At 61.5% G+C, this 56,866-nt stretch carries 54 protein-coding genes (2 of these 54 running past the window's edge); 20 read left to right on the plus strand and 34 right to left on the minus strand.

The window, feature by feature from the left end; genetic code table 11:
• The 4 genes from R5N89_RS07675 to R5N89_RS07690 form a co-directional block, all read left to right on the plus strand.
• Positions 1-288, plus strand: partial view of an acyl-CoA dehydrogenase family protein gene (locus tag R5N89_RS07675; RefSeq protein WP_110569325.1) — the end only. It extends 873 nt beyond the left edge of the window; only the last 288 of its 1,161 coding nucleotides appear in the window; its start codon lies off the left edge, out of view; its stop codon occupies positions 286-288.
• 174 nt (positions 289-462) lie between these two features.
• On the plus strand, positions 463-945 hold the full coding sequence (locus R5N89_RS07680; protein WP_110569324.1) for an RcnB family protein: 483 nt from the start codon (positions 463-465) through the stop codon (positions 943-945).
• A 176-nt stretch (positions 946-1,121) separates the two neighbouring features.
• Entirely contained in the window at positions 1,122-1,253 is a 132-nt protein-coding gene (locus R5N89_RS07685; RefSeq protein WP_265001352.1) for a hypothetical protein, read from the plus strand.
• 242 nt (positions 1,254-1,495) lie between these two features.
• Complete coding sequence (locus tag R5N89_RS07690) at positions 1,496-1,801, plus strand: hypothetical protein (protein WP_110569323.1); 306 nt, start codon at positions 1,496-1,498, stop codon at positions 1,799-1,801.
• Positions 1,802-1,852: 51 nt separating this feature from the next.
• On the opposite strand, the gene R5N89_RS07695 is transcribed toward R5N89_RS07690, so the two are convergent.
• From R5N89_RS07695 to R5N89_RS07710, 4 genes are all read right to left on the minus strand, one after another.
• The gene (locus tag R5N89_RS07695; protein WP_244192197.1) at positions 1,853-4,348 is read right to left on the minus strand and encodes a mechanosensitive ion channel family protein; all 2,496 of its coding nucleotides are present in this window, start codon (positions 4,346-4,348) and stop codon (positions 1,853-1,855) included.
• 300 nt (positions 4,349-4,648) lie between these two features.
• Positions 4,649-5,107 carry a hypothetical protein gene (locus R5N89_RS07700; RefSeq protein ID WP_110569395.1) on the minus strand — a complete coding sequence of 153 codons (459 nt, stop codon included), beginning with the start codon at positions 5,105-5,107 and terminating at the stop codon, positions 4,649-4,651.
• 94 nt (positions 5,108-5,201) lie between these two features.
• A complete protein-coding gene (locus R5N89_RS07705) occupies positions 5,202-5,507 on the minus strand; it encodes a hypothetical protein (protein ID WP_110569322.1) in 306 nt (101 codons plus the stop codon).
• Between the two features lie 189 nt (positions 5,508-5,696).
• Complete coding sequence (locus R5N89_RS07710) at positions 5,697-6,587, minus strand: glycosyltransferase (protein ID WP_244192195.1); 891 nt, start codon at positions 6,585-6,587, stop codon at positions 5,697-5,699.
• 239 nt (positions 6,588-6,826) lie between these two features.
• On the opposite strand from R5N89_RS07710, the gene R5N89_RS07715 reads away from it, so the two are divergent.
• The gene (locus tag R5N89_RS07715) at positions 6,827-7,138 is read left to right on the plus strand and encodes a hypothetical protein (RefSeq protein ID WP_110569321.1); all 312 of its coding nucleotides are present in this window, start codon (positions 6,827-6,829) and stop codon (positions 7,136-7,138) included.
• A gap of 152 nt (positions 7,139-7,290) precedes the next feature.
• On the opposite strand, the gene R5N89_RS07720 is transcribed toward R5N89_RS07715, so the two are convergent.
• The 3 genes from R5N89_RS07720 to R5N89_RS07730 all read right to left on the minus strand — a co-directional run bounded on the left by R5N89_RS07720 (position 7,291) and on the right by R5N89_RS07730 (position 9,706).
• Complete coding sequence (locus tag R5N89_RS07720) at positions 7,291-7,521, minus strand: hypothetical protein (RefSeq protein ID WP_244192194.1); 231 nt, start codon at positions 7,519-7,521, stop codon at positions 7,291-7,293.
• 497 nt (positions 7,522-8,018) lie between these two features.
• Entirely contained in the window at positions 8,019-8,465 is a 447-nt protein-coding gene (locus tag R5N89_RS07725; protein WP_110569319.1) for a c-type cytochrome, read from the minus strand.
• The gene (locus R5N89_RS07730) at positions 8,465-9,706 is read right to left on the minus strand and encodes an FAD-dependent oxidoreductase (protein ID WP_208624695.1); all 1,242 of its coding nucleotides are present in this window, start codon (positions 9,704-9,706) and stop codon (positions 8,465-8,467) included. Before R5N89_RS07730 ends, R5N89_RS07725 begins: the two co-directional genes overlap by 1 nt.
• Positions 9,707-10,049: 343 nt before the next feature.
• On the opposite strand from R5N89_RS07730, the gene R5N89_RS07735 reads away from it, so the two are divergent.
• Positions 10,050-10,601, plus strand: coding sequence for a hypothetical protein (locus R5N89_RS07735; RefSeq protein ID WP_110569318.1), 552 nt, complete (start codon positions 10,050-10,052; stop codon positions 10,599-10,601).
• Between the two features lies 1 nt (position 10,602).
• On the opposite strand, the gene treY is transcribed toward R5N89_RS07735, so the two are convergent.
• The 9 genes from treY to R5N89_RS07780 all read right to left on the minus strand — a co-directional run bounded on the left by treY (position 10,603) and on the right by R5N89_RS07780 (position 24,754).
• Entirely contained in the window at positions 10,603-13,347 is a 2,745-nt protein-coding gene (gene treY, locus R5N89_RS07740; protein ID WP_110569392.1) for a malto-oligosyltrehalose synthase, read from the minus strand.
• Positions 13,340-15,415, minus strand: a complete 2,076-nt coding sequence (gene malQ, locus R5N89_RS07745) for a 4-alpha-glucanotransferase (RefSeq protein WP_110569317.1) — start codon at positions 15,413-15,415, stop codon at positions 13,340-13,342. The genes treY and malQ overlap by 8 nt, the downstream gene beginning before the upstream one ends.
• Entirely contained in the window at positions 15,408-17,189 is a 1,782-nt protein-coding gene (gene treZ, locus R5N89_RS07750; protein WP_110569316.1) for a malto-oligosyltrehalose trehalohydrolase, read from the minus strand. The genes malQ and treZ overlap by 8 nt, the downstream gene beginning before the upstream one ends.
• Positions 17,186-19,315 (minus strand): glycogen debranching protein GlgX, encoded by a 2,130-nt coding sequence (glgX, locus tag R5N89_RS07755; protein ID WP_110569315.1) that lies wholly within the window; start codon positions 19,313-19,315, stop codon positions 17,186-17,188. Before glgX ends, treZ begins: the two co-directional genes overlap by 4 nt.
• Entirely contained in the window at positions 19,312-21,531 is a 2,220-nt protein-coding gene (gene glgB, locus R5N89_RS07760) for a 1,4-alpha-glucan branching protein GlgB (protein WP_110569314.1), read from the minus strand. Before glgB ends, glgX begins: the two co-directional genes overlap by 4 nt.
• A 65-nt stretch (positions 21,532-21,596) precedes the next feature.
• Positions 21,597-23,231, minus strand: coding sequence for a glycogen synthase GlgA (gene glgA, locus R5N89_RS07765; protein WP_110569313.1), 1,635 nt, complete (start codon positions 23,229-23,231; stop codon positions 21,597-21,599).
• Positions 23,232-23,415: 184 nt separating this feature from the next.
• Positions 23,416-23,736: a hypothetical protein gene (locus R5N89_RS07770; protein WP_146220211.1), complete on the minus strand. Its 321-nt coding sequence runs from the start codon at positions 23,734-23,736 to the stop codon at positions 23,416-23,418.
• A 219-nt stretch (positions 23,737-23,955) separates the two neighbouring features.
• Entirely contained in the window at positions 23,956-24,141 is a 186-nt protein-coding gene (locus R5N89_RS07775) for a hypothetical protein (RefSeq protein ID WP_146220210.1), read from the minus strand.
• Positions 24,142-24,220: 79 nt separating this feature from the next.
• Positions 24,221-24,754 carry a DUF4142 domain-containing protein gene (locus tag R5N89_RS07780; RefSeq protein ID WP_110569312.1) on the minus strand — a complete coding sequence of 178 codons (534 nt, stop codon included), beginning with the start codon at positions 24,752-24,754 and terminating at the stop codon, positions 24,221-24,223.
• 114 nt (positions 24,755-24,868) lie between these two features.
• On the opposite strand from R5N89_RS07780, the gene R5N89_RS07785 reads away from it, so the two are divergent.
• Together R5N89_RS07785 and R5N89_RS07790 are read left to right on the plus strand one after the other, a co-directional pair.
• A complete protein-coding gene (locus tag R5N89_RS07785; RefSeq protein ID WP_167400875.1) occupies positions 24,869-25,174 on the plus strand; it encodes a hypothetical protein in 306 nt (101 codons plus the stop codon).
• Between the two features lie 139 nt (positions 25,175-25,313).
• Complete coding sequence (locus tag R5N89_RS07790) at positions 25,314-25,784, plus strand: hypothetical protein (RefSeq protein WP_110569311.1); 471 nt, start codon at positions 25,314-25,316, stop codon at positions 25,782-25,784.
• Between the two features lie 143 nt (positions 25,785-25,927).
• Here the strand turns inward: R5N89_RS07790 and R5N89_RS07795 are convergent, their stop codons facing one another.
• Positions 25,928-26,620 (minus strand): YfdX family protein, encoded by a 693-nt coding sequence (locus tag R5N89_RS07795; RefSeq protein WP_110569310.1) that lies wholly within the window; start codon positions 26,618-26,620, stop codon positions 25,928-25,930.
• Positions 26,621-26,821: 201 nt separating this feature from the next.
• Here R5N89_RS07795 and R5N89_RS07800 point away from each other — a divergent pair, with 201 nt between their 5' ends.
• Together R5N89_RS07800 and R5N89_RS07805 are read left to right on the plus strand one after the other, a co-directional pair.
• Complete coding sequence (locus R5N89_RS07800; RefSeq protein ID WP_110569309.1) at positions 26,822-27,205, plus strand: VOC family protein; 384 nt, start codon at positions 26,822-26,824, stop codon at positions 27,203-27,205.
• A 99-nt stretch (positions 27,206-27,304) separates the two neighbouring features.
• On the plus strand, positions 27,305-27,784 hold the full coding sequence (locus R5N89_RS07805) for a DUF3574 domain-containing protein (protein WP_110569308.1): 480 nt from the start codon (positions 27,305-27,307) through the stop codon (positions 27,782-27,784).
• Positions 27,785-27,878: 94 nt separating this feature from the next.
• Here the strand turns inward: R5N89_RS07805 and R5N89_RS07810 are convergent, their stop codons facing one another.
• Positions 27,879-28,112: a hypothetical protein gene (locus R5N89_RS07810; protein ID WP_110569307.1), complete on the minus strand. Its 234-nt coding sequence runs from the start codon at positions 28,110-28,112 to the stop codon at positions 27,879-27,881.
• Positions 28,113-28,753: 641 nt separating this feature from the next.
• Between R5N89_RS07810 and R5N89_RS07815 the strand changes: the two genes are divergently transcribed.
• The 3 genes from R5N89_RS07815 to R5N89_RS07825 all read left to right on the plus strand — a co-directional run bounded on the left by R5N89_RS07815 (position 28,754) and on the right by R5N89_RS07825 (position 31,001).
• Positions 28,754-29,695: a nucleoside hydrolase gene (locus R5N89_RS07815; protein WP_110569306.1), complete on the plus strand. Its 942-nt coding sequence runs from the start codon at positions 28,754-28,756 to the stop codon at positions 29,693-29,695.
• Positions 29,696-29,789: 94 nt separating this feature from the next.
• Positions 29,790-30,023 carry a hypothetical protein gene (locus R5N89_RS07820; RefSeq protein WP_146220209.1) on the plus strand — a complete coding sequence of 78 codons (234 nt, stop codon included), beginning with the start codon at positions 29,790-29,792 and terminating at the stop codon, positions 30,021-30,023.
• A gap of 192 nt (positions 30,024-30,215) precedes the next feature.
• Entirely contained in the window at positions 30,216-31,001 is a 786-nt protein-coding gene (locus tag R5N89_RS07825) for a sulfite exporter TauE/SafE family protein (RefSeq protein WP_110569305.1), read from the plus strand.
• Positions 31,002-31,203: 202 nt separating this feature from the next.
• On the opposite strand, the gene R5N89_RS07830 is transcribed toward R5N89_RS07825, so the two are convergent.
• The 5 genes from R5N89_RS07830 to R5N89_RS07850 form a co-directional block, all read right to left on the minus strand.
• A complete protein-coding gene (locus R5N89_RS07830; RefSeq protein ID WP_110569304.1) occupies positions 31,204-31,713 on the minus strand; it encodes a MucR family transcriptional regulator in 510 nt (169 codons plus the stop codon).
• Between the two features lie 808 nt (positions 31,714-32,521).
• Positions 32,522-33,301, minus strand: a complete 780-nt coding sequence (locus R5N89_RS07835; protein WP_110569303.1) for an ABC transporter ATP-binding protein — start codon at positions 33,299-33,301, stop codon at positions 32,522-32,524.
• Positions 33,301-34,404 (minus strand): iron ABC transporter permease, encoded by a 1,104-nt coding sequence (locus R5N89_RS07840; protein ID WP_110569302.1) that lies wholly within the window; start codon positions 34,402-34,404, stop codon positions 33,301-33,303. Before R5N89_RS07840 ends, R5N89_RS07835 begins: the two co-directional genes overlap by 1 nt.
• Positions 34,391-35,527, minus strand: coding sequence for an ABC transporter substrate-binding protein (locus tag R5N89_RS07845; protein ID WP_110569301.1), 1,137 nt, complete (start codon positions 35,525-35,527; stop codon positions 34,391-34,393). Before R5N89_RS07845 ends, R5N89_RS07840 begins: the two co-directional genes overlap by 14 nt.
• A gap of 13 nt (positions 35,528-35,540) precedes the next feature.
• On the minus strand, positions 35,541-36,083 hold the full coding sequence (locus R5N89_RS07850; protein WP_110569300.1) for an iron transporter: 543 nt from the start codon (positions 36,081-36,083) through the stop codon (positions 35,541-35,543).
• A 170-nt stretch (positions 36,084-36,253) separates the two neighbouring features.
• Between R5N89_RS07850 and R5N89_RS07855 the strand changes: the two genes are divergently transcribed.
• The 7 genes from R5N89_RS07855 (at position 36,254) to R5N89_RS07885 (ending at position 43,835) form a co-directional block, all read left to right on the plus strand.
• Complete coding sequence (locus R5N89_RS07855; protein ID WP_110569299.1) at positions 36,254-36,772, plus strand: hypothetical protein; 519 nt, start codon at positions 36,254-36,256, stop codon at positions 36,770-36,772.
• 106 nt (positions 36,773-36,878) lie between these two features.
• Positions 36,879-38,561, plus strand: a complete 1,683-nt coding sequence (locus R5N89_RS07860; protein ID WP_244192192.1) for a carbohydrate porin — start codon at positions 36,879-36,881, stop codon at positions 38,559-38,561.
• Between the two features lie 218 nt (positions 38,562-38,779).
• Positions 38,780-40,783, plus strand: coding sequence for an FUSC family protein (locus tag R5N89_RS07865; RefSeq protein ID WP_110569298.1), 2,004 nt, complete (start codon positions 38,780-38,782; stop codon positions 40,781-40,783).
• A 70-nt stretch (positions 40,784-40,853) separates the two neighbouring features.
• Entirely contained in the window at positions 40,854-41,219 is a 366-nt protein-coding gene (locus R5N89_RS07870; protein WP_110569390.1) for a hypothetical protein, read from the plus strand.
• A gap of 83 nt (positions 41,220-41,302) precedes the next feature.
• Positions 41,303-41,578 carry a hypothetical protein gene (locus R5N89_RS07875; RefSeq protein ID WP_110569297.1) on the plus strand — a complete coding sequence of 92 codons (276 nt, stop codon included), beginning with the start codon at positions 41,303-41,305 and terminating at the stop codon, positions 41,576-41,578.
• A gap of 702 nt (positions 41,579-42,280) precedes the next feature.
• A complete protein-coding gene (locus R5N89_RS07880; protein ID WP_110569389.1) occupies positions 42,281-43,135 on the plus strand; it encodes a phosphatase PAP2 family protein in 855 nt (284 codons plus the stop codon).
• Between the two features lie 241 nt (positions 43,136-43,376).
• Positions 43,377-43,835 carry a cytochrome c gene (locus R5N89_RS07885; RefSeq protein WP_110569296.1) on the plus strand — a complete coding sequence of 153 codons (459 nt, stop codon included), beginning with the start codon at positions 43,377-43,379 and terminating at the stop codon, positions 43,833-43,835.
• Positions 43,836-43,932: 97 nt separating this feature from the next.
• Here the strand turns inward: R5N89_RS07885 and R5N89_RS07890 are convergent, their stop codons facing one another.
• From R5N89_RS07890 to R5N89_RS07940, 11 genes are all read right to left on the minus strand, one after another.
• Positions 43,933-44,445, minus strand: a complete 513-nt coding sequence (locus R5N89_RS07890; protein WP_110569295.1) for a RidA family protein — start codon at positions 44,443-44,445, stop codon at positions 43,933-43,935.
• Positions 44,446-44,449: 4 nt separating this feature from the next.
• Positions 44,450-44,875, minus strand: a complete 426-nt coding sequence (locus R5N89_RS07895; RefSeq protein WP_110569294.1) for a cytochrome c — start codon at positions 44,873-44,875, stop codon at positions 44,450-44,452.
• Entirely contained in the window at positions 44,875-46,479 is a 1,605-nt protein-coding gene (locus R5N89_RS07900) for a flavin monoamine oxidase family protein (RefSeq protein WP_110569293.1), read from the minus strand. Before R5N89_RS07900 ends, R5N89_RS07895 begins: the two co-directional genes overlap by 1 nt.
• Positions 46,480-46,719: 240 nt before the next feature.
• Complete coding sequence (locus tag R5N89_RS07905) at positions 46,720-47,298, minus strand: DNA-3-methyladenine glycosylase I (RefSeq protein WP_167400874.1); 579 nt, start codon at positions 47,296-47,298, stop codon at positions 46,720-46,722.
• A 43-nt stretch (positions 47,299-47,341) separates the two neighbouring features.
• A complete protein-coding gene (locus R5N89_RS07910; RefSeq protein WP_110569291.1) occupies positions 47,342-47,935 on the minus strand; it encodes an NAD(P)H-dependent oxidoreductase in 594 nt (197 codons plus the stop codon).
• Positions 47,936-48,086: 151 nt separating this feature from the next.
• Complete coding sequence (locus tag R5N89_RS07915) at positions 48,087-50,273, minus strand: pyrroloquinoline quinone-dependent dehydrogenase (RefSeq protein WP_110569388.1); 2,187 nt, start codon at positions 50,271-50,273, stop codon at positions 48,087-48,089.
• A gap of 17 nt (positions 50,274-50,290) precedes the next feature.
• Positions 50,291-50,677, minus strand: a complete 387-nt coding sequence (locus R5N89_RS07920) for a glycerol dehydrogenase (RefSeq protein ID WP_110569290.1) — start codon at positions 50,675-50,677, stop codon at positions 50,291-50,293.
• A gap of 1,066 nt (positions 50,678-51,743) precedes the next feature.
• Positions 51,744-52,157: an Rrf2 family transcriptional regulator gene (locus R5N89_RS07925; RefSeq protein WP_110569387.1), complete on the minus strand. Its 414-nt coding sequence runs from the start codon at positions 52,155-52,157 to the stop codon at positions 51,744-51,746.
• 331 nt (positions 52,158-52,488) lie between these two features.
• Positions 52,489-52,905, minus strand: a complete 417-nt coding sequence (locus R5N89_RS07930) for an Rrf2 family transcriptional regulator (RefSeq protein ID WP_110569289.1) — start codon at positions 52,903-52,905, stop codon at positions 52,489-52,491.
• Positions 52,906-52,911: 6 nt separating this feature from the next.
• Positions 52,912-54,654 carry a bifunctional diguanylate cyclase/phosphodiesterase gene (locus R5N89_RS07935; protein WP_110569386.1) on the minus strand — a complete coding sequence of 581 codons (1,743 nt, stop codon included), beginning with the start codon at positions 54,652-54,654 and terminating at the stop codon, positions 52,912-52,914.
• 30 nt (positions 54,655-54,684) lie between these two features.
• Positions 54,685-56,866, minus strand: the 3' portion of a protein-coding gene (locus R5N89_RS07940; protein WP_354680670.1) for an EAL domain-containing protein. 116 nt of this gene lie beyond the right edge of the window; the window shows 2,182 of its 2,298 coding nt (coding positions 117-2,298); the start codon falls outside the window, past its right edge; it ends in the stop codon at positions 54,685-54,687.

Below are 56,866 nucleotides of genomic sequence, written 5' to 3' on the forward strand. Positions count from 1 at the left end.
ATCGATGCGCTGCTGATGGTCAATGAAAGCCTGATTGAAACCGCGCTGACCAAGGCCGAAAGCGGCCACTACCCGCCGCATGAAGCCAACCTGGCCAAGTATGTGGTAACGGAAAACGCCATCAAGTCGGTTGAACTGGGCCTTGCCGCGATTGGCAACCCGGCCCTGAGCCAGGACAGCCCGCTCGAGCGGCATTACCGCAATGTGTTATGCGCGCGCATCCATACCCCTCAGGCCGATGTGGCGCTGGCCGCCGCAGGCAAAGTTGCACTTGATACGGGGCGGTAAGACGGTTTTGTGCCGGTTTCTTTTCATTCATGTACGATAATAACAGGCACATCCGATTATGAAAGTTATTGAAAATTACCTTTTCTAAAGGTGAAAGAATAATTATTTTCAACCCTGCATGCATTTCGTAGAATCAGGTCTGACCCAACCTTCGAGATCAGGCGTGTAAACATAATGAAAAAACAATCTTTTCTTGCGCTTGGCGCGGCATGCCTGCTGGGCTTTGCAACATCAGCCCAGGCCCAGCCCTTTGGGGGGCCGCAAGGCCCTGGTCCGGGTGGCATGGGTGGCCCCGGCGGGGGCCCAGACCATGAAGGACCCCATGCAGGCATCGATCACCGCGGCCCCGGCCCGGAGCGCCGCCCTGCCCCGCATGGCCGCCTCGACCACCGCATGGCAGGTCCCGGCCGCAACCGCGATGGCGGCTGGCATGACAACAATCCGGACATGAACCGCGTGTGGCATCAGGGCGAGCGTTATGATGGCCCACGCAACAGCCGCTGGATTGTCAATGACTGGCAGGGCCACCGTGGCCTTTCCGCCCCGCCGTCAGGCTACCAGTGGATGCGCTACGGCAACCAGTACCTGCTGACCGCCATCACCACCGGCGTGATCGCCGGCGTGGTCAGCGCCACGCTAGGCGGCGGGATGCGCTGATACCTGTAGGGCAGATGAAGTCATGGGACCAGTCCACCCCATGACCCATCTTCAGTAAAGCGGGGCCCGGTTTGACTATACGCTGCGGGCCGTTATCGGCCCGTCAAACTTCATGACCGTGCTGCTGCAATCGTTTTCGGTCCGGCGGGGTACTGCCGCCGGATGCCCTCTGCCGCATGCACCTTCTCCCTGCTGTCAACATCGTGCTGTGGCTGGCATGTGACCTGCGGAAGTCATCAGCACGGCTGCTGCTCATGCGCGGGCTGGCCATCGCCCCGGTCATCCTACTTGACCATGTTTGTGCCTGACCGGCGCAACACATCGCGACCTGTGGCCATCCTGTCATGGGTCATGAGGGCAGTAATCCTCGTGCTCAATTTCAGGTTGCTGTTCACTACGCTTTCCTGACCGCCATATGGGGTCGTGCAGGGCAGTGTTGCAACAATGAACCATTCCCGCCCCTTCTGTGCCGGGCCAGACAGGCTATAACGCTCACAGCCCGTTATAACATGCGGGAGCGTGTCAATATCTACCAGAATGGAAAACAGCCATGTCCGTTGAAAACATGCTTCGTGACGCCATCAGCAAGAAAACCGTCGTCGGTTTTACTTTCGATGCCAAGAACTACATCGGCTCCCCCCACGCACTTGGCGAGCGTGATGGCAAGCCGCAGGTGCTCATCTATCGTGGCGAGGATGCCCACGAAAAACGCGTGCCCCCCATGGGTGAATGGAGCGTTCTGCCGCTTGACACCATCACGGACCTGAAGCTCCTGCCTGCGGAAGCCTTCCATGCCGGCCACCCCGATGCGAAGGTGGAAAAGGAACTGCACAAGGTTACGCTGCGCGTCGCGTAATACAGCCGGTCAAGGCCCCTGCCCGGTTCGTGGCAGGGGCCTTCTGTTTTTTCAGGCCTGCCCCTGCCGTGGGGGCGTCTTGGCCATGGCATCGACCTTGAGTTCGTTACCCGCCCAGTTATCAATCAGGTTGAGATAGCTTGGCACGGGGAACTTGATGCCCTCGACATTCATGCGCACGGCAACACGGCTGTAATACTGGCGGTACACGGTCCATTTGGAACCCGGCGCCGTGCGGATGGAGCCAAGAAAGCGTGCGCCATTGCCATCAGCCTGTTCAATGCCCAGAAACGTGAAATCCGACAGGATCAGATGCGTAAAGCGCGGGATCTTGCGCAGGGCGGCAAGTTCTTCCTGCAGTATTCTGGTCAGTTGCTGCGTATCCTGGCTGAGGTCGATCATGACATCAACCACCACAAGATTGTAATCGCGCGAAGTATTGGCAATAGACGACACCCCGGAGAACGGGATGATATGCAGGTCGCCATTAACCGAGCGCAGCCGCAGGGTGCGGATGGACAGATGCTCCACCGTGCCCGACACGCCGCCCGCCGTAACCCAGTCTCCCACCTGTATGGCGTTTTCCACCAGCATGAAGAAGCCGGTGATGAAATCCTTGACCAGACTCTGTGCGCCAAAGGCGATGGCCGCACCCATGATGCCCGCGCCGGTAAGCAGCGGTGCCACGTTGATGCCGATCTGCGAGAGCGTGGTCACCGCCACGATGATGATGATCAGCGCCAGCAGCACGGTCTTGATAATGGGCAGCACGGTGCGCAGGCGGCTCGCGCGTCCCTGCTGTGATGAATTCTCAAAGCGCGCGATCTGGCTCTGCAGCACGGCATTGGCCGCCTCCCAGATAAACACCGCGACCGTATAGGCCACGATGACCGATGTGATCGTGGCCATCACCTTCTGCCCCAGCCTGCCGTGGAACAGGAAATTGATGGCTGGCAGCCCCAGCGCCTGCAGGAACAGGATGATGGTGGCAAATGACAGCAGGAAAGACAGGATCTTGCGCGCAACAGGGTAATAATAATTCACCCGCGCCTGAAGGCCGGGATAACGTGCTTCCATGCCGGGCGAGATATGGAACAGCCGGTTCTGCACATTATAGGCCAGCACCGAGAACAGGCGCGACAGGATCACGACCGCCGTGGTCAGGATGACCGTGCGGATGATCCACGCATAACCACCCTGGATGTGGGTGGCCCAGATCAGCCACAGCGCGAAGTTGAAGAACATGGCGGGCACCCACCACAGGTACACAAGGCGGCTCACAAACATCCAGAACGGCTGCTGGAGCAGGCGCGCCGAGGGTTGCAGCGCCGAGGCAACATGCCTGCGCACCCGCCATGTAAAGATGGCCACAAGCACATGCTCGATCAGCACGACCGAGCGGATGATGGCCTCCGTGCCACGGGCAGGCATGTCGAACACGCCGCCAAGCGTGGAAAGACACACCACAACCGAGGGTGCCGCCACCAGAAAGTTGAGCCAGCGCGTTACCATGAAGGCGGTCTGGTCGCTCGCGCTGCATAGCCGGATGGCAGGCGAATACGGCACGAACAGCGTTTCCATAAGCAGGTACACCACCCGCGCCACCACATAGGCGTTGGTCAGCGTCAATGTCACCAGCATCGCCTGGTGGGTGGTGGTCAGCATATAGGCAAAACCGGTGCCCAGCCCGAAGAACAGCCCAACCGGCACCAGCTTGATGAGCATGTGCATGAGCGAATACGGCACGCGCGCCAGCAGGCGCAGGGTGGCGTGCTGGGCCTGCATGTCCAGCTGCCGGGCCGCGGCTTCGGTCGCGGCCTGTTCGCCCGTGTCATCCGCAGCGGGCGCTGCCTGCGTGGAAGGGTCTGGCGCGGCAGGTGAGGCATCGGGCAGGTTGAGGCGTTTTTCCGTGGCGATCGCGCGGGCGGTTACTCCGCGCAGGGGCTTGCGTAATAGCAGCGAGAGTCCATGCTCGCCCGCCAGCGCCAGAAGCAGGATCAGCGTCGCCCTTCCCACCGCATCCAGCAGGATGCCGCGTGATTGCGGATCGGCGAAAATGGTATGGGTCCAGTGAACGACGAATGCCAGATCCCCGAACAGGGCGACAAAATGCTGCGCCTGCACGATCAGGCTGGCCCGCAGGGCTTCCGTGTCCTGCACCAGGTCGCTGCCCAGGCTGTCGGGCTGCACGGTCAGTTGCTGGGCCGGGGCCGCCGCGTGCGCAGGTGGCGCGGCAGTCGGGGCGGGTGCTGGCGGAAGCCCGGCGCTCATGGCCGCGAGGGTATTTTCAAACTCGGCGCGGCGGGCGGGGTCATTGATGACTGCCAGCACCTGCCGTGCCTGCTCGGGGGTCATGCCATGTGCGCTCGTGGATGCGGGCGCCGCACTTTCATCCGCCGCACGGGCCGCGTGTGGCCCGTAAGCCGCCAACAGGACCAGCACCCCCAGAACAGCCGCGCGCAACAGGCCCGCGAAGCCCCTGCGTTGCCCGCTTGCGGAAAAATGCCGCCCCTCGCCCCGCTGGCCGGTTTGTGTTGAATGGCGCATTTTTCAAATTCCGTCCCGACTGCTCGATCCTGCCGATCTGCCGGGCAGATATGGCAAAGGAATGCACCACAGCCCGGACAGATGGCGCGATTTATCGCAGAGATGGATGTAAAAGCGCAGGCATGGGGAAGCCGGGCAGATATGCAATAAATTGCCCTACCCCTTTGTCCTATACTTTGTATCAGCAACAATTACTTTCCATGCTTAATTTTTATTTATATAATTCCTATATAATAATTTTATATCGATTTATCTCATATCTGAAAAATAAATCAATCTGCCCCGCCTGCCACGCTCCCGTTACGGCTTGCCCACATGCTTGCGGATAAGCGGTATGGCATCAGGGTCATGCTGCAGGGCGCGCGCGAGCAGGTCCTGCCCCAGCGCCTTGAGCGCAAGCGGGTGCATGGTCTCGACCGCGCGGTCCAGGTCGTGCCGCTCCGTGTCAGACAGGTCGGGATCATCGACAATGCGCTGGCGCAGCGCTTTCAGCGTTGCAGGCCCCGATAGGGTGACGTGCATGTCATCGGGCCGGTCGAGGTAAGCGCGACCGGCTGGCGTCAGGCTGGTTTCGCCCGTAATGCCAAGGCCCGTGGGTCGTATGCCCACCCCACCCTTGCACAGGCCCTGCAGTTCAAGGTCCATCAGGTTGCGGGCATATTTTTCCTCATCCGCCGCCTGCACGGGCCGCAGGGTGGTCGTGCCGCCCTGATCGGCCATGTGGCGCAGCAACTGCCCCTGCAACTCACGGTCAATCACGTCCTGCCTCCGCTCATCATGCATACAGGCGCCATGTATGCTCCGGCACGATCGGGCAGACAATAGTCGTGTGAATACATACGGTTATGCAGCATCAGTCACAATCGGGCGCATCGCGGCACCATTGCGGCACATCCGCAAGGGGCACGCACGTGCCTGCCGCCTGCTTGACCCGGGCCAGCACGTCAAGCGCATGCGCGCGCACGGCGCGGGTGTTGACACGACTGGCGCCTTCGCGGCCCTGCGCCATGGCCTGCCCAAACTGACCGAGCCGCCGCAGCAGCGCCGCACGCTGGGCTTCATCAAGGTCAAGCACTGCTGCATGGAAGGCATTTTGCCAGATCTGCACGGCCAGACGCTCCTGTTCAGGCGCGGGCAGAGGGTCGTGGCCCTGTCTCATGTTGGTTAATTATCCTGATCTATAGAGATTTTTTTGAAAATAAATCATTGATGAAAAAAGAAAAGTTTCCGGGTGTCACCTTTTTGAAAAAAAAGGCGATGCCTTCTGAAGCTTTTATAATTTCAGGGCATTACCGGAGTTGCCTTTTCAAACAGCCCCTTGAGCCGGAAGATATGACGAGCCAAGCCCTCAGGGCCGGGCCGCAGGCCACGTGGCGGGCAGCCCCATCGGGCAGGGCACATCATAGGTCAGGCGATCAGGGTGGATGTCGCGCAGGATTTCCATGTTGCGAAACAGTTCGCGCCGGTCGGGCCGCAGCGCCTGACGCGACAGGAACGCCCGCGCCTCGGCCTTTGCCGCCTGCATGGGGTAATCCTGCCCCGCAGGCTTGAGGTGTTCTATGGCTGTATAGTCCACAATGCCAACATTATGGTGGTTGCGGCGTGCCGCGTTGCAGAACGCGATATCCGTCGCCCACGCCCAGCGCAATTCGGGAAATGGGTAGACATAGGCCATGGCATCGCGGTGGAAGGCGGTAACCGGCCCGTCTTCCACATACCGGGTAACGCGCCCGAGACTGTTCCATTTGCGATAATTGAACGTAAAGGATGTATAGGAATGGTAACGATGGGCGGGCTGGGATATTTTCAGCCCCATGACTTCGCATAGCGATATGAACCCATCAAGAAAACGCGGCGGCAGGGCAACGTCATCATCGGTAATGACCACCCAGTCATAATCCTGTAGTTTTACTGTTGCGAGGGCTGTATTGATGTTGGCAAACTTGCCCTTGTCACGCATCTGGGCGGTTACAAAATCTACCTTATGCTTTGTGTTTCTCAGCCGCCTGAACACCTCATGCAGCCTGCGTTCGCGTTTTGGCACCCGCACGGATGTGACGAGAATTCTGCGCACCGGCTGCCTGTGGGCAATATTCCTGACATGGCGGAAATACTTACGGTTATGGAAATCAAACACCATATCCGCCAGAACGGAAACCTTGCGTTTTTGCCAGAAGTTCTTGTGCTGGCAGAAATCGGAATCAAAGAAATCCGTTTTTTCCTGTTCTGGTATTGTCATGTTTTCCTCTCCATTACCATTCCCGGGGCCACAGGCGATGGATGACACACGCTGCAACCGGAGCGTGGATATGGCAGAACAAACATGATCCTGTTCGTGAAGTTTCAAATTATTTCTGGAAAAATCATATTCATGTACTGTCTGGAACTGTTTCTGCGCCAGCACGATACAACCAGGAGGGAATATGCCTGCAGGACTGCATCCATCCCTGCGCGTTTCTTTACAGAGGATAGAATATCATGCGCATCATTTCTGTCTTTGCAGTAACGGGCGTGGTGCTCATGGCCAGTGGCCCGGCTGCCCTGGCCCAGAAACACCCGACCGACCGGAGCGTGAACCTGCCGGGGGACAATTCACCCTCTGCCATAGAACGGGCGCATCCGCAAAGCCGCAAGACCGTGCCGCTGCCTGAAAAGAGTGAACGGCCCGACCACCCTGCAGACCAGCCCGATCAGCCCCTGACCCGCCAACCCGCTGCCAATAAAAGCCCGGACGGTCCGGGCATGTCATCCAACCACCAGACCCTGCGCAGCCCATCTGCCCTGCAATAGAAAACTGCCCGGCATCGCCTGTTAAAAAATAGCTTCACCAACAATTTTACTTATGACAACAGACTTTTGCGGGGCTGCTGCCGCAACCCCGCTTTGTCTGATGTTATCACGCTACAACCCAAAAATAAAAAACAGCGCCCGTTACACCTGCCTCAGGCGCAGCCTTTTGCGTGCGACATGGTCATGGCGTGGGTGGCAAGATAGCGGAACTGCGCCTGTTCTTCAGGAAAGGCAGGAATACCCTGCAAGGCATGCGTGGTTTTGCGGTAGCGATGCAGGTTGCTCAGCCGCCGCCAGGGGCGGTCGGGGTGCTGCTTGTTCCACAGGCTGATCGCCCGCAGTTCAACTTCCTGAATGTTTACATCATGATCTGACTTCGGCATGTCCATCTCCCTTGCATCTGCGTTGTGGGTATTGGAACTGTCACGAGGTTTATGCTGGTGCGGTGGGTCATACCCGCCACGCGCATCCAACGTCGCATCATAGCATGGGTTCCTGCGCGGTTGCGCACTCTCCCCATACTGTGATGGCAGGTGCGTTTACACGCGGCACTCAAACCTGGTTTTTCGTTATGGTCCCTGCGCAGCAGCGCCCGTCAAGATCGCGCCAGTATTATGAAATGACGTGGGCCGCGCATGAAACGGCGCTGCCATGGCCAGCGCCCTACACCCACCCTTATGCCAACAGACACGGTGGATGTATTTGACAACCCGGATCGGCAGAGCGGGTTAGATGCGGCCTGCCGTCATGCTGGTAGCCTGCCCGTTACAACGACCGGGAAATAGACACCCCGGCCGGGAGCGGCCTGTGGTCTGACATGCTGCACACCGCCATGCAGACAGGCATGGGCATGCTCCACCATCAGCCGCTCCGCCACCTTTTACTTCACGCTGGCCGGGGTCGATTTGGGAAACATCATGTTTTTCAGCCCATCAAGGGTGGCAGGCAGGTCACGACTGCCTGCGGGCGCGCCATTTTCACGCAGCATGAACGCCAGCAGATCCGCATTCTGCGCGGGTGTCAGCGTGCCGGGCGCAAAAAGCGGCATGGCTTTTGCCATGTAGTCAAATAGCTGGCTCAACGGCGCCCCCGCCCAGTTGGCGGCAAAACGCCCTACAAGCGGCGGCACATCAAACGCCCCGCCCAGATCCGCCCCATGGCACACCGCGCAGGACTGCTGGTAGGTCGCAGCCCCCCGCTCGGCCTGTGCCGTCGTGTAATACGACATGGCGGCACGTGCAGGCGCTGCCTGGGCCACCTGCACTGTCAGGGCCAGCAGCCCGGCCCCCAGCGCGGCACCGCGCGCCTTTGCCTGTAGGCCGCGCATCAGCCCTGCACCGCCGGGAAACGGGCGAAGAGGTTTTCAAATATGCCAATCGCCTTTTCCGCCTCGCTGCGGTCGGCATGTTCAAAACTGCTGCCCACACCATCCATTTCGCCCAGCCCCGACATGTCAAAACCCTGTATCATCAACCCGTCACTTTTCGAAAGCGCCGAGGCCCCCTTGTACCGCACCCCATACGTCACATCCGGCTGCGGCGGCAGCCACGCGGTCTGGCCACGCACGGGAATGAGCGAACGGTCCCCCCACAGGTCACGCGCCGCATAGCCGGGGCAATTGATGATGACAGGCTCGGGCAGGCTCTTCATGTCAGCAGGCGTATGGAACTCGCGGATAACGATCCGCCCCCCCGCCTGATAGAACTCGGACAGCAGCAGATGCCCATATGCCCCGAAATTGAAGATCATGAGCGGCGTGCGCCGGGCATAGGGTACCGAAAAAGGATTTTCCTGCGCTGAAAGCAGCTCGGAGGCAGGAATGATATCGCGTATCCGCTCGCCATAACTGGCAAATTCGCTTGATTGCTGCGGCATGCCGGTCGTGGCGTAATCGCCCTTGCCGGCCGGATTTTCCGGCTCGGTTTCCGGCGCGTCAAAAGGCGTATCGGACAGGGCATAGCTGTCACGGAAATCGATCGGGTTGCCGGGCAGGCCGAGGTAATCACGGTAGCTTTTCCATGAATAACGGGCCATCCGCTCCCATGTATCGGCAAATTGCGGGCCTGCGGGGGCGGTCAGCGCCACGCGTGAATCCGGTGTCCAGCTACCATTGGCCCGGACCGAGCGGGTATGGGGCAGAAGGTCACGCGTATAGATCGTGACATCGAGCCCCGCGCGCTGCGCCGTGAGCGCCGTGGTCAGGCCAATGACCCCGCACCCCACCACCGCAATGCGCCGGGGCGACAGGGCGGCCGCCTTGCCCACCGCCATCTCGGCCGAGCCCCATGAAAGTGACCACCCGCTGCCGCCATGGCCATAATTATGGATGACAATCTTCTCGCCCACCCGCTCGACATCAAGCCGCGGGCCTGCCGCGCGGAACGGGCGCAGGCAGACCTTGATATCGGTTATCTGGTCGGCATGGGGGCGCATGGGCACAAGCCGGGGCACCGTGCCGGGCACCGCCGTGCGGTGCAGGGCCGCCGCCGCGGCAGGCACGGACGCCCACCGGCCACCAGCCAGCGCACCAAGGGCGAGGGAGCCGGCAAACAGCCCCCTCCGGCCCAGGCGGGAGGGCATGTTTTTCAGGTCGTCAGGAAAACCGTTCACGTTCAAACCTCTGCTTGCCGGGTGCCTGTCACGAAAAATCCACGCGTTTCATGACAGGATCATTCATGCAAATCCGTTTTGGAAATATTCTGTATGCCGCTTTTTCAAATCCGCCATCATGGCCTGATACATGCACGATGCGGCAGAGTAAATTTTCCCTGTCCCGCCGTCAAACCAGAGCCGGACAAAAACGCGCCCGGCACTCATTACGTCATGCAGGCACAGGTAATGGATATGGTTGCGTGATTACTAATATTATGGCATTTTATATATGTTGAATATAATATTAAGGATTTAAGTAATGGGTTTCAATGCATCCTATCTGGCGTTCCATGGCGTGCGCCGTGAAGAAATACTCGCCCTTATGGAATTTGAGGATACCGGGATCGAGGATGAAGCACGCGAGGCCGATTTTTCCATCGCCGACATGCCTACGGGCTGGACCATCCTGTGGTCCAGCCAGTGTGAATACCTGCCAGACAGCAAGCCGTTTCACCTGCCTTTCAGGTGCCAGCATAGCATCGTGGGCTGCTGCGTGCTCGAAACAACCATGATGAGCGTCGGCTTCGGGTGTGACTATGACGACCAGGGAAAAATGTACAATAGATGGAACATTTTCCACGAGGCCGCCAAGGGGCACGATAACCTTGAGCGCACCGGCACCCTCCCCCCTGAAAGCAGCGCCATCATCGAAGCCGCCCGCGCCGAGGCGGCCACGCGCACGAACGTGGATGTGTTTTTTGACATACCGGTCAGCGTGATCGAGAGCCTGACCGGCTTCCGCTACGACCGGCCGGTTTATGACGGCAAGGAAATCCTCTTTACCGAACTGCGTTCCCTCGCCACCGCCTGATTCAGGGCAGGCCCCGCCCGCCCGCATCATGCACGAGGCAGACAAGGGGCACCTGCCCGCGCGTAAACGGCACGGTGGCCTGCACGGGTAAGGCACCCAGCAGGCTGTGCCATGGGCCGACTGGCTGCGGCAGGGTCACGCGCAGCGCCATGTCGCGCCCCAGCGCCAGCGTATCGGCCTGTATTTCCATGCCCAGTGGCAGGCGCGGGGCCACCACCAGCAGGGTGAACCCGTCATGCTGGCGCAGAAAGGCGATGGCGTGGTCGCGATCCGCCCCATCCACCTCAAGCGGCTGGTAGCTCCCTTTGGCAAACAGGTCAGGATAGCGCGCCCGAAACGACAGGATGCGCCGGATCAGGTCAAGCTTGACCTGCCCCGTGCGCCACGTGGCGGCGGAGGCGGCAAAACTGCTCGTATGCTCCAGCAGCGCATGGCGCAGGCCAAAATCAACCGGGCGGCGGTTATCGGGGTCAACAAGGCTGAAATCCCACAAATCACAGCCCTGGTACAGGTCCGGCACGCCGGGCGTGGTCAGCCGCAGCAGGGTCTGCGCCAGCCCGTTGAGCGCGCCCGCCGGGGCAATCCGCGCCACCACCCGCTCCATCTGCGCCATGAAAGCGGCATCGGCGGCAAGGCGGCGCACAAAGGCCGTGCAGGCTTCTTCATACGCCGTGTCGGGGTCGAGCCAGTTCGTGTGGCGCTTGGCCTCGCGCAGGGCCTTGGTCTGCCATTGCACGATCCGTTCGCACCACACCTCACGTGCAGCCACGCTGGCCAAGGGAGTAAGCGGCCACGCGCCGAGCATGGTCTGGTACAGCATCAGTTCATCAATGCGGTCCGGCCCGATGGCGGCTTGCGCCCCATTGCGGGCAAACCATGCGCTGACCTGCACACGCCATTGCGGCGCCATCTCGCTCAGCACGGCAAGGCGGGCGCGGCTGTCTTCGCCACGCTTGTGGTCGTGGGTCGCGGTCGTGAGCATGGCGGCAGGGTGCAGGCGCGCCCGCGCGGCGCAACCGGCATGGAAATCCGCAACCGTAAGGCCGAGCCGCGCCGGGTCTGACCCTACCTCGTTGCGCGAGATCAGCCGCGCATAGCGGTAGAAGGCCGTATCCTCCGTTGATTTGGCCGCCAGCGGCGCGGTCAGGTGCTCGAAGGCCTGCTCGGCGCGGCGCACGCAGGCCGGGGGGGCGTGCTCCGGCCGGGCTGACAGCGCGCGCATGACCGCATCAAGCACCGGTTCCAGCCCGGCTCCCAGCCGTGGCCGGGCCGCCCTGGCTGCGGCGTGCAGGGCCGCGTCATCTTCGGCATGGTCCTGCACCGCTTCATCGCCAAAATAGGTGCGGTAGAGTGTGAAGGATACCAGAACGGCCTCAAGCACTGCCCGCAGGCCAGCAGGCGTGCACGCGGCCCCCTCCGCCTTCTCCGCCGTGGCCAGAAGGTGGACCAGACGCCCGAATTCAGCAGCAAAGCCATTGGCAAGCAGTTGGGCGCGGGCCTCTCGTGCAATCAGGCCGCAGGCTTTGGCATCCGGCCCGCAGGCCGCCCACAACTGATCCAGAACCGGTGCCGCGCAGCCATCATGCAGCACGGCGGAAACCTGATCCATGAAGTCATAGCCCGTGGTGCCCGCAACCGGCCAGGCGGCGGGCAGGCTCTCATGGGTGGCGAGAATTTTTTCCACGTAAATGGCCGCCCCCGGCAGGGCGTTTTCAGGCCGCAGGCGGGCCAGCGCATCAAGCCGCGCGCGCAGGCGCTGGCAGTAGGCGGCGGGGGCGGTCAGTCCATCAATATGATCGACCCGCACGCCATCAATCAGTCCGCGCTGGTAAAGCGAGAACAGATAGCCATGCACCGCCTCAAATACCTCCGCGCGCTCCACGCACACGCCAACAAGGCCGGTAATATCAAAAAACCGCCGCCAGTTGATCCGTGTCGCGGCCTCACGCCAGCAGGCCAGACGCCACGGCTGCATGGCCAGCAGGCGTTCCAGCCGGGCACGGCCTTCGGGGTCGCACCCATCATGCAGGGCGGCAAGGCGCGTCAGGGCCGCCTGCCCCCGTTGTGTTGCCGCCCAGTGCCGCAGGGCCGCCTGCGCACAATCCGCTTCCGCCCCCGGCCCGCCACGCACCGCCACGGTGGTGAAGGCCGCAAGCAGCGCGCCGGGCGCGTCCACCTGCGCCAGCAGGGCCGCATAGCTTGCCGGGCAGAGCGGAAAGCTGTGCTCATGGTGATGGATGTGGAACAGTCCCCCATCCCCGTCATAACGCAGAATAAGGCTGCCTGCCGCCATTGCCTTAAGCAGCGGGCGATCAAGGAAGGGCAGCAGCACGCGCCCGCGCAGATCCGGGTCGGGGTCATGCCAGTCAATGTCGAACCATGTGGCATGGACCGAAGACTGCCCCCAGGCCAGTACATCCATCCACCACGCATTATGGGCATCGACAGCCATGTGGTTGGGCACGATATCAAGGATCAGCCCCATGCCGTGGGCATGCAGCCGGTCGGCAAGGCGCGTCAGGGCCACCTCGCCCCCCAGCGCGGGGTCGATCCGGTCATGGGCTACGGTATCATAGCCATGGGTCGAGCCGGGGCGCGCGGCAAACAGGGGCGAGGCATAAAGATGGCTTATGCCAAGACGGGCGAATTGCGGCACGAGGGCCGTGGCGTCATCGATCGTCATGCCCGCGCGGAACTGCAGCCGCAGCGTGGCCCGCACCAGGGCGGCAGGGGTGCTGCTATTCATGGGCGCGGCCCGCGCGCAGGCGGTTGAAGCGCCGACGCGTATCATGCCCCGACAGCAGGGTTGCGGCCATGCCGGGGTAGCGGCGCTGCCAGTTGGGGTGGCCACTCGTGGTGCCCGGCAGGTTGGGCTGCTCGACAAGGCCGAGCATGTCCTCCACCGCCATGAGGGCCAGCGGGCACGCCGCCCGCCCCACGAAGCCGATGGCCTCCTCCACCACCCTTGCCGCCCCGGTGGCGTCAGGTGATGGCTTTTCCCCCGCCCGCCCCCGCGCGGCAGACGCGGGGCGGTCCTGCATCAGGGCGGACCACAGGGCGGTGCGGTCATTTTCACGCTCGTCATGCACGGTGTTGGGGTCGAGGCCCGTGGGGAGCTGATGCAGCTTCTCGCGCCAGGCGATGTCCGTTCCCTGCCACCATCCCGCCACCGTGGGCAGGTCATGGGTGGTGGTCATGGCCGTGGCGTGGGGCGACCATGTGGCGGGCGGTTTGAACACCCCGTGCGGCGTGCGCTCGAAAAACAGCACGTTCATGCCCATGATGCCGTGCGCGCCCGCCGCCTTGCGAAAGGCGGTGGTGACCGTGCCCAGGTCCTCGCCAATCACCATGGCGTCGGCCCGCATGGCCTCAAGGGAGACGAGCCGCATCAGGTCGCGCACGGGAAAGGACAGGTAACTCCCCTCAGCCGAGGCGCCGCCCTGCGGTATGATCCACAGTCGTTCCAGCGCCATGACATGGTCAATGCGCAGCCCCCCGCCATGGGCGAAGCCTGCGCGCAGCGTATCGATAAAGGCGCGGTAGCCCGTGGCGCGCAGCCCCGCGGGCGAGAACGTGGTCAGCCCCCAGTCCTGCCCCAGCGGGCTGAGCGCATCGGGCGGCGCGCCAATGCCTGCACCGAGCAGGAACTCGGACTGCCGCGCCCAGCATTCGCTGCCCGTGGGGTCCACGCCCACCGCCATGTCCTTGATCAGGCCGATGCGCATGCCTGCCGCCCGCGCGCCCGCGCAGGCACGGGCCAGGCTGGTGGCCGCCAGCCACTGCACGAACACATGGAACGTCACGTCATGGGCGAATTCCTGCGCAAACCGCGCCACTTCGGGGCTGTCGGGCTGGCGCATGGCCACGGGCCAGCGCCGCCAGTCGCTGCCGCGTTCGCCACGGGTGGAGAAATAGGCATGCAGCGCCTCGAACAGGGCATGCTGCTCGAGCGCCCTGCCCCCCGCCGCGCGGAAGTCGCGCATGGCCTGTGGCGGACTGGCCGCGATCCGGTCATCATACAGCCGCCTGAGCAACTGGTAGCGGCATGTGCTGGCCCGTACCCAGTCGATCAGCGGCGCATCCTCAAGCTGCCTGAGCGTATCGACATAGGCGGCCCCCTGCTTGACTACGGCAGCCTGCACGGTTGCGGTGTCGAACACGGCATGCGGGTCGGCCAGCAACCCGTTGAGGAACAGGCGCGAGGAGGGTGAATACGGGCTGTATTGACCGGGGCGCGCGGCAAACATGGCATGGGCCGGGCTGATGGCCAGCGCATCCGCCCCCCGTGCCGCAGCCACGCGGGCCAGCGTTTCCACCGCGCCAAAATGGCCAATGCCTCCATCGCCCGCCATGCGCAGGCCATAAACCTGCGCGCCCAGACCCCAGGCCCGCACGCTGCCCCCGCCGCATACCCGGCTCACGCGCGGGCAGGATGCAGGCGCTATGGCCAGGGTGGTGGGCGTGTCGCCCATTTCCAGCCGGTGGTAGCCGCACACCCCCACGGGGGGCAGCGCGGGGTGGCCACGCATCAGGCGCAGCCTGCCTTCAATCTCCCCGCCATTTTCCAGCACGAGGCGAAAGCGGCCCCCCGCATCGCCGGGTGGCAGGGGCAGCACGGTGGCCTGCCCGGCAACGCCCACCACCATGGCAGGGAGGGCCCCGCGCGGGCGTGGCGGCGGGGCATGACCTTCCAGCACGGCCAGCAGGCGGCGCAGGCTCTCGTTCGAGACGCGGTGCATCTCGCCCGCGGCATCGCGCCAGCGCAGGCTCAGCCCGGCATGGCGGGCGCGCTCGACAAGGGTGCGGTTATTCATCCTGTGCCTCGTTCAGGCAGGCCATCATGGCATAAGGGGGCAACGTGGCCGAGAACAGGTCCGCCCCGTACGGCAGCACCGCATGCAGGCAGCGCCCCTGCGGCATGTCTGGCAGGGGGACTGCTGCATCGGCCAGGTTGAGGGCAATGGACAGCACCGCCCCATCGCCCATGCGCCACCGGGCAAAAACCGCCCCGGCCCCCAGAACCCGTGCGCCCATGGCGCGCGCGCCGGGCAGGCGAGGCGTAATCTCGGCATGGCGCAGGGCCAGCAGTTCCGCAATCTGCGCGTTCCATTCCCTGTGGGCGGGGGCATCGCGCTCGGCGGGGTCAAGGCACGAGGCGGCATAGGTTTCAGGCGCGTTGGGGTCGGGGATGGTGTCGCGCTTTTCCGCCGAGGCGAAATGCGAAAAACCGGCGAACTCCTGCCGCCGCCCCTCGCGCACGATCCGGCCCAGCGCCGGGCTGTAATCGGTAAAGAACAGGAAGGGCTGGCGCGAGCCCCATTCCTCGCCCATGAACAGCATCGGGATCTGCGGGCACAGGAGCACCAGCCCGTAAGCCGCACGCAGGGCCTGAGGCGTGGCCAGCACGCCCAGCCGCTCGCCTAGCGCGCGGTTGCCAATCTGGTCGTGGTTCTGCAGGAAGATGATGAAGCGGTCAGGCGCAAGGTCAGCGCTCGGGCTGCCCCTTGCCTTGCCATTGACCGGCTGTACTTCGCCCTGAAAGGCAAAACCCTCGGCCAGCACGCGCGCCAGCGCAGGCGCCGGATCGGGGGCGAAATTGCCGTAATAGCCCTCGTCCTCGCCGGTCAGCAGCACATGCAGGGCGTTATGGGCATCATCATTCCACTGGGCGCGATAGCCCGCGCGCAGCAGACCGGCATCATTGTTTTCATTTTCCACGATCAGGTGCACATGCCGCCCGCGCTCGACATGGTTGCGGATGAAAGCGGGCAGTGCCAGCAGCCAGTCCCGATCCACAATCGCCTGCACGGCATCGAGCCGCAGGCCGTCAAAGCGGAACTCCATGAGCCAGTACAGCGCGTTATCGATAAAGAACTGACTGACCGCTTCCTGCCCGAAATCGATGGCCGCTCCCCACGGCGTGGCCGTATCATACCTAAAGAAGGGTGTTGCGTAGTCGGCCAGGTAATTTCCGTCAGGGCCGAAATGGTTGTACACCACGTCGAGAAACACCATCAGCCCCAGCCCGTGCGCCGCATCAACCAGCGCCTTGAGCGCATCGGGCGGGCCGTAGGCGGATTCCGGGGCAAAAGGCAGCACGCCGTCATAACCCCAGTTGCGCCCGCCTGGCACCTCGGCCAGCGGCATGAGTTCGATGGCCGTGACCCCAAGGGCGGCAAGGCGCGGCAGTTCGCGGGCCACACCATCATAGCCGCCCATCAGGCCCACATGCACCTCGTATATGACCACCTCATGCCACGGGCGGCCCGACCATGTGGCATGCTGCCAGGCATAGGCGGCGGGATCGACCACCTCGCTTGGGCCACGCACGTCATCGGGCTGGTAGCATGAGGCGGGGTCCGGCACCGCAAGGTCGCGGGCCACGCGGTAGCGGTAGCGCGTGCCCGCCCCGCAGGGAAACACGCATTCAAACCACCCTTCCCTGTCGCGGGCCATGGCGACCGGCGCATGACCCTGCGCCTCGAGCAGAACCGTGTGGCATGAAGGCGCCCAGAACCGGAAGCGGGTATGCCTGGCATCAAGCAACGTGGCCCCGGCGTAGCGGTCAGAGTGGAAATGGGTGCTCATGCGGCATCCTCCCCTGCGTTATCGCCACCGGGCACGAAGGCCAGCAGCACAAGCCCATGGGCGGGCACATTGATGTCATGCACGTCAGCACCCAGCGCCTGGGCCGAGCGTTCGGGCTGCGTGGTGTCGAGCAGCAGGGTCCACTGCCCTGCGGGTGCGGGCAGCGTCGCGTTCACGTCGCTCCCGCCGGGGTTGAGCAGCATGTAGGTGATGTCGAGCGTGCCATCGGCCTCGGTGCTGGCGCGGCGCACGCCCAGCAGGTGGAATGTCTCGTCAGTCCACTGCTCCACCCCCATGGGCGTGCCATCATGGCCGAACCAGCCAATATCGGGCATGTCAGGCAGCGGCTTGTGGCGGCCATGCATGTAGCGTGCCGCCCGCAGCGAGGCGTGGGCACGGCGCAACGTGGCAAGGCGGGCAACAAAACCGGTCATCAGTTCGCCTTGGGGCGTGGCGGCGCGGCGCCAGTCCAGCCAGCTTGTGGGGTTGTCCTGGCAGTAGGTATTGTTGTTGCCGTTCTGGGTCTGGCCAAACTCATCGCCCGCCAGCAGCATGGGCGTGCCGTGCGAGAACATGAGGGTGGCCATCATGGCGCGCTGCACGCGGCCACGCAGGTCAAGGATGGCGGGGTCATCGGTCGGGCCTTCCACGCCCCAGTTGGCGCTGTTGTTATCAGCGCTGCCGTCCTGGCCGTCTTCCCCGTTGGCCTCGTTATGGCGCTCGGCGTAACTGACCACATCCTCGAGCGTGAAGCCGTCATGCGCGGTGATGAGATTGACCGAACTCCACGGCCTGCGCCCCCTGCGGTCGAGCAGGTCGCCCGATCCTGCGATGCGGGCTGCAATATCGCCCTGCTGCTGGCCATCGCCACGCCAGAAGCGCCGCGTGGTATCGCGGAAGCGGTCATTCCACTCGGCAAAGCCGGGCGGAAAGTTGCCGAACTGGTAACCACCGGGGCCGGGATCCCACGGTTCGGCGATCAGCTTGCGCGTCGAGAGCACGGGGTCCTGGATGATGGCATCGAAAAAGCCCGATCCCTGATCAAAGCCGTAGGGTTCGCGCCCGAGCACCGGGGCGAGGTCGAAGCGGAAGCCATCGATGTGGAATTCGTTGGCCCAGTAGCGCAGCGAGTCCAGCACCATCTGCAGCACGCGCGGGTGCGACAGGTTGAGCGTGTTGCCGCAGCCGGTATCGTTGATGAGGTGACGCTCATCGCCGGGCACGAGACTGTAATAGGTGGCGTTGTCCAGCCCCCGGTAGCACAGCGTGGGCCCGAGTTCGCTGCCCTCGCAGGTGTGGTTATAGACCACATCCATCACCACCTCGATGCCCGCCTTGTGCAGCCGCCTGATGGCCGCGCGCAGTTCATGCGGCGAGCCACTGGCCAGATAACCCGCATGCGGCACGAAAAACGCCAGCGTGTTGTAGCCCCAGTAATTGGTCAGCCCGCGCTCGATCAGGTAGCGCTCGGGGGCGAAGCACTGGATGGGCAGCAGCTCAAGCGTGGTCACGCCCAGCCGGTGCAGGTGCGCGATCATCTGCGGCGCGCCAAGGGCCTGGAACGTGCCGGGCTGGGGGTTGCGCTCCAGCGCGCGCTGCATGGTCAGGCCTTTGACATGCGCCTCCATGATGACGGTATCGTGCCACGGCACGCGGGGCAGGATGTCATCCTCCCACTCATAGGCATCGTTCACCACCACGCATTTGGGCATGGAGGGGGCGCTGTCGCGCCGGTCGAAGGACAGGTCGGCGCGTGGCGAATGCAGGCGGTAGCCGAACTGCGTGTCCGACCATGAAATCGGCCCCGTGAGCCTGCGGGCATAGGGGTCGATCAGCAGCTTGTGCGGGTTGAAGCGGTGGCCGTTGGCCGGGTCATACGGGCCGAAGGCACGAAAGCCGTATAACAGCCCCGGCTCGGCATCGGGCAGGTAGCCGTGCCAGATTTCATCGGTATATTCGGGCAGGCGGAAACGCGCGATCTCGCGCCGGTCGCGCGGATCGAAAATGCACAGGTCCACCTGCTGGGCATTGGCCGAGAACACCGCGAAATTGACGCCAAGCCCATCCCAGCATGCGCCAAGGCGCAGGGGGCTGCCGGGCGAGAGCGCGGGCGGGAAGCGCATCATGAGCCCTCTCCCGCAGGCTGAAGGTAGAGGGCTGCCAGTGGCGGCAGGGTCAGCACGCACGAGCAGGGCTGGCCGTGGGCGGGCTCGGCCTGCGCTACAACACCACCGCCATTGCCCTCACCGCTGCCGCCATAGACGCTGGCATCGGAATTGAGGCGCTCACGCCACGCCCCGCCCACCGGCACGCCCACGCGGTAGCCATGACGCGCCACGGGTGTCAGGTTGAGCACCACCAGAACCGGGGCATGGCCCGGCGCCAGCCGCAGCCAGGCCAGCACGGCGTTGGCGGTGTCATCACCAATCACCCACGCAAAACCGGCGGGGTCGCTGTCAAGCGCATGGAGCGCGGGCAGGTCGCGATAGAGGCGGTTGAGGTCGGAGATGAGCCCAAGCATGCCCGCCTTGAGCGGGTCATCCAGGCTGCGCCACGGGGGCTCGCCCTCATGCGACCATTCGGCCTCCTGCGCGAACTCGCCCCCCATGAATAACAGCTTGCGCCCGGGATGGGCCCACATGAAGGCGAAAAACACCCGCAGGTTGGCATGGCGCTGCCAGCCATCACCGGGCATGCGGGCCAGAAGCGAGCCTTTGCCGTGCGTCACCTCATCATGCGACAGGCACAGGATGAAGTGCTCGCTGAAGGCATAATGCAGCCCGAACAGGATTTCATTAAGATGATAGCCACGCCAGAGCGGGTCACACGCAAAAAAGCGCAGGCTGTCATGCATCCAGCCCATGTTCCATTTATATGAAAAGCCAAGACCGCCCTGCGCCACGGGGCGGGTCACGCCGGGCCAGGCGGTGGATTCCTCGGCGATCATCATCGCATCGGGGCAGGTTTCGCGCACGGTCTCGTTAAGCTGGCGCAGGAAGGCCACGGCCTCGAGGTTCTCACGCCCGCCATGGATGTTGGGTATCCACTCCCCTTCCCTGCGGCTGTAATCACGATACAGCATGGAGGCCACCGCATCGACGCGCAGCCCGTCGATATGAAAGCGCTCAAGCCACATCAGCGCGCTGGCGATAAGGAAGCCGCGCACCTCGTGGCGGCCAAAATTGTAGATATGGGTGTTCCAGTCCCGGTGCACGCCCTCGCGCGGGTCCTGATGCTCGTACAGCGCGCAGCCGTCGAAACAGGCAAGCCCGTGCACATCATTGGGAAAATGGGCAGGCACCCAGTCGAGGATCACGCCGATGCCCGCTGCGTGGCAGGCATCGATAAAGGCGGCGAAATCAGCGGGCGTGCCATGCCGGGCGGAGGGCGCAAACAGCCCGAGCGGCTGGTAGCCCCATGAGCCGCCAAACGGATATTCCATGACCGGCATGAGTTCGACATGCGTAAAGCCCGCCGCCTGCACGTAGGGAATGAGTTCGCCCGCAAGTTCGCGCCACGACATGATGCGGTCCGGGTCGCCCTGCGGCCTGCGCCATGAGGGAACATGCAGCTCGTATATGGCAAGCGGCGCATCATCGGCCTGTAACCGCCCGCGCATGGCCATCCAGTCCGCATCGTTCCAGGCAAAAGGTGCTGGCGAGGCCACGACCGAGGCCGTGGCGGGCGGGCGCTCGGCAAACCGGGCGAAGGGATCGGCCTTGTGGGGCAGGATATGGCCCTCGCGCGTCATGATCTCGAACTTGTAGCGCTCGCCGGGGCCAAGGCCGGGAATGAACAGCTCCCACACCCCTGCGCCGTGGCGCAGCCGCATGGGGTGGCGCCTGCCATCCCAGAAATTGAAATCCCCGATGACCGAAACCCGCCGCGCATTGGGCGCCCAGACGGCAAAGCGCACGCCCACCGTGCTATCAATCACCATGGGCTGTGCACCCATGAGGTGGTCAAGATGGCGGTGGCGTCCTGCGGCAAACAGTTCGAGGTCAGTCTCGTCCAGCAATAGGCCGAATGCGTAGGGATCGGCGGTTTCCTCCACCGCATCGGCCCAGACGATTTTCAGGTGATAGCGCGCGCCCGCGGGAACGGTGCCGACATGCAGCCCCGTCTCGCCCATGCACCGCATGGGGCGCTCGATCGGGCTGGCACGGGGGCGTTCAACCACCAGCCGCACGCGGGCCGCATCATGGTACAGCACGCGGATGACATCGACACGCCCCATGTTATGGCGGCCAAGAATGGCAAACGGATCAGAACTGCGCCCCTGCACAAGATCATCAATACCATCGGGAAGAACATAGTGGGCTGCATCGTGCCTGATCCGCATGCCGGGGCCTTTACTGTGCTGTAGGGATGTGCCGTGAACATGGCCCAGCAGGGGGGCCAGGCGTATTAATGGGGGGCTGCCAGCGCGCGTGACAGCCGCGGTGGCCTGCGCGCGATGCGCCGCCTACGGCCCTCACGCAGGCCATGCCGCCCCGATGGCAGGCTGATCACGTTTGAATCAGCCCGTCCGCCCGCATCCATGCCCAGCATCTCGGCAAACAGCCTGACATAATGGGCGGCCTTGTCGTTCCATGACACGTCATAGGCCGCGCCGGTAAGCTGGAGCTGACGCCACATGCGGCGGTTGCGCCGGTAAAGCTGGCGCGCGCGGGCCACGGTGGCGAGCAGGGTCTCGCCATCAACGGGCGTGAACAGGAAGCCCGTCGCCGCACCCTGGGCAATGGCGGCGGGGTTGGCGTTGACGATCGTATCGGCCAGGCCGCCCACGCGGGCGGCAACCGGCACCGCGCCATAACGCAGCGCGCCAAGCTGGGTCAGCCCGCAGGGCTCGAAACGCGAGGGGATGAGCAGCGCATCAACCGCCGAAGGCAGCCGGTGACCAAGGGATTCACTATAGCCGAGATGGCAGGCAAAGCGGCCGGGAAACTGGCGTTGCAGGGCAGCAAGACGGCGCTCGATTTCGCGGTCGCCCTCGCCCACCACGATAAGCTGGGTGTTGCCTGCCAGCAGGCGCGGGGTCACGTCAGCCAGCAGGTCGATGCCCTTTTGCGCGGTCAGGCGGCTGACCACACCCACCACAAAGGCGTCCGGGTCGGCCCACAGGCCGAATTCCGCCTGCAGGTCGCGCTTGTTGGGTGCGCGCCCTACGGTATCGCCCACCATGTAGGGAAAATGCACTGCCGGGTCGGAGGCCGGGTTCCAGGTCTCGGTGCTGATGCCGTTGAGAATGCCCTCGAGCTGGTCGCTGCGGTGACGCAGCAGGCCATCGAGGCCCATGCCGCCTTCGGGGGTCTGGATTTCCTGCGCGTAGGATGGCGAGACGGTGGTGATGCGATCGGCATGGTACAGCCCCGCCTTGAGGAAGCTGATGGCCCCATAGCATTCGCATCCCTCGACCGAGAACGCCTCGGGCGGGAGGCCGAATTCAGCCACGCACCGCGCGGGAAAGCGCCCCTGGAAGGCAAGGTTATGGATGGTCTGGATGACCGGCACGCGGGCGGCCACTGGCTGCCCGCCGCGTTCAGCCGCCTGCTGGTCGTAATGCAGGTAGGCTGCCGTAAGTCCGGCCTGCCAGTCATGCGCCTGCACAAGGTCGGGGCGCGGGTGCGGGGTGCGGCCCTGGGCAATATCGGCCGCCATGCGCGCAAGGACTGCGAAGCGGAGGCCATTATCGGGCCAGTCCTGCCCCTCCGGGCCCAGATAGGGATTGCCGGCACGGTTGAACAGCGCGGGCACGTCAAGCACCAGCAGGTCCAGCCCGGCCACATGGGCCGACCACAGCGTGGCCTCATGCCCCAGCAGGGCGGGCTGACGCATCACCTGCGTGCGCGCGGACAGCGCCGCCATGACGGCAGGGTAGCCGGGCAGCAGGGTCGTGACCTCCACGCCATAAGGGGCCAGCGCATGAGGCAGGGAACCCACCACATCGCCCAGGCCCCCGGTCTTGACGAAGGGAAACATCTCTGCCGCGACTGAAAGCAGGCGGATTGGGGTTGAAAAAGGTGTAACCGCATTCATCATCGGCCTGTTTCCTTGCAGGAGGAGAAACCGGTCCTATTTCTGGATCTGTAGCGGTTAACGGGTTATTAACCCCATGGTCTCACCCACACGGTTAAGTGATCCCTTTTATGGATTCTCATTACTTATTTTATCAGTGAAGATTCAATAAAAATGGCAATTCCGTGTCATTATTTACAGTACTGATTCATAGGGTTATTATTGACCCGGTCGGGGCGTGGCATGAACATGACAGAGCATGATCCCAGTCATGCCAGTCATCGCAAATGGCCTGAGCCGCCACATATCCCGGTTGCCTGACAGTAACGGCCATGCATTCCGCACCGCCGTAAAAAAGAAGCCCATCAAGCCCGATTGCCCGATCCGTTATGGATAATGGACCACGCACGGCGAAACGGCGCCTGACGGTTATCTTGATTTTTACGAACCCCTGCCAATGCCGGATGACGGCGCGTTCAGGATGGAAGAACAGCACGCCACCCGCCGCGATGCGCTGGGCGCGCGCCACGCCTCCCCATATGCCGGGCTGGCAGATGACCTCCGAACGATATGATGATGACATTACCAGCCTGACAACCGCGCACGCCTTCTGGCCCTGCCCGCCAGGTGGTGGTTCAATACGGCATCCGACAGGATTTGTTTCGTGCCTGAAAGCAGCAGACCAGTCGCGAAACAGTAAGGCCGCCTTTGTTGAAAAAAGGCGGCTTTACAGGCAGTGCCGCCACGATCAGAACCGTGGCAGCGGGATACGGGGCGCGAAAAGGCACGCCATCACGATAAGCGTTACAAAAAACACCACCATGCCCCCCACAATAAAGACATGCCGTTTGTCTGCCGGGGTGGCTAGAGGCGTGTCGCGGTGCGGGTCGGTCATCGCCCCACCGCGCAGTTGTTTGTCTTGACCGTATTGCATGGGAAGTACTCCCTTGGCAGGTATTGCCTTCCCTTTTCATGCCCGTTGGGCAGAACAGGGTGGTGTCGTGCCTGCGGTTTTACTGTGGCAGATCCTTGGCCATCTGCAGGTGGTTTTCAAGCGTGGGCAGTGTATTGCCAGCCCATGTCTTGAGGGCTGCGTTATCACCGCTCTGCGCATAACGGCGGAAGAGCGAGACAGCATCTTCATGCCCCGCGATCTGGTCCGCGCGGTACTGCAGGGCGAAGTCACGGCCATGCAGGGTCTTGAGGTGATCGAGCTTGTCCTGATGGGCCTCGTCAACCGAACCAGGCGGACTGATCTGTACATTGCCGCTCTGGATCAGGTCTTTCAGGGCGGCGGATGTTTTCTTGTGGTCTTCGATCATCCGGTTGGCAAAGGCGGTCAGCTTGGGGTCATTGGCCTGCAATGCCAGTTCGCTTGACTGGATTTCGAACATATCACTGATCGTAGCGATCTTGATGAAATCCTCCGTGCGGGGTGCAACACCCATCAGGGAATTGATGCCTGCCTTTTCGGGTATGGACTGCGCCAGGACAGGCCCGGGCACGCAGGCCACCAGCCCCAGTATCACCATCATGCTTTTTTTCATTGTTTTACTCCAGATGGATCAGAAATCCGTATCATCCCGGACCGGCCGGGCAATGGAAGGAGCGGAACCCGGCAGGGATTCAACGCCCTGCATCAATCAGGATTTATCGTGATCGTGACCATACTGGCCGCCCTTGTGGCCTGCTTCCGGGGCTTTCTTGCGCTCATTGGCGAAGTTGCCCGGATTGTGCCGGCTATCAGCCAACGCCAGGGTGGCAGTACGGATGCGTTCTTGCATGGGAATGCGATCAGCCATGATCATTCACCTTTTCCAGATTACAGCGTGGATACGGAATCCTTGTTTTTTCTCGCCGCCTCATGGGGCAGTGGCGAGAAAGCAATCCCGGCAACAGGCGCTGTCGAGGGTTCAACGAGGCAACCGGCAGGCGGTTTCGGCATGGCCATGGAAAATAAAAAATAAATATTCAGCACCAGAAACGCTGAATATGGACCGAATCCATAATAAAGCGAAGCCTCGCCCTCACTTCGCCTGCAACCCATCCCCGCGCTACGCGATAGGAAGCCCATGCCCATGACGACTGCATCAGGAAAAGGAAAACATGCAACACCTGTCCCGCTTCGCGTTCGCCTGCGCCAGCCTGCTGCTCATGATGCTGGCCCTTTTCCTGCTGACATTTGGCATGTTCGACCTGATCAGGGCGGTGGGGCAGTCGTGGCATACGGGTCGCAATGCCATATTGCAGGCCATAAGCTATGTCGTGATTGCGGTGGCGGTTTTTGACGTGGCCAAATATTTTGTCGAGGAGGAAGTGATCCAGACCAGTGGCAAGAAAAGCCTGGGCGAGGCACGGGCCAGCCTGACCAAGTTCATTACCACCATCATCATCGCCGTATTCATTGAGGGGCTGGTTGGTGTTTTCGAGACAAGTACAAGCGAACCGGCTGCCATTCTCTACCCTGCAAGCCTGCTGGTGGTGGCAACCTTCATTGTTCTCTCACTTGGCGCGTTCCAGCGCATGAGCGTGGATGCCGAGCGTGAAAAGAAAAAGGTGGGCGGGGGTGAGGAGTAAACATTCCTCACGTAAAATGGCCCCAGAATTTCAAAAGTTTTTGGTGAAGCTTTTTTTGAAAGCTTCAAAAGTAATGCCGCCTTTAAAAAAAGGCGGCATCCACAAATTTTATTTACCCAAGCAGTTTTTACATCCGTAGCAGATTATTTCTGCGCGGGAGCAGCCGAGGTTTTGGCACCCGGAGGGGCCAGCGTCTCGGACACATCTTCCGAGACGAACACGATGCCATCAAGCACCTGCTGCAGGGCGGCGGAAGCCTCCTTCGGGTGGCGGGCCTCGGTGAAGACAGTGGCGCGGTTGATCGCCCCCTGCGTGGGCTCAAGCGCGGTCAGCGCCATGATGAAATCGGCATCCTCGCCCACCACCTGCAGCGTCTGCGCGGCCTGCTTGGTCTGGCCAGCCTTAAGCTGGGTATTGGCGGTGGCGATGGCGGCCTTCTTCTCGGGGGCCAGCGTCTCGCTACCAACGATTTCACCGCCAACCGGAATCCAGGTCACGGGCGTGGTGCCTGTCACATGACCAGGTGCCGCCGGGTGCTGCGGAACCGGGTGGAGGCTGGTCTCGGCGGCAATGAACTGCGTGCTGGCCTTGCCTGCGGCGGTCAGGCGCTTGGTTGCGTCATACAGCGCGGGAATGGCGGCGTCGGTCTGGCCTGCATCGAGCACCTGCTTGGCATTGAGCACGTCGAGCATGGCGCGCTGCCCATCAGCCGAGAGGTGATTGAACGCACGGGTGGCCTTGAACTTTTCCCAATCCGTATGCACCGATGCCGCGTGGGCCCCCAGTGGTGCGGCGAGCAGTCCCGCCACGGCGGCCAATGAAGCGATAAAACGCATGGTTTCCCTTTTCAGAGCAATCTGTCTGTTATCTATTATATGGCCCGGATATCCGGGCCCGGGCGGAATGTTACAAAAAATGGCATGCGGGGTCCATGACTATTGCCATTATGGCCCAGTGGGCTGCAGGCGGGCGGTTGTCTGCCCGCGGCACACCGTGCCATGATCGCGCCAGACCATTATCGCTTAGGGAGAAACTGCATGTTCAGCCATATTGCTGTTGGCGCAAACGACATTGAAGCCGCGAAGAAATTCTACGATAGCATATTTGCAACCCTTGGCGTGCCCGCCGCCACCATCAATGCCAAGGGCAAACTGGTCTATAATGGCGATACGGGTTTTTTCCTCGTAACAAAGCCGGTGAACGGCCAGCCCGCCACGGCCGCCAATGGTGGCACGATCGGCTTTGCCGCCCCCTCACCTGAAGTGATCGACGCATGGCACGCCGCAGGCGTAGCCAACGGCGGCACCACCTGCGAAGACCCGCCGGGTATCCGTCATATGCCCAATGGCGACCTGTACCTGGCCTATCTGCGCGACCCGACCGGCAACAAGCTGTGCGCGCTCTATCGCGTCAAGTCCTGATCCGGGCTACCTTATGAGCGCCGCTTTTTTTGAAAGGCGGCGTTCTTTTAAAGATTTTTACTGCGCTATGCTTCGTAACAGGCAGGACGAATACAGGCCATGAGTTGCCAGCCTATTGTCTTTTCAGGGCGATGGCGCCTCTGCGCCGCTGCCATTGTGGCCAGTACGGTGGCATGGGGGCAACCCGGCCACGCACACGGGCCAGACGCCCCTGCCCCTGATCCGCTACAGGCCGCCTGCACGGCGCTGCACGCTCCGCCCGTGCTACAGGTCTCGCTTCTGTTCGGCCTCAACCGGCCTGATGGCGGGCATGTCAGCCAGCGTGACTGGACCCATTTTGTGCGTGACATCGTCACCCCGCGCTTTCCCGCCGGTTTTTCGGTCCTGCGCATGACGGGGCAATGGCGGGATGAACGCAGCGGACGCATCATACGCGAACCCTCTCGCATCATATGGGTGGCAACTCCTTTCACCTCCGACCTCAGGCCACAACTTGAGGCGATACGCCAGGCCTATCGCCAGCGCTTCGGGCAGGATTCCGTGGGACTGGTCATCACGCCGGGCTGCGCCGCGTTCTGAGAAGAGGCTTCCGGACTTTAGTTTCACTCGTCATGCTTCTCTTAACTTGAGGAGTTTAAAGTGCTTACGTTATCAAATTTATTGAAAATTTAGTTCACGGTCTATGAACGGAAAAACGTGGTTTCAAGATAATCCCGTACCAGAGGGCTTTGCCCGCTCGGGCGTGCAATTCTGCCAATAAAACTGCCATCATAAGCATGGCCAGGATGGCCCAGACCTTTCGCATTCTCTTTAAAAAAGCCCGGTTGCGCTTCAGATCCCATTCGGGTGAATCATCCAGGCGGAGTTCGGCATCCAGACCACCTTCCTCATACAGTTGACCCAGCACTCATTACCCTTCAGGCGCGCCCGTACCACTCAAAGGCCTGGGAAATATCTTGTGCCACGCCGTACAGCCCCATCTGGCAAGCCCGACCGACTGCGAACATGCCCTGTCCGCTTCCTTCCGCGGCGGCCTTTCGCATCCGTTGCCGTGCCGAACTGATGCCGCATGGAAACGGCCAGATGCAACATGACATCCGTGCTGCCTCTATCCGCCACTGCCTGCAGGCGTGCCCGTGACAGGGGCGCAGGCACGGGCCGGATGGGCGCGTCATGTGCTTCCGTCGTGATGTAATCATCAAGGATGGTCAGTATTTCCGCATCCGGAATATGTTTGGATTTTTCTTAAATCTGAAATTCTTCTGTTAACAAATACATTACTGAGATTAATAAATGAATATTAATTTCATATTATCATGAAATTGCATGACTGTATTATGCATGAAAACGATCAATAGATGAAAGTGCCGATTACTTTCAGGAAGGCAGCATGCCCTGAAGCCGACAGCCGGGGATCATGAAACGGTTCACCCCTTGCGCGGGCGGATCAGGCCGGGTCGCGGGTTGCATTGCGCGACTTTGTCAATGCGGGTTCAATCGGGTTACGTATGGCAGCCAGCGCCCCACAGCATGAAGGACCGGATAACCGTGACCCCACGCAAGATCATCATCGATACCGATCCGGGGCAGGACGATGCGATTGCCATCATGCTCGCCCTCGCCGCCCCTGAGCTTGACGTGCTGGGCGTGGTCAGCGTGGCGGGCAACGTGTCGGTGCAGCACACGACCACCAATGCCTGCAAGGTGCTGGAACTCACCGGGCGCACCGACATTCCGGTTCATGCCGGTTGCGCAGCCCCACTGCGCCGCACGCCCATTACCGCTGCGCATGTGCATGGCCAGACCGGCATGGATGGTCCCACCCTGCCCGACCCCATCCTGCGGCCCCACACGCAGCATGGCGTGGATTTCCTGATCGATACGATCAGGGCGCACCCCCCGGGCAGCATAACGGTGGTGACACTGGGGCCGATGACCAACCTGGCCATGGCGCTGGTCAAGGCGCCCGATATTGCACAGCGTATGGCGGGCCTTGTTTCCATGGCGGGCGCATGGGCACAAGGCGGCAATATCACGCCCAGCGCCGAGTTCAACGTCTATGCCGACCCCGATGCGGCCGATATCGTGCTGCGCCACGCCATTGCGCACACGCTTGTGCCGCTGGATGTGACCCATCGCTTTCTGGTCACACCGGCACGGATGGCGCAGCTCAGCGCGCTGAAGGGGCGCTGCGCGCGGGCGGCAGCGGCGATGCTGGGCTTTTCGGAGCGATTTGACCTGACCAAATACGGGTGGGACGGCGCGCCCCTGCACGACCCCTGCACCATTGGCTGGCTGCTCGCCCCCCACCTGTTTGCCGGGCGGGAGGTAAATGTATCAATTGAGGTAGATAGTCCGCTCATGCAGGGAGCCACGGCTGTTGACTGGTGGCATGTGACTGACCGGCCCCGTAACGCGCTTTTCCTTAATGACGTGGAAAGTGACGGACTATGGGCGCTGCTGCTGGCGCATCTGGAGCGCCTGCCCTGAAGCGTGCCGACTCGCAGGCCGTTTATTGCATTACGTAAAATAACCATCCTGATCCTGCCGCAATCCGGGGCTTACCTGCCAGCAGGAGGACGCCATGAAAAAGATGATTCTGGCTACTTTTACCGCCCTGCTCTTGCTCGGTACCCATAATGGAGCGCAGGCCCAGCCCTGGGGATGGCATGGCGAGCCACGCTGGCACGCACCCTATGGCGGCGGGCCACGCCACCCGCACTGGCGCGAGAGTGGCTGGCGCTATGGCCGCCCCCCACCACCACGTCGGTGGGCATGGCGGGCACCGCCGCCGCCCTATCCCTACTACCCTTACTGATGATGGAACCCGGCCCCGTGCCGGGTTTTTTCTATTTTACGCGATACCTGCAAAAATAATGGGGCAGCTTATTAACGATCAGGCTTGTGTCTGCCCATAATTCCACGTAGAAAATTGGACAGATGCCGAATAATTCACTTTATCGTATCGTATTTTTAGCGCCAGGCGATCAGAAACGGATAACCCGCCATCATGCCCCTGCTTGAATCCATCAACCTGCTTTATGTTCTCTCCGGTCTTGGCGTTGGCTTCCTTGTGGGCATGACCGGAGTGGGCGGTGGCTCGCTCATGACGCCGCTGCTGATCCTGCTGTTCAAGGTGCACCCGCAATCCGCCGTAGGCACCGACCTGCTCTATGCCGCCCTGACCAAGACGGTGGGCACGCTGGTGCACGGGCGCAAACAGTCGGTGGAGTGGCATGTGGTGGGCCGCCTGGCGCTGGGCAGCATACCGGCAACACTGCTGACCATTGCCGCCCTGCACTGGGCGGGCAGTCCCTCACCTGCGGTGACGCATGTCATCTCGGTCGCACTGGGCATTGCCCTGCTCATTACCGCGCCGAGTGTACTGTTCCGGCACAAATTGCAGGATCTCTCGCGCCGCAAGGCCGTTCCCATCGCCCCCGCCACGACCGCGCGCCTGACCACACTGCTCGGCGCGGTGCTTGGCGTCATGGTCACGCTGTCCTCTGTCGGCGCGGGTGCGATTGGCATGGCGGCGTTGATCTTTTTATACCCCGGCCTTGAAATCCGTCGCCTTGTGGGCTGCGACATCGCCCATGCTGTGCCGCTCACGGCCATTGCGGGCATGGGGCACTGGTGGATCGGGGATATCGACATGCCCCTGCTGGCGTCGCTGCTGTGCGGGTCTGTTCCGGGCATTATATTGGGCAGCCTGTGCATCGGCCTTATTCCTGACCGGGCGCAGCGGATCATACTGGCCGCCATCCTGCTGACAGTGGGCCTCAAGGTTATCTGACGCACACACCGGAGGTAGACCGGCAATAATCAGGGAAACGCTTTTCTCAGGAAAGGTCACTTCCCTGACCTTCCATCAATAGAAGTTTTTTAAAATATCTTCCTGATAATAGCGGTAAATCTGCTTTTTTTGCCTGATACAACAAAAAAACACCCGCTCCGTTACCGGAGCGGGTGTTTTGTGTTTACGTAACCGGGCTGGCTCAGACCAGCGTGTCGTCGGTGTTCTTCTTGCTGCGGCGCGTGCGGGTCTTGCGCGCGGGCTTTGCAGCAGGTGTTTCCTCGACTTCCTCGGCCACGGGCTCAACCACGACTTTACGGCCAAGCCCGATCTTCTGGGCGAGCGACGAGCGGTGTGCTGCATAGCTCGGCGCCGTCATCGGGTAGTTGGCGGGCAGGCCCCACTTCTCGCGATACTGCTCCGGCGTCATGCCGTAAGCGGTCTGCAGGTGGCGCTTGAGCATTTTCAGCTTCTTGCCGTCTTCAAGGCAGACGATGTAATCGGGGAAAACCGACTTCTTGATGGGCACGGCAGGCTGCAGCGGCGCGGGTTCAACCGCCTTTTCCGCCCCGAGCGCCTTGAGCGCAGTATAAACGGTCTCGACAAGGGTGGGGATCTGGTCGACAGCAACCGTATTGTGATTGGTGTGCGCGGCCACGATCTCGGTGGTCATGGATACCAGTTCGGTATGCGGGATTTCTTTATTATCCAATGTCGGTACTTTCCTTGGTGGTCGGGTCATCAGGGGATGATTGACCCTATGAGTAATAATCATGCGTGTATTATGCAACCACAATAAAGCATTTTAATCCGTATTTTTTACGCCACCCCCATTACAGCCCCGCCTGCTTTTGCCGCCAGCATAGGGTACATAGGGTGTGCCATGCTGTTCTTGCAGATCATGATTACATCATAATAATCCAACCATTATCCCGCTCCCAACATATATGCAATTATTTTGTTTATAATAATTAAATGAAGCGCGCCCGGCAAAGAGCCTGTTACTGCTTTTGCATTACGGATTTTTCATTGTATCCGCGTCAATAACAGGAACGGAGTATAAACACATAATGTTACGACAATTTTTAGGATTAACGGTTTATATTAAGATCGAAATATAATATATCTTCATCAATAATCACAAATGTTCCGATTCATTATGCATGCCAGAAGGCAGGACCCTCCATCATGTCTTGCCAAAATACTTTTATATATCAGCACTTTTCCAGCATAATTCTTGAATACAGTATTCATGATCGCACCATACCGCCACATGGGCACTGCATGCCCCGGGACATGGGCCCGCAATAAAGAGACCACCCCTCATAGCCGGGTTCACGCTATTGTAATGCACTGTATAACGGGCTGCATTGCAGGCATTGCCCATCAGTACCCGCCCTTCCCTGTTGTTATGACAGGCGGCGTGTTACTTATGATTCGCCCCCCGGCCCCCGCAGGCAGGCTGGCGAAATATCCATTATGTAATGAATTGTAATTTTGATCAGGTCTCGAATCCCGACCTAACGCAGGCCATCAACCATAACGTGCGGGAGGCCCCGGCTGCATTTTTCCACCCGCGCCACAATATCATAGGTCTGGCCCAGCGTTGCGGGCGTAATAACGGCCTGTGGCGGGCCTGCGGCAATGATCCGCCCTTCGCGCAGGATCACGTCGTAATCGGTCATCCGCACGGCAATATTGAGGTCATGCAGCACCATCACGGTCACGATCTGCCGTGAAGCGGTTTCACGCTGCAGGATGTCCATCACCGCAAACTGGTGGTGCAGGTCGAGTGCGCTGAGCGGTTCATCAAGCAGCAGGGCATCGGGGTGGCGGCCAAGCGCCTGTGCCAGCCCCACAAGCTGCCGCTGCCCGCCCGAGAGTTCATCCATATACCGCATGGACAGATCGGCTATGCCAAACACATCGAGCATATGCAGGGCGGCATCGATTTCATCGCCCTGCACATCGGATGGAACAACGCCGGTGGCATGCTGGGCCGCGAGCATGGATTCCAGCACCTGCAGGTGCACCATGGCAGGCAGGGCCTGCGGCAGGTACAGGCAGCGCCGGGTGCGCTGAGCCAGATTGAGCCGTGTCAGGTCATCAGCGCCCAGCATGACCCTGCCGGTTGCCTCGCCCAGCCCGGCCATGGCGCGCAGCAGCGTTGACTTGCCGCTGCCATTGGGGCCAAGCAGCGCCGAGACCCGGCCGGGCGGAAATGGTCCGGCACTTATATCATCCAGCACCGTGCGCCTGCCGTAGCGCACGGTCATGTGCTCGCAGTACAGCCTATCCATCAGTTCATGCTCCGCCTGCGCAGCACAATGGCCAGAAAGAACGGGATGCCAACCAGTGCTGTCACAATACCGGTGGGAATGACCACGCCCGGCAGCAGGTTACGCGCCGCGATGGATGAGAGCGACATGACCAGCGCGCCCACCAGCATGCTGCCCGGCAGGTAGAAACGGTGGTCCTCGCCCAGCAGGCGGCGGGCGATATGCGGCGCCACCAGCCCCACGAAACCGATCGTGCCCACAAAGGACACGGCCAGGGCCGACAGGATGCTCACCCGCAGCAGCGCGCCACGCCGCACGCGCGGCACATCCACGCCCAGGCTCGCGGCGCGTTCCTCCCCCATGCGTAGCACGGTCAGCTTCCATGATGCGGCAAAGGAAAGAGGGGCCACGATCACGCAGGCGGCGGCCAGCAGGCCCAGCTTGGGCCATGTTGCCCGGGTCAGGCTGCCCATGGTCCAGAACACAAGGTCCTGCAACGCATCTTCATTGGCCACGAACTGCAGCAGCGACACCAGTGCATGAAAGGCGAAAACAAGCGCGATGCCAAACAGCACCACCGTGCCGGTGCCCGCATTGCGCCTGCGCGAGACCATGTCGAGCAGCAGCACCGAGCCTATGGCAAAAACGAACGCATCGCCCGACACCACCCATGCATCGGGCACGCCGGGCAGCCGCCAGCCCAGAATAATGGCGAGTGATGCGCCAAACGCCGCCGCGGCCGAGACCCCGAGCGTAAACGGGCTTGCCAGCGGGTTGGCCAGCACGGTCTGCATTTCCGCGCCCGCCAGCCCCAGTGATGCCCCGACACAGACCGCCATGAGCGCATAGGGCAGCCTGATCTGCCATACGATCACGCCCTGCCCTGCGGGTACGTGGTGCGGGTGCAACAGGGTGCGGATGAGCGCTGAAGGCGAAAGCCCCGATGGCCCGAGCGAGAAATCAAGCACTACCGAGGCCACGATCAGCGCAAGCAGCAGGCCAAGCAGCCCCATGCGCCGCCGCAGCAAGCTCTGGTAGCGCCCGCGCACCTCACGCGCATAAACCGACAGGCCCGCGGAGGGGGAAACACAAGGCGTGCCGATCGGTTCCTCAGGGACGCGCATCAATCCAGAAGGTCCCTTCCTGCTTTACGGGGAGGAAACGGCCGTAGAGTTCCTTCTGCGTGGCATCGGGGTCGATATCGGCAAACAGGTCGGGGTGAAACCACTTCGCCATGACTTCGATGGCGAGAATATTGTATGGCGAATCATAAAACGAATGCCAGATGCCATGCGCATGCCCATCCGTTACGGCGCGTAGCGATGAAATGCCGGGGCGTTCCATGACCTTGAGCAACGAGGCGCGGGCCACATCCGGCATCACTTCCGCACCCATGCGCACGCCGGGCCCGCTGGCCTTTGGCCCCTTGGTGCCATCAGCAATATAGATGTCGGGGTCAGAGGCGATCACTTTTTCGAGGTCAATATCACCAATATAGCCCGGCAGGAGCGGGGCCGCGATGTTCTGGCCGCCAGCGGCTGCAATAAACGCCCCCATATTGCCCTTGCCCGCCGTGTGGCAGCAGCTCTCGCGCATGGCGGCCAGCATTTCAATGAACACCTTTGGCTTCTGGCTTTCGGGCAGCGGGGCCACACGATCGGTAATGCGCTTGAGGTGCGACTGATAGAAGTCAAGATAATCAGCAGCTTCGCGCTCGCGGTGCAGCACCTGACCAAGGATCTGCATGGAGCGGATGGTGTCCTTTACCGGGTCGGCGCGGAAATCGACGAAGATGACCGGAATATGCGCGCTTTCAAGCTGGCCCACGAGTTCGCTCGCCTTGCCCGGCCCATGGCCCGACACGGTCAGGATCGCAAGGTCGGGGTGCAGGTCGAGCACGCGTTCGGGGCTGACGGTATCCGCCGTGGTCTTGCCGATCAGCGCGACATCCGCCGCCTGCGGAAAGGTGGCCACATACTGGTCATAGCTCTGCGTATCCGCCCCGCGGAACTCACCCTGCCAGCCCACGATCCGGTCAAACAGGTGCTGTTTTTCCAGCGGGGCAAGGGCGTAGATCAGCCGCCCTTCCCCCAGTATGATGCGATGGACACTGACCGGCACGTCAACCTTGCGGCCTGCAAGATCGGTCACGGTATCAGCCCGCGCGGCAGGGGCGTAACCCGCAAGCCCCATGGCCATGACCGCGCCACAGGCCACGGCCCGCCATCCGTCCAGTATCCGTTTCATGATGATACCCTGCTTATTTCTGGGGATAGGCGAAGTTGAATTTCTCGCTGAACGGCTGCCAGAAGCCCGGCGTGCCGGTTTCCTTGTCTACATGGTGCAGGAAGCCGTTCTGCTCGGGCGAGGAATAGGTCAGCACCACCGTATAGCGGCCCGGGCCGTTCATCTGCACGTTATCGGCATAATGCGGGCCATCCTTGGCAGTCATGAAGTGCATGGTGCCCTCGGCCTTCCACGGCGTGCCATCCTTGGTCAGCCTGTAGCCGATGTTCAGATACGGCACCCAGGCGCCATCGGGGTAGCCCCACACGTTATCGGCCGTGGCATGCACGTCGGTTTCAAGGTGGATGGTGTCGGGCTTGGTGTTGTCCATCATGCCCGCGGGCATGGGGTCGACCATGATGCCGGTCAGGTAGCTTGAGGCGATTTCCATGTCATGTTCATGGACCGGGCCACCGATCGGGTATTCACGCGCCTGTGCAGCGGTGGAAAGAACAGGCAGCGCCGCGACGGCGAAGGCCAGAATGGAACATTTCTTGTTCATGATGACGGTTTCCATACTTAATTGAATTAAGTCCGGGTGCCTGCTGCCATTTATTGTTGTTTACAGTCACACCCGGGCCTGATCGCAGCTTCCCAACCGGCTGATTTCCAAGTCCTGATAATGATAATTGTTATCACTGTCAACGGATGGTATGCCCTCTCCAAGGTAACGGAGAGCCACCTGCCATGATCACCCACCCCTTCGCATTCATGCGCCTGCCCTATGCGGTCCTGATGGCGCTGGACAGTCGGATGTTCCACTTCTGGCTCCAGCCGGTCCATTACCTGATCCGCATCGTGCATATCATCAGCATGGCCATGTTCTTTGGCATGGACATGCTGTTCGACCTTGGCGTGCTCCGGCCCCGCATGGCCGCGCGCATCGCACCCGCAGCCCAGCTCATGGTGCGGCCACTGCACGTAACATTCGCCATCGCCATGGTCTCGGGCGTGGTGCTGTTCTTTTATGACCCGGTGCATATCGGCAGCCGCGCGTATCTTACCCCCAAGCTGCTGCTCATTACGCTGGCCATGCTCAACGCGCTGTGGTGCCACCGCAGCGTCTATCTGCCCGTGCTGCGCGGCAATGCCGCCATGAGCGTGCGCGGGCGCATCGGGGCCAGTCTTTCGCTGCTGTTGTGGAGCGGGGTGATGATCATGTCGTGTCTCAACAGCGAAGGCGTGCCCAAGGTTTTTCTGAGATAATGGCAGGATTGCAATATGCGCATACCGGTTTGAATTGACGGTTTCACGTCGAAATGTAATTGAGAGTCATTATTAATGATAACAATTCTCAATACGGCGGACCCCAATGAGCCCCTCATCCCTCGTGACTGCCATAGCCAGATATGCCTTTATCCGCTGCCCGGGCCTTCAGCCCGCCAGCCTGACGCGCCACCGCCTGCGCGCGGGCTCCTGCCTGGTCTGCTTCGGGCTGGTGCTGCCTGCAACCGGCTTCGCGCAGGTGCAGACCCAGATCGAGGAAGACCGCGCCCGCCTCGGCAACTCCACCCCGCTGGTTGAACAGATCGACCCCGCCACGGTGCGTGATTCCGAACGCGCCACCGCCGAGGCGGAAGAAAAAGCCGCAGGCGATGGCGACAAGCTCGATACAAGCGGCAACCTGCTGGGCAACATGTGGGGCGCACGGCCGTGGCTATACAAACATGGCATCAGCTTTGACATTCAGGAAGTCGATGAAGTCTGGGGCAACGGTACCGGCGGCACGGCTTCGGGCAATGACATGGGGGCCGGGTCCGGCACCGGGCCGTCCTATGACGGCGTGACCATGCCCACCCTGACCGTCGATACCGAAAAGCTGTTCGGGCTGAAGGGCGGCCTGTTCAATGTCAGCGCACTACAGACCCGCGGGCGCTCGATCTCGCAGGATCATCTGGCCAATTTCAACCCCGTCAGCGGGTTCGAGGCCGATCGCTCCACGCGGCTGTTCGAGCTGTGGTACCAGCAGTCCTTTCTCAATGGCAAACTGGATGTGAAAATCGGCCAGCAGGATCTCGATACCGAGTTCCTGATCAGCGATTACGCCTCGCTTTACCTCAACGCCAATTTTGGCTGGCCCATGGCGCCTTCGGTCAACCTGTATGGTGGCGGCCCATCCTGGCCGCTGTCCTCGCCCGCCATCCGCATCCGCTACCGCCCGAGCGAGAAGTTCACCTTCATGTTCGCCGCCGCCGATGACAACCCGCCGGGCAACCGGTACAATTCCCTGCCCATCCAGCAGGCGACCGGCGCGGCCCTCGGCAGCAACTCCGACCCCACCAGCCAGACCTATAACGGCGCTAACGGCACCAACTTCAACATGGGCACCGGCGCGCTGCTGATGACCGAACTGCAATACGCCATCAACCCCCAGCCCGCCGATATGTCGAACGTGACCAAGAACCCCGGCCTGCCGGGCGTGTACAAGCTGGGCGGGTATTACGACACCGCGAAGTTTGCCGATTACCGCTATAACAATATGGGCCAGGCGCTCGGCGGCCCGAATGACACCACCGGCATACCGCGCTGGGACCGGGGCAACTGGATGGTGTACGGCATCATAGACCAGATGATCTGGCGGCCCTCGCTCAGGTCAGCCCGGTCGCTCGGCCTGTTCGCGCGCGCCACGGGCAATGGCGGGGATCGCAACCAGATCAGCTTCGCCATTGATGCGGGCCTGAACCTCAAGGCGCCGTTCAAGGGCCGCGACAACGACACGATCGGGCTGGGCTGGGGCATTGGCCGCGCCAGTTCGGGCCAGCGCCAGTTTGACCGCAACGTGGCCCAGACGGCCGGGGCCGGTACCTACAACCCGGTGCAGGGTAATGAAAACCACCTTGAACTGACCTATCAGGCGCAGGTCACGCCGTGGATGGTGATGCAGCCTGACTTCCAGTATGTCTGGCACCCTTCGGGCACTGTGGCGGACTGGACTGGCATGCGCCGCGTCGGCGATGAGGCAATTTTTGGCCTGCACAGCAATATTACGTTCTGAATGTCTTGATTTAAGAAGATAACCCGCACCCTGTCAGGACATTTCTGGAGTGCCGCCTTTTTTAAAAGGCGGCACGTTGGTGTGTGTCACCATATCATAAGCAGCATTTATCAAAATATCATGACAAACGATTGGACCCCTCCATAGGGCTGCCTTCATCCTCCGCCACATCTGGCCTTACAGGCTGAACCCGGCACATGATGTAAAGGCATAAGACAATGGGGGGACAGAGCACCGCATTTCCCCTGCACGGCGCCCCGGATACGGGCCTGCTGCGCCATATCCGGCGTTTTTCATGGATTTACGCGCCTTCGCTGGCCGATCTGGGCTTTGCGGTGCGCACGTCGTGCGCCGCTATCCTCTCGCTGCTCATCGCCATGTGGATGGAACTCGACAGCCCGCAATGGGCACCGCTGACCGTGTGGGTCGTGGCGCAGTCCTCACGCGGGGAGAGCCTGTCAAAGGCGCGATGGCGGATTGTGGGCACGCTGGCGGGCAGTGTGGCCGCGATTACGCTCATGGCCGCCTTTCCGCAGGCCCCGGCCATGTTCTTTGTCTGCCTGGCACTCTGGATCGGGCTGTGCTGCGCCCTTGCCACCCTGCTTGATCAGTATCGCGCCTACGGGCTGGTGCTGACGGGGTTCACCTCCGCCATCATCGCAACCGGGGCCATCGTGCAGCCCGATGATGTGTTTGCCGTAAGCGTTGCGCGTAGCAGCTACATCATACTGGGCGTGCTGTGCGAGGCGGTGCTAGCCGTACTGTTCATGCCCAACATGGTCGAACGCACCCGCGCGCAGTTGCAGGCGCGGCTGGACGATACATTCCACGCCACCTGCGCCGCCATTCCGCAATTACTGGGCATGACCGCGCCTGCTGCCCGGCAGGCCGCGACCGGCAGGCTGCTGGACCGGATCATGGCTTTTAGCGGGCAGATCGAATTCGCGGCCCTCGAACTCGGGCCGCGCAACCGGGTGGGCGATCATGCCCGCCGCGCGCTGGCGGGCATGCTGGTCATGCTTGCCCATGCCCGCGCCCTGCAGATCCTCTCCCCCCGGCCTGATGCCAGCCCCCTGCCCGCGCATGAGCCACCCGAGCGCGCGCTGGCCACATGGCTGCACGACCATGCGCCCCCGCCCGACCCTGACAACATGGCGGCACACGCCTGGCAGCCGGTTGCCGTGGCGCTGACGCATGAAGCCACGGTGGTGCATGATGAAATGCTGGCCTGCCAGGCCACCCGCCATGACGACCGGTTCCGCTTCAGCCTGACCTCGCGCCGCCATGCGCGTGAGGCGGTGCATAACGGCATCCGCTCCAGCACTGCCATCATGATGGCAGCCGTGATGTGGGAGATCACGGCATGGCATCATGGCCCGGCCTTCATCTCGTTCGTGGCGCTGATCTACGGGCTGATGGCCACGCGCGAGAACCCGCTGGTCGCCACCCTTCCCTTCCTCAAGGGGGGGCTGTGGTGCACGGCCACCGCCGCCATCATGGCGCTGTGGGTCATACCGGCCATCACCTCGCCCGAGATGCTGCTCGCGGCCCTGCTGGTGCCCATGACCATTGGCGGGCTGGCCGCGCGCAGGCCGCAGCTTGCGGGCCATGCCTTCTCGTTCAACATGTTCCTGCCCGTGCTGATCGGCCCGATGAACCAGGGGCGGTATGACGAGGTCGCCTTTCTCAACAACGCGCTGGCCTTCGTGGCCAGTATCGTGTTCGTTCTGCTGACCTACAGGCTGGTCATCCCCTTCCGGCTTGATGTGCATATCCGCCGCACCGCTGCGGCCATAAACCGCCGGCTGCGCCATCTGGCCCAGAGCCGCGATCGCACCAATGCCACGGCGTGGCTGGGCGCCTGCGCGGCAAGCCTCGTACGCATCCTGCATCAGGCCACCGCCGTGCCGCAGCCTACCGTCAATGCCTGCCTGAGCGAGCAGATCGGGGCGATGACGGTGGGCCTGTACATCATCCGCCTGCGCGACATGTTGCGCACGGGCGCACTGCCGCCACGGGCCATGCGCATGGTCGCGCTTTTTCTGGCGCGGTGGCAGCGCGGGCAGGCTGGCCCCACCACCGCACATGTGCTGGCCTGGCTGCGCCATGAACAGACCCGCCCCCATGCGGCGCACGACCGCGCAAGCCTGGCCGAGGCCGTGGCCTGCCTGCACATCATTGCCGCAAGCCTGCATGAGCATGAGCCGGACGTGCCATGGTAAGGTGACAAAATATGTCGTATCGGATATGCCATGAGCGCATTATTATCACATGCACAAAAGGGACTATTTCATGCGTAAGATTGTTACAGCTGCCGCCATCGCGGCCATCACATGCGTTACCGCCACCGCGCAGGCCGAGCCGGGCGGCTGCCTGAAATATGGCGCCGTAGGGGCCGTGGGCGGCCATGTAGCAGGTAAGCACACCATGCTCGGCGCTGCCGCCGGTTGCGTGACCGGCATGTACAAGCGCCACGAATACCGCAAGGAAGCCCGTGCCAAAGCCAAGCTGTATGACCAGGAACACCCCGGCGCGAAGGGCACCTACATGGAGAAGGCAACGGCCTATGACGTGGAACACTCGACCACGCCGGGCAAGATGACGCCTGAAACCCCGGCCACCACTCCCGCGCAGCCGGACAGCAGCGCGAAGATGTAAGCTTGCGGGTCCGCAGGGCGCGTGCTTCGGGCCGCCCTGCGGACCCCTGCGCTTTACCCCTGCCCACACGGCCAAGGACCGCCATGCGCGCCATTCTCTTCCTGTTTCGCTCGACACTGGCCATTGCGCTGGTGGCAGGCCTTACATGGTGGCTGGCCGGGCCTTTCTTCCACATGCCAGTGCTCGGCGTGGCGCTGGCGGTGGAAGCCGTTGCCTTCTGGGTGTGCGGGCTGCTCTATACAGAGGACTATCCGCACCACATGGCCACGTTCGCGGGCATGACCATTGCGCTCGGGCTGCTGAGCATTGGCGTCATGCTGCCCTTTGCGCGGCAATATGTCATGATTCACCCGGCCTGACGGGCACGGACAATTATTTTTTCATATTGGCTCAATTTAAGGAAAACTATTATCCATAAATGAAGTTAATGGGATGTGGCTTTCGTGACACCACAACGTCTCCCAATCCCTAAACTTGGCGTCCCGTCTTCCGGCGGGACGCCCTTTTTTTTGCTCAGGCTTTCTGCAGGCCGGGCTGGCATAGGTCAACAACCTGCCATCGCGCCCCCTCACCTTGTCGGGCACCTTGAGCTCGGCTCGGCGCGCCATACATCCGGCCCCACCCGGACGGAGTGGCGGTGCGCATCGCCCTTCCCGTTCACCACATTGCCGGGACAATGCCGGTCGATGCACTGCAACAGGCGGTTGCGGCTGTACGGGGAGCCTGATCCGGGGCCCATGCTGCAAAACAGCTCACCCTGTGGGGTGCGAAGCCTTCTCCTGCCGAGAGGGCAACCATTTTTCGCTCAACGGCTTCCCCATCCCATCTGGTGCTGCTGGAAAAGACCGTTGCTGTGTAAGGATTTCAAAGAAAGCATTTGTGACAGTTTCATGAAATTTGCCTGTCCATGACAGGACAGACGTTTTCTGTTTCTGTCATTGTGTCATGATCCGCCTCAACGGCGCCCTGCGCACAAACCCCGCTTCATGCGCGCAGGCCACCAGATGAATACGCGCCTGACCCTGCCCTTTCGTAACCTCCAGTGTTGTTCAAGCCATACCATGACCAGATCCAGACCTGCCGCCCTTTTCGCCCACCCTGCATGGGGGCTGGGGCTGCCCCTTCTGGCGGGGCTGTTTGCCGCAGCCGCGCTGGCCAGCACGCCCTGCCCCGCGGCCGACCCGCTTGAGCCCACAACGCCCGAGACGGGATATTTCACCCCCGCCACCCAGCCGGATGCAACCGCCTACCTGCCACCTCCGCCCCAGCCCGGCACGGTGCGGCAGGCGAATGATGACCAGGCTTTCGCCGCCACCCGCGCCTTGCGGGGCAGTCCACGCTGGGCGCTTGCAACGGCGGATGCCGACCTGCATGAAAATGCGCTGCTGCACAGCTTCTCCTGTGCGGCCAGCCTGCCCCTGAGCACCAGAAATGCGCCAAAACTCAGCGCGATCATTCACAAGATGGATGTGTCGGAAATTGCCGACATGCGTCAAAGCAAGGCCTACTGGCACCGGCCGCGGCCCTTTATAGGGAACAGCCAGCCCATCTGCACCGAAAAGGATCGGGCGCATCTGGCCACGTCGGGCGCCTATCCTTCCGGCCACACCATGCTGGGCTGGAGCACGGCGCTTGTGCTGGCCGAACTGCTGCCTGACCGCGCAACGCAGATCCTGCAACGTGGCCGGGTGTTTGGCGAGAGCCGGATCATATGCGGCGTGCATTGGGAAAGTGACGTGCAGGCAGGCTACATGCTGGGCTCAGCCGAGATTGCCGCCCTGCATGGAAGCCCGGCCTTCCGCGCGGATATGGATACGGCCCGGACGGAACTGGCCGCCCTGCGCGGCAAGGCCCCAACGGCAGCGACGCCATCATGCGCCCTTGAGCAGGAGGCAGCCAGCCATTCGCCCCTGTAATGAATTCAACAGGCTCTGACCCAGCGTCGATTTATCGCCGCCCCGTGCCTCACTATGTCATTGCGTTGCAACAGGATGTGGATTTGTGAACACAGGCATGGGCCAAATCACATGAAGGCCGCCGCCCGCGCGGAGGACGATATAGGCAGTGCGCCTGCTTTATAATAGGATCGACTAGGAAACGATTGAAAAGCCTGTTTTTCCGACGGCTTCAAATAATTGCCATATCTGGAAACGATCGATGAAAAAAAGACTGCTGGCCGCCCTGTTCTCCCTTTCCCTTCCCGCAGCGCCTGCCCTCGCGGCGGATGGCGCAGCCCTGTTCCAGACCAACTGCAGCGCCTGCCACCAGGCCGATGGCCAGGGCGTGCCCGGGCAGTTCCCGCCGCTGGCCGGGCGCGTAAGCAAGATCGCCGCAACACCGGAAGGCAGGCAGTATGTCATTGCCGTGGCGCTGAATGGCCTGATGGGGCCGATTACCGCTGCGGGCAATACCTATGCAAGCTTCATGCCGCCCTTCAAGACCCTGCCCGATGACCAGATCGCAGCCATTCTGAACCATGTTGCGGGCCTGCCCTCAGGCCCCGATGCAACCGTGTTTACTGCTGAAGACGTTGCCGCGGGCCGCAAGGAATCCCTGACCCCACCCGCCGTAATTGAAAAGCGCAAGGCGCTTGACGCGCAGCATCCGCTGCCCTGAGCCGCAGGCACAAAAAAGGGGGATCGAGCCGATCCCCCTTTTTTTATGGCGTTTGGCAAGAATGCCGCCTTTTTGACAAGGCGGCATGCGGAAAGGTTTATTTGCCCGGCGCGCGCACGGCCGTGGTCTCGATTTCAATCAGCCATCCCGGATTGGCCAGATGCGCCACGCCAAAGGCCGAGCGCACCGGCAGGTTGGGCTGCTTGGCCGAAGGACCGTAGAACTGGGTGTAGGCTTTCATCATGCCGTCAAAGTCAAGCTTGCCCAGCTTGGGGTCTTCCACCATGTAGACATGCATCTGCACCACGTCGCCCATGCCCAGACCCAGCTTTTTCAGCTCATCCTGAATGCGCTGCAGGGCTGCATAGGTCTGCGCCTGCGTATCGCCATAGGCGGCAAGGCTCTTGGGGTCGGCCTTCTTGTCCTGCACCGGCGCGCCCATGCCGCTGAGATAGACGGTGGAGGCCCCCGCAGGCACCTCGATGGCGGTGGAAATGGGGAATTTCCCCTCCACATGGCGCACGATACCATCATCGGCATAAGCAGGCATGGCAGCCGCCATGCCGCCAAGAACGGCCATGGCGGCAACGGTTTTTTTCAGGTCGAACATTCTCTTACTGCTCCTGTGGTGTTGCGGGGGGCCGCTGGGCCGCCACGTCAGACGCACTTACGGCATCGGTATAGTGATTGCCAAAATGGGTGCGGATATAATTCACCACATTGGCGATCTGGTCATCTTTGAGCGTGCCTGAAAACCACGGCATGCCACCATAACCATTCAGGATCACATAAACCGGGTAGGCGCTGCTCTGCAGCTTGGCGTTGCCTGCAAAGGCCGGGAACTGCGCCCCGGCCCCCATCGCGCCCTTGCCATCAGGCATGTGGCAGCCCTGGCAGACATGGCGGTACACATCCTCGCCGGTATTGAGCGGCTGCACGCTGCCCACCACGGCGGCGGCGCTATCGGCGCGCGCGGGGCCAACGGGGGCGGCAAGCAGCGGCAGGGCCGCAAGCGCGGACAGGAGAAGGATCTTACGCATCAGCTGGCTCCCTGCGCGCGCTTGTGCAACTGGGTTACGGCATCAAGGGCGGACAGGATGGCGCCTTCCTGCCAGCAGCCGACATAGGATGCGTGCTCGCCTGCCAGAACCACGCGGTTATCCATCGCGCACAGGGCCTTGTAGTGGGTCTTGCGGGCCTGCTCGCTCCACATCGAGCAGCAGCCCATGGACCACGGCACGCGGCTCCAGGCGAAGCTCACGCCGTTGGAGAATTCCTTGCGGTAATGCCTGGGGTGGATGGCCTCGCCCTGTGCCAGCGCGTGCTCGATGCGCTCCTGCGGCGTCATGCCCGCAAAATCGTAGGCTGCCGGGCCAAACATGTAGCCGCCAAGCAGCACGGCTGGCCCGCGCGAGAAGTAACCATGGCTGGGATAGGAGATCTGGCTGATGGGCTGGTCGGTAAAGCTGATGCCGCCGTAGATCTGGTCTTCTTCCTCCCAGAAGCGGCGCTTGAACTCCAGCCCGAGCTTGACGGAGGAGGCATAGGGCACCGCCATGATCGCGGCCTTGAGCGGCGCGCTGACCTGCACGTCAAGCTGCGAGAGCACGGGCAGCGGTATGGTGCATACGCAGTAATCGGCCTTGGCCTCACGCACGACGCCGCCATGGTTCATGTCGTTATAGGTAACGCTTACGCCCTTGTCGTCCTGATGGATGGACGTGACCTTGCAGTTGAGCGTGATGAGATCGTGCACCTGGCGGTTGAAGCCCTTGCCGATCATGTCCATGCCGCCCACGGGCTGGAACATGGTGGTCTGCATGTCGAGGCGTTCGTGGAAGGCCATCCACGTCCACAGGCCCGAACCCAGCACGTCCTTGCGGTCGAACAGGTCAGAGGGCACCGGCTCGCCATTCAGGCCGCCGCCCTGCGCCTTTTCATAGCCACGACATTCGGAGCTGATCACGCCCTTGCGGTAGTTCAGCCCGGAATCAAGGCTGCCCCACTGGCGCATGGCCGTGCGCAGGTGCTCGCGCTCATCAGGCGAGACCACATCATCAAGCTTGTGCTGGTCAATCGCCTTGCCCAGCAATTCGGCGGTAAAGCCATTGAAGTCAGCGGCATACTCGCGGTAGCGCACGGCCTTGCCGCCAAATGCCTTGCTCGAATGCAGCCATGAATTGTGGTTGAGCTCGACAAACGGCTCGAGTTCCACACCAAATTCCCGGCAGTAATGCAGCAGGCCCTGATGGTGGTAGGGAATGCGCCACGGGCCGGGATTGATGTAGTTGCCCGATGCGAAACCGACCTTCTGGGTGGCGCCGCCAAGCTCGGTTACCGTGTCACCGCCACGCAGGCTGATGTTGCGGCCACCGGCGCGCCCCTGAAACTCCAGTATCTGAACCTGATAGCCCGCCTTGCGTAGTTCGTAAGCGGAAAGCATGCCCGCAAGCCCTGCGCCAAGCACCAGCACGCGGGTGCCGCGCTTTGCACCCGACAGAACGGGCGGCGCGGTAAAGTCCGTGCCCTGCGCATGGCCCATGGAAGTCATGGCTTGATACAGCGCGGCACTACCGGCCAACGTACCGATACGGGTAAGGAGTTGCCTACGCGTGGGGGCTTTGCGTGGATGAGCGTTTGTCATCAAGAAATCCCAAGCAATCAACGAAAACAGCTCATTACCCTTAACCAACAAACAGGAACTTAACCATATCTGCTCCGAAATCATTTTTTATCGGAACGATTGATGTTGCTGTTATGCAACATCAAGCTACAGCCCCGCGCCCTATAGGCCACTCCTTGCCCCCCGATGCACAAAATAATGCTGAAAGGGCTTTAAATATGCTTGCGTCGGGACAAACGGCATGTGTACGGGCCAAACCCGTCACGCCCCTGCTCCGGCATGACGAAAGCAGCCAGCCTCATGGTCATGGATCATGCCGGCGGCCTGCATCCAGGCATAGGCCGTGACCGGACCGACAAAACGAAAGCCCCGCGCCTTCAGCGCCGCTGCCATGGCCTGCGACAGGGGCGAGGCGGCCTGCACGGCCAGAGCCGGCTCATGCACCGCCTGACCGCCGGGCAACAGGCCCCACGCGAAGGTGGCAAAGTCCTCGCCCGCCGCCCGCATGGCAACATAGGCACGGGCATTGCCGATTGCCGCCACGATCTTGGCACGGGCGCGGATAATGCCGGGATCGGCCATGAGGCGGTTGATATCGGCCTCGGCAAACCGCGCGACGCGATCAGGATCAAACCCCATGAAGGCACGGCGAAACCCCTCACGCCGCCGCAGGATCGTGCGCCATGACAGCCCCGCCTGAAAGCTTTCGAGCACCAGCATTTCCCATAACTGGCGGCTGTCATGCACGGGCACGCCCCATTCCTCATCATGATAGGTCATCATCATGGCATCGGCCTGCGCCCATTTGCAGCGTGGGCGGGCGGGATCGGGTCTGTTCATGTCTGATTCCATGCGCCGGGTGGCATGCTGTCCGCTCCCGATCCTATGGCAGGGTAAATGCCAGCGTGTCGGCCAGATGCTGGCGATAGCGCTGGATATCCGCCTCGATCGACGGGTTCTTGATCACGTCCGTGGCAAGGAAGGTTGGCAGGGCCGAGAGCGCAAGAAACTGATTGGCCTTGTGGAAAGGAAAATAGACGGCATCGATCCCCCTGCCCTCAAAGAACTGCGCGGGGTCGACAACGGCCTCTTCCGGTGCATTCCATGTCAATGAAAGCATGTAATGCCTGCCATGCAGCAGGCCACCTGAGCCGTATTTGCGCTCGGGGTGGGCGCGGCTGCGGCCATCGCTGGCGTAAAGCGCGCCGTGACCGGCGGTAAAGACCTCATCCATGTATTTCTTGACGATCCACGGCGCGCCCATCCACCACCCCGGCATCTGGTAGATCACCAGGTCGGCCCACAGGAAGTTCTGCACTTCTTCTGTAATGTCATAGCCTGAATCAATCTTTGTCTGCCGCAGGGCAAAACCTGCCGCCGCCAGCGTCTCGGCTGCGACAGCCTGCAAGGTATCATTCAGCCGACCGTGCGAATGGGCAAACTTTTTTCCGCCGTTCAGAAGAAGGATGTTTTTCACGCTCTGTCCCCTCATGTTCGACCATCAGGGATAAGGTCTGCTTTCGCGCCACACAACGGGCAAACACTGGGCCTGCCCGGCAAAGGGCATAAAAAAACCGGGGCCGCATTGCACGGCCCCGGTCGGGTCAGTCAGATCCTGACGGGTCGGATCAGTTCACGTCGTCCAGCGCATAGACCACAAGGTCATCCGTCACCGGCGTCATCATGAAGTGGTGGCCACCGGCCATGATGGCGACATACTGCTTGCCCTTGTATTCATACGTCATGGGCGTGGCCTGGCCGCCACCGGGCAGCACGTCGTTCCACACTTCTTTGCCGGTATGGATATCGAAGGCATGGATCATGTTGTCGGTTGTCGCGGCAACAAAGATCAGCCCGCCAGCGGTAATGACCGGGCCGCCATTGTTAGGCGTGCCGATGGTCAGCGGCAGGTGCGTGGGCAGGCCAAACGGGCCGTTGGCGCGCGCGCTGCCCAGCGGGTGCTGCCACAGCACTTTCTGGGTGTGCATGTCGATCGCGGTAATCATGCCATAGGGCGGGCGGTTGCACATCATGCCCGTATATTCATCCCAGAACGGCGAGACCACGATGCCATAAGGCGTTTCCGCCATGGCGCCAGCACCTTCGGCACCGCCGCCGCCGGGCTTGAAGTTGGGGTCATCCACCGGCATCAGGCCCAGCTTGTCGGCCTTCTTGCGGCTGACCAGCTGGTCATACATCGGCGTGTTGTTCCAGTTGGCGATCAGGATACCGGTCTTTTCGTCATACGCCACGCTGCCCCAGTCCGAGCCACCGTTATAGCCGGGATATTCCAGCCAGGGCTTGTCGATGCTGGGCGGGGTGAACTCACCCACGTAATGCGCGCGCCGGTATTTCAGGCGGCAGTAAAGCTGATCGATGGGGGACATGCCCCACATGTCGGCTTCCTTGAGCGGAGCGAAGCCAAGGCGCGGCATGCCAACCGACCAGGGCTGCGTGGGCGAGCGCGTGTCACCCGGCACCATGCCTGGCGAAGGCGCGGGCCGTTCTTCAACCGGCAGCACCGGGTCGCCCGTGCGGCGGTCGAGCACGAACGTCTGGCCACGCTTGGTGGGCATGATCAGGGCCGGAACCGTCGAGCCATCAGGCTTGGTGAAGTCCATCAACGTGGGCTGCGAGCCGATGTCGTAGTCCCACACATCCTTGTGCACGGTCTGGAACACCCAGCGCGGCTCGCCGGTTTTCACGTCAATCGCCACGACGGCGGAGGAGACCTTGTTTTCTTCCGGGCTACGCATGGCGCTGTAGTAATCGGCAGCCGAGTTACCTGTGGGCACGTAAACCAGCCCCAGCGCGTTATCACCAATCATGGCCGCCCAGGAGTTGGGGGTGCCGCGACTGTAATGCTCGCCTTCCTTCGGCTCGCCATGTTCATGCGGACGGTTGACATCCCACGCCCACAGGAAGCGCCCGGTCTCGGCGTCATACCCACGGATCACGCCCGAGGGCGCCCAGCGGCGCTGGCCATCGAGAATTTCCTGGTTGGTGATGATCGCGCCATTGACGATGGGCGGCGGCGCGGTCTCGGCCACGAAGCCGGGCACCGACTCACCCATGCCCTTCATCAGGTTGACCATGCCGTGCCAGCCAAAGCCTTCGCACACCTTGCCATCTTCGCTGTCCACCTCGATCAGGCGTTCATCAAGCGTGGCTTCAAGAATACGGTGATGACAGTGCTCGCCTTCCGGCACGGTGGAGGAAGTGTAATACACCACCGCCTTACACGCCGCCGTGTAGGGGATGCTCTCGTATTTCTCGTTGGCATGGAAATGCCAGACTTCCTTGCCGGTAGCGGGGTCGATGCGCATCATGTCGTTCAGCGCGGAACACATGTACAGGCCGTCACCCACCTTGATGGGCGTGGTCTCGGCCGCCCATTTATTGGTCTGCCCCGGCCCCGGCTTGCTGCCGGTGTGGTAGATGAAGGCACGCTTGAGGTGGCCGATATTGGCAGGCGTGATCTGGTCAAGCGGCGAGAAGCGGGTCGCCTTGTCATCACGCCCGTAGCCGGGCCAGTCATCATGCGCGGGGTTGGCCGTGACCTGGTCCACCATGGGGGTGGCTTCGCTCGGCTCGGCAGGCGGACCGTCAGGGATGTTGGCAGCGTTCACACCCGGAGACTGGGGCGCATTGGGCGAAGGCGCCGAGAACGCATCGGTCGGCGGTGTTGGCGTGCCGGGCGCAACCGTGGCATTGCCATTGCCGGGCGGCTGGTCAGCAGGGGGAACCTGCGCAAGTGCCGAGGCGCCAACGGTGCCCGCAATAATGGTGGCGCCGAGCAGCAGAGTGCGCAGCATGGGGGTTTTGGCGGACATTATGCGACCTCCCGCACGGATGTTGAGTGAGCGCTTTCCATGCGGCGCAGGGCGGGCAGGCACAGAGCCACGGCAATGGCGAGGATGGTCGGCCCGAACACGCGGGGCAGCAGGCCCCAGCCATCAAACCCGACTTCCCAGAAAGCCCACAGCCACGTCACGCCAACAGCGGCCAGATACAGCATGGCCCCCATGGAGCGGCCCATGGCCATGAGCACGCCCGCTGCCGTGACGGCAATGCCAATAATGACATAATACCAGGAGCCACCCAGAAACATGAGTTCGGCACCCATATAGGCAAGGGGCAGCCCCAGAAGAACGATAACAACCGCAAGACCCAGGATCGCCCACGCGGCGGGGGTCTGTGGTTTTATGAAAGCTGACATGATGGATATTCCTCCAGTATCATGTAACGGAAGCTAATCCCGTTAATATCATGCATGAAAAAACTTAATCGTGAGGTCGGTAACGGATTTATTATAATTGTATCAATATTTACAGTAATCCGCCAAAAAAACGGCAGACTCATGCCGCTTCTGGCAATCTGCCTTGCAAGCGAAGCGTAGTGGAGGAATATTTTTTACTTCGCGGCCTCGCCTGAGGAAACTATTTCGGTTTTACCGTAAAACAGCCATGCGTCATGCGATCTTCAATAGCGGGAAGGCACAGGGGCAGCACGCGGTGCCGAAGAAACATAACGCAAATAAATCTGCCTCAAAAACGGGCATGTTATGGCCTGTTGCATTATAGAGGCATTAAAGACCACCCCGAAGCATGGCGTTGTAAAGGGGTACAAATATTTTCTTTCCCCTTGCCATCCGCAAGCCAGATGGCACGGGGCCTGCCCATAACAGGTTTACAGGCGCGGGTATAATGAGGGGTGGACCTTATATAAAGGTGTATCATCCCTCTTTATGATGATCGAAACGGCACTCTTTTCATCATCCCGGGTTAATGCCAGCAAGACTGACATTGTGCCTGCCAGCCCCGCACGCGGCATATCTGATGACACAATGTTTCAACATCGGCAGTAGGGACACGGATGAACATGGCACGCCCATCTCACGCAACAGGAATGACCAGACATGCTCCGTCTGGCTGCAAAACCGTGTGGGATGGATAGCAGGGCAAAAGCGCATGGACCGAACAATCATTGCGCCAGCCTAATCGGGCGCTCCATTCATGCTGTCATTTGAAATGAGAAAACTGCTTGAATAGTATCTCAGCATGAAGAGCGCTTCCCTTCTGGCAGAACATGCCAGCGCGCGCAGCACGGCAGGGCGCGGATCGTGTTTTGCTTCAGCAACCGCCCCGATTGCGCCCGCTGCCATTGCGGGCCGAGACCATGCCAACCATGGGATCAGTATATGGCCTACAGGCCCAGATCAGCATCATCTATATACGATTATATATAGACAATGACAGACCTGTTCCTCATCATATGCTGTCATGTCAGGCAACCTGTCGGGGCAGAAGATCGTGCAGCGTGGTCTGGTCCAGCACATCAAGGAAAGCCGTAAGCGAGCGGGCCAGCAGATGACGCAGGCGGCACATATCGGCCAGCACGCAGGCCTGCCCGTATTCTGGCTCGCAGGCTTTCATGGAGAGCATGTCCGCCTCCATCATGCGCACGATGTCGCCTATGATGATCTCATGCGGCATGCGTGGCAGTTCCAGCCCCCCTGCCCGGCCCCGACGCGTATCGACAACCCCGTTGGTAGAAAGCCGATTGACCACCTTGACGAGGTGATTATGGGAAATGCCATGATTTTCGGAAATTTCATGAACGGAAACGCGTCGACCAGGGTTTTGTCCCAGATAAACCAGAACGCGAATGGCGTAGTCGGTATGAAGGGTCAGGCGCATGGTGTCTGTGCTCTGGCTCCCTGTCTTGTAAGGCCCGCCTGCATGATGATGCAGCAGGCGGTAGGCCAAGGCGACGGCGTGCGGGACATGGTATTCCTGTTATTACACTATGTGAGCCAACTTCCTCGTACCATAACAAAAAAGACTGCTCTTGTCCTTATTGCAACCGGAAAATATGGTCTTTCTGTTATATATACAAATCTTATGTCACTATAATTTAAACTGATAAATGACTCGGCACGGATCATGCCGGCACCCGCGATCCTTCACCATCACGCGTACCGGATTTCCCGAAAATCACATGCCTTCAGCCTGCCTGCATGGGCCTGATTTACAGTTTTTTAGGCTCATGCAGGATATCATGCAGGGTAATGCGATCGAGCACCGACAGGAAGGCATTGACCGATTTGGCGAACAGCCCGCGCAGGCGGCAGGCATCCGCCAAAACGCATGCCTGTCCGTTTTCAGGATTGCAGGACACAATTTTGCCCATATCCGCCTCCATAAGGCGAATGATGTCGCCGATAATGATCTGGTGCGGCGCGCCGGCCAACTCCAGCCCGCCACTACGCCCGCGCCGCGCCAGAATGACACCGTTGCTGGACAGACGGTTCACCACCTTGACCAGATGATTCTGGGAAATGCTGTGCGTCTGGGCAATCTCCTGAATCGCGACCCGTCTACCGGGATTCTGCCCAAGATAGATAAGGGTCCGAATGGAGTAGTCGGTGTAAAGGGTAAGGCGCATGGCGTGTCATGACGCCTGTAACGTGATCTCGGTATGATCTGGCGCAATGATGTGTTCCGCAAGCACAAGATTTGCGGCCGAAATCGGGGGAGAAATATAAAAACCCTGAATCCGGTCAGCGCCCATCTCGCGCAGCGCGTCCATCTGGGCTTTCGTTTCCACGCCGCTCACGGTCACGCTCAGCCCAAATGCATGGGCCAACCCGATCAGATGTGCCACCACATCGCACGCCTGCTGGCTGGTTTCAATGTCCTTGACCAGCCCGCGTGAAATTTTGGCCTGCGTGAAAGAAATCGTGCGCAGAACCGAGATTGGCAGCGTCGCCAGCCCGAAATCATCCAGTGTCAGCTGAAAGCCAAGTTCCTTGAGTTCCTGCAGGCGCTGCAGCACGCGATCGGAGCGCCTGCCCGCCAGAACGCTTTCCGATACTTCCAGCACGTAATCGGATGCCTTGCCGCCCTGCCGCTTTATTTCAGCCTCAAGATCATTCTGGAAGCCGATATTAAGCAGGTCCAGCCGCGAGAGATTGATGGTCAGGTTGGGATACGTGTCGAGGCTTGTATTCCACATCCGCATGTCATTCTGGAAGGACTTGACCAGGCGCGGGCTCATGACCTGGGCCAGGGCTGCATCAAGGAACACATCGCGGAAACTTTCCGCCGCCAGCAGGCCGCGCTGCGGGTGGTGCCAGCGCAGCAGCGCCTCGATCTGATCGCACCTGCCGGTGCTGAAGTTCATGATCGGCTGGTAGTAAAGCTCGAACTGGTCCTTCTGCACCCCTTCACGCGCATCATTGAGGATCTGGGCCCGCTCAAGCGCATGCTGGTGCAGGGTAATGTCAAACATGCGCGCCTGGTGGCCACCCGCGCGCTTGGCGGCATAAAGCGCGATATCGGCATTCTTCTGAAGCGATTCAGCACTTTCCTGGCTGGCAATGGGGCTGACCCCGATGCTGCCCGACACGTTGACCATGGTGTTGCCCACCTCGATCGGCGCTTCAAGCTCGGCCAGAAGCTTCTCCAGCATGAGGGAAAGCGGGTATTTGTGCAGCGTGTGGTTGAGGATGAGCGCAAACTCATCGCCCCCCAGCCGGCAGACCGCATCTTCAGGATGAACAAGGGCAAGAAGGCGGTTGGAAATCACCTTCAGCACCACATCGCCCGCATGGTGGCCATGGATGTCGTTGATCTGCTTGAAGCCATCGAGATCGAACATGACCAGCATGATATCGCGGGTAATGTTCTGCGATTTGTCTTCCACCGCGGCCTGCAGCATGTTGTTGAAACCGCCACGGTTGAACAGCCCCGTCAACGGGTCGGTTGCGGCAAGCGACTTGAGCCGGTCACGGGTGTTCATGAGTTCGGTAATCTCGAAGCGGGTCGCAACATACCCCTCCACCGCGCCAAGCGAGTTGGGCTTGGGCATGATGGTGGTCGCCACCCAGTACAGCGTGCCATCCTTGGCCCGGTTGCAGATATTGCCACGCCATATCTCGCCACCCCGAATGGTGCGGTACATCTGCCTGAAAAAGCTCGCATCATGATAGCCGGAATTGACGATGCGGTGCGTCGCCCCCAGCAGTTCCTCACGCGGGTAGCGGCTGATCTCGCAAAAGCGGTCATTCACATAGGTAATCACACCGCGCACATCGGTAATGGCCACGATCAGGACATTATCCACAACATCCGCCCAGAAATCAGAATCCTGGTGGGTCAGCGCGCGCAGGCGGTCATCGTGCTTGAGTGACATGGCATATGGCTCCATCTATCCCGTAGCGGATCAGGACTTTGCGGGGGTTGCGGGGCTTGCAGCGGCAGGCCTGGCTGTGGAAGCAGCTTCTTTCTTGCCGCTATTCTCGGGCTTGCCATCCTTCCTGGCGCGGGCTGCCTCAATCTCGCGAATGACGGCAGGCGCTCCGCCACGGCGCACCCAGGCTTCAAGATCCTGCGGTGCCAGAGGCTTGGCGAACAGGTAGCCCTGCATCACGTCGCAGTTCAGTTTTTCCAGCAGGTCACGCTGCTGTTCGGTCTCGACGCCTTCGGTCACCACCGTCATGCCCAGCCGCGAGCCGATGCCGATCACCGCCATGGTCACGGCCTGGGCATTGGTGTCGTATTCAAAATCGTTGATGAAGCTGCGGTCGATCTTGATCTCGGTCAGTGGCAGGCGCGTCAGTCGCGACAGCGATGAGTAGCCGGTGCCGAAATCATCCATCGACAGGCCGCAGCCGATATTGCGGATCGACTGGAGCACTTCCTCGGTGTCGCGGCTGTTATCCATCATCACGCTTTCGGTGATTTCCACCGTCAGGCGTGCGGGCTTGAGGTTGTGGTCCTTGAGCAGGGCGGCGATATGCTCGGGCAGCGCGCGATTGCGGAAATGCACGGCAGACAGGTTCACGGCCACGGTGGGCACATGCACGCCGTCACGGTCCCACTTCACGATCTGGCGGCAGGCCTCAAGCAGCGACCAGCGGCCAATGGCCTCGATCTGGCCGGTCTCTTCCGCCACAGCGATGAAGCGCGAGGGGAAGATGTTGCCCAGATGCGGATGATGCCAGCGCGACAGCGCTTCGACGCCACTTAGTTCAAGCGTATGGGTGCGCACCTGCGGCTGATAGTGCAGTTGCAGCATGCCCTGCGCCAGCGAATCACGCAGCGCCGAGCCGAGCACCAACCGGTCCTGCGCCACCTGGTTCTTTTCCAGATTGGCGAAGCGGAAAATGCCGCGTCCGTCTTCCTTCGCCTGCCGCATGGCGGTATCGGCGTGGCTGAGCAGGGATTCGCTGTCCGGACCGTTGGCAGGGAAGGTGCTGATGCCGATCGAGCACGAAATCGACAGCGTGTTCTGCCCGATCTGAAGCGGCCGACCGATGGTTTCAAGCAGCTGGCGGCCGATATCCTCGATCTGCTTGCCGTCGCAATCGGGCACCACCACCACGAATTCGTCACCGCCCGAGCGGCTGAGCACGTAATCTTCCTTGGCGATGGAGCGGATGCGCCCTGCGATCTCGACAAGGAATTGGTCGGCATAGACATGGCCAAGCGCATCGTTGATATCGCGGAAACGGTCAATATCGAGCATGAAAATGGCCAGCGTGCGGTTGCCGGGCTGGGCGATGATGTCTTCCATGACGCGATGCAGCGCGCCACGGTTGAGCAGGCCGGTCAGGCTGTCATAGCGGGCAAGCTGGGTCATGTGGGTCTTGGTGGCGTGCTGCTCCAGCGCCAGCGCACAGAAGGGCAGGCACGCGCCCACCAGGCGCTGCGGCCATGCGCCAAGCTGATTGGGCTCGCGCAGGTACAGCGCGAAAATGCCCGTCACGCGCCCGTCACCTGCCATGACGGGTGCTGCATAGCACGACTGCAGCCCCAGCGAGCGGCACATGGACTGATAATTATCCCACACCAGGCGGCCGGTATAGGAGGCATTGGCCTTGAGCTTTTCCACATCCGAAGGCGACGGCACGGTGGTTTCAAGCGCATTGCGGATGCGCGGCGGCAGGGCGGAGGTGCAGATCACCCGCCAGGGCTGCGCATCATCAAGCACCAGCAGGGCCGCGACCGAATTGGGCACGAAGGCTTCAACCTTGCGGCAGATCAGCTCGCCAATATCCTGAATCAGCATGTCACTGGCCGGCGCCTGCAGCACGTCGTTCTGCAGGATCAGGATCTTGCGGCGCTGGCTCTCTTCCGTGACGTTCTTCATCACGCCCATGTAGTACGTGAGCCGCTTGTCCCCCGTGCCGATCTGCACCTTGGAGAGCGAAAGCTCGCCACAGATGTATTCCCCATCCGCGCGGGTGAATTCCACCTCGCGCGATGTGCCGACAATGCGGTTATGCCCGGTCTCGCGATTGCGGTCGATGTAGCGGTCGTGCTCATGGCGCAGGCGGGTGGGCACCAGGCAGTCGACATTGCGGCCGATCACGTCAGCCCGGGGAATGCCCCACAGCGATTCC

It is taken from the genome of Komagataeibacter sucrofermentans DSM 15973 (assembly GCF_040581405.1).
Lineage (GTDB): Bacteria > Pseudomonadota > Alphaproteobacteria > Acetobacterales > Acetobacteraceae > Komagataeibacter > Komagataeibacter sucrofermentans.

Excerpts from the sequence above, each read along its gene's own strand:
- R5N89_RS07680 (WP_110569324.1), top strand. The coding sequence starts at position 463 with ATGAAAAAACAATCTTTTCTTGCGCTTGGCGCGGCATGCCTGCTGGGC.
- R5N89_RS07685 (WP_265001352.1), top strand. The coding sequence starts at position 1,122 with ATGCACCTTCTCCCTGCTGTCAACATCGTGCTGTGGCTGGCATGTGAC.
- R5N89_RS07690 (WP_110569323.1), top strand. The coding sequence starts at position 1,496 with ATGTCCGTTGAAAACATGCTTCGTGACGCCATCAGCAAGAAAACCGTC.
- R5N89_RS07695 (WP_244192197.1), bottom strand. The coding sequence starts at position 4,348 with ATGCGCCATTCAACACAAACCGGCCAGCGGGGCGAGGGGCGGCATTTT.
- R5N89_RS07705 (WP_110569322.1), bottom strand. The coding sequence starts at position 5,507 with ATGAGACAGGGCCACGACCCTCTGCCCGCGCCTGAACAGGAGCGTCTG.
- R5N89_RS07710 (WP_244192195.1), bottom strand. The coding sequence starts at position 6,587 with ATGACAATACCAGAACAGGAAAAAACGGATTTCTTTGATTCCGATTTC.
- R5N89_RS07715 (WP_110569321.1), top strand. The coding sequence starts at position 6,827 with ATGCGCATCATTTCTGTCTTTGCAGTAACGGGCGTGGTGCTCATGGCC.
- R5N89_RS07720 (WP_244192194.1), bottom strand. The coding sequence starts at position 7,521 with ATGCCGAAGTCAGATCATGATGTAAACATTCAGGAAGTTGAACTGCGG.
- R5N89_RS07725 (WP_110569319.1), bottom strand. The coding sequence starts at position 8,465 with ATGCGCGGCCTACAGGCAAAGGCGCGCGGTGCCGCGCTGGGGGCCGGG.
- R5N89_RS07735 (WP_110569318.1), top strand. The coding sequence starts at position 10,050 with ATGGGTTTCAATGCATCCTATCTGGCGTTCCATGGCGTGCGCCGTGAA.
- treY (WP_110569392.1), bottom strand. The coding sequence starts at position 13,347 with ATGAATAGCAGCACCCCTGCCGCCCTGGTGCGGGCCACGCTGCGGCTG.
- malQ (WP_110569317.1), bottom strand. The coding sequence starts at position 15,415 with ATGAATAACCGCACCCTTGTCGAGCGCGCCCGCCATGCCGGGCTGAGC.
- treZ (WP_110569316.1), bottom strand. The coding sequence starts at position 17,189 with ATGAGCACCCATTTCCACTCTGACCGCTACGCCGGGGCCACGTTGCTT.
- glgX (WP_110569315.1), bottom strand. The coding sequence starts at position 19,315 with ATGATGCGCTTCCCGCCCGCGCTCTCGCCCGGCAGCCCCCTGCGCCTT.
- glgB (WP_110569314.1), bottom strand. The coding sequence starts at position 21,531 with ATGCGGATCAGGCACGATGCAGCCCACTATGTTCTTCCCGATGGTATT.
- glgA (WP_110569313.1), bottom strand. The coding sequence starts at position 23,231 with ATGATGAATGCGGTTACACCTTTTTCAACCCCAATCCGCCTGCTTTCA.
- R5N89_RS07775 (WP_146220210.1), bottom strand. The coding sequence starts at position 24,141 with ATGCAATACGGTCAAGACAAACAACTGCGCGGTGGGGCGATGACCGAC.
- R5N89_RS07780 (WP_110569312.1), bottom strand. The coding sequence starts at position 24,754 with ATGAAAAAAAGCATGATGGTGATACTGGGGCTGGTGGCCTGCGTGCCC.
- R5N89_RS07790 (WP_110569311.1), top strand. The coding sequence starts at position 25,314 with ATGCAACACCTGTCCCGCTTCGCGTTCGCCTGCGCCAGCCTGCTGCTC.
- R5N89_RS07795 (WP_110569310.1), bottom strand. The coding sequence starts at position 26,620 with ATGCGTTTTATCGCTTCATTGGCCGCCGTGGCGGGACTGCTCGCCGCA.
- R5N89_RS07800 (WP_110569309.1), top strand. The coding sequence starts at position 26,822 with ATGTTCAGCCATATTGCTGTTGGCGCAAACGACATTGAAGCCGCGAAG.
- R5N89_RS07805 (WP_110569308.1), top strand. The coding sequence starts at position 27,305 with ATGAGTTGCCAGCCTATTGTCTTTTCAGGGCGATGGCGCCTCTGCGCC.
- R5N89_RS07820 (WP_146220209.1), top strand. The coding sequence starts at position 29,790 with ATGAAAAAGATGATTCTGGCTACTTTTACCGCCCTGCTCTTGCTCGGT.
- R5N89_RS07825 (WP_110569305.1), top strand. The coding sequence starts at position 30,216 with ATGCCCCTGCTTGAATCCATCAACCTGCTTTATGTTCTCTCCGGTCTT.
- R5N89_RS07835 (WP_110569303.1), bottom strand. The coding sequence starts at position 33,301 with ATGGATAGGCTGTACTGCGAGCACATGACCGTGCGCTACGGCAGGCGC.
- R5N89_RS07840 (WP_110569302.1), bottom strand. The coding sequence starts at position 34,404 with ATGCGCGTCCCTGAGGAACCGATCGGCACGCCTTGTGTTTCCCCCTCC.
- R5N89_RS07845 (WP_110569301.1), bottom strand. The coding sequence starts at position 35,527 with ATGAAACGGATACTGGACGGATGGCGGGCCGTGGCCTGTGGCGCGGTC.
- R5N89_RS07850 (WP_110569300.1), bottom strand. The coding sequence starts at position 36,083 with ATGGAAACCGTCATCATGAACAAGAAATGTTCCATTCTGGCCTTCGCC.
- R5N89_RS07855 (WP_110569299.1), top strand. The coding sequence starts at position 36,254 with ATGATCACCCACCCCTTCGCATTCATGCGCCTGCCCTATGCGGTCCTG.
- R5N89_RS07860 (WP_244192192.1), top strand. The coding sequence starts at position 36,879 with ATGAGCCCCTCATCCCTCGTGACTGCCATAGCCAGATATGCCTTTATC.
- R5N89_RS07865 (WP_110569298.1), top strand. The coding sequence starts at position 38,780 with ATGGGGGGACAGAGCACCGCATTTCCCCTGCACGGCGCCCCGGATACG.
- R5N89_RS07870 (WP_110569390.1), top strand. The coding sequence starts at position 40,854 with ATGCGTAAGATTGTTACAGCTGCCGCCATCGCGGCCATCACATGCGTT.
- R5N89_RS07875 (WP_110569297.1), top strand. The coding sequence starts at position 41,303 with ATGCGCGCCATTCTCTTCCTGTTTCGCTCGACACTGGCCATTGCGCTG.
- R5N89_RS07880 (WP_110569389.1), top strand. The coding sequence starts at position 42,281 with ATGACCAGATCCAGACCTGCCGCCCTTTTCGCCCACCCTGCATGGGGG.
- R5N89_RS07885 (WP_110569296.1), top strand. The coding sequence starts at position 43,377 with ATGAAAAAAAGACTGCTGGCCGCCCTGTTCTCCCTTTCCCTTCCCGCA.
- R5N89_RS07890 (WP_110569295.1), bottom strand. The coding sequence starts at position 44,445 with ATGTTCGACCTGAAAAAAACCGTTGCCGCCATGGCCGTTCTTGGCGGC.
- R5N89_RS07895 (WP_110569294.1), bottom strand. The coding sequence starts at position 44,875 with ATGCGTAAGATCCTTCTCCTGTCCGCGCTTGCGGCCCTGCCGCTGCTT.
- R5N89_RS07900 (WP_110569293.1), bottom strand. The coding sequence starts at position 46,479 with ATGACAAACGCTCATCCACGCAAAGCCCCCACGCGTAGGCAACTCCTT.
- R5N89_RS07905 (WP_167400874.1), bottom strand. The coding sequence starts at position 47,298 with ATGAACAGACCCGATCCCGCCCGCCCACGCTGCAAATGGGCGCAGGCC.
- R5N89_RS07915 (WP_110569388.1), bottom strand. The coding sequence starts at position 50,273 with ATGCTGCGCACTCTGCTGCTCGGCGCCACCATTATTGCGGGCACCGTT.
- R5N89_RS07920 (WP_110569290.1), bottom strand. The coding sequence starts at position 50,677 with ATGTCAGCTTTCATAAAACCACAGACCCCCGCCGCGTGGGCGATCCTG.
- R5N89_RS07925 (WP_110569387.1), bottom strand. The coding sequence starts at position 52,157 with ATGCGCCTGACCCTTCATACCGACTACGCCATTCGCGTTCTGGTTTAT.
- R5N89_RS07930 (WP_110569289.1), bottom strand. The coding sequence starts at position 52,905 with ATGCGCCTTACCCTTTACACCGACTACTCCATTCGGACCCTTATCTAT.
- R5N89_RS07935 (WP_110569386.1), bottom strand. The coding sequence starts at position 54,654 with ATGTCACTCAAGCACGATGACCGCCTGCGCGCGCTGACCCACCAGGAT.